Annotated in this window: 43 protein-coding genes, 1 tRNA gene and 9 pseudogenes (1 of these 53 running past the window's edge); 13 read left to right on the plus strand and 40 right to left on the minus strand. The window is 42.6% G+C overall.

From position 1 onward, the window contains the following. From HADU_RS11100 to tsaD, 3 genes and pseudogenes are all read right to left on the minus strand, one after another. A pseudogene (locus HADU_RS11100) lies at positions 1–467 on the minus strand (IS3-like element ISAba14 family transposase); the annotation flags it as partial. Between the two features lie 490 nt (positions 468–957). After that, a complete protein-coding gene (locus HADU_RS11105) occupies positions 958–1917 on the minus strand; it encodes a sensor domain-containing diguanylate cyclase (protein ID WP_008306434.1) in 960 nt (319 codons plus the stop codon). Between the two features lie 204 nt (positions 1918–2121). Then, positions 2122–3138, minus strand: coding sequence for a tRNA (adenosine(37)-N6)-threonylcarbamoyltransferase complex transferase subunit TsaD (gene tsaD / locus HADU_RS11110; RefSeq protein WP_008306436.1), 1017 nt, complete (start codon positions 3136–3138; stop codon positions 2122–2124). Positions 3139–3283: 145 nt separating this feature from the next. Between tsaD and rpsU the strand changes: the two genes are divergently transcribed. Then, on the plus strand, positions 3284–3499 hold the full coding sequence (rpsU, locus tag HADU_RS11115; RefSeq protein ID WP_001136722.1) for a 30S ribosomal protein S21: 216 nt from the start codon (positions 3284–3286) through the stop codon (positions 3497–3499). A gap of 33 nt (positions 3500–3532) precedes the next feature. Next, positions 3533–3979 carry a GatB/YqeY domain-containing protein gene (locus tag HADU_RS11120; RefSeq protein ID WP_004982206.1) on the plus strand — a complete coding sequence of 149 codons (447 nt, stop codon included), beginning with the start codon at positions 3533–3535 and terminating at the stop codon, positions 3977–3979. 89 nt (positions 3980–4068) lie between these two features. On the opposite strand, the gene HADU_RS11125 is transcribed toward HADU_RS11120, so the two are convergent. The 13 genes and pseudogenes from HADU_RS11125 to HADU_RS11185 all read right to left on the minus strand — a co-directional run bounded on the left by HADU_RS11125 (position 4069) and on the right by HADU_RS11185 (position 16974). Beyond that, entirely contained in the window at positions 4069–4425 is a 357-nt protein-coding gene (locus HADU_RS11125) for a hypothetical protein (protein WP_004894196.1), read from the minus strand. Between the two features lie 114 nt (positions 4426–4539). Continuing rightward, positions 4540–5982 carry a M48 family metalloprotease gene (locus HADU_RS11130; protein ID WP_201798649.1) on the minus strand — a complete coding sequence of 481 codons (1443 nt, stop codon included), beginning with the start codon at positions 5980–5982 and terminating at the stop codon, positions 4540–4542. Positions 5983–6067: 85 nt separating this feature from the next. Further along, a pseudogene (locus HADU_RS11135) lies at positions 6068–7035 on the minus strand (2-hydroxyacid dehydrogenase). A 6-nt stretch (positions 7036–7041) separates the two neighbouring features. Further along, positions 7042–7692, minus strand: coding sequence for a hypothetical protein (locus tag HADU_RS11140; protein ID WP_008306539.1), 651 nt, complete (start codon positions 7690–7692; stop codon positions 7042–7044). A gap of 199 nt (positions 7693–7891) precedes the next feature. Continuing rightward, entirely contained in the window at positions 7892–9781 is a 1890-nt protein-coding gene (locus HADU_RS11145; RefSeq protein WP_171056673.1) for a M48 family metalloprotease, read from the minus strand. Positions 9782–9869: 88 nt separating this feature from the next. Next, positions 9870–11405 carry an amidophosphoribosyltransferase gene (purF, locus tag HADU_RS11150; protein ID WP_004894187.1) on the minus strand — a complete coding sequence of 512 codons (1536 nt, stop codon included), beginning with the start codon at positions 11403–11405 and terminating at the stop codon, positions 9870–9872. Positions 11406–11429: 24 nt separating this feature from the next. Next, positions 11430–12011 carry a CvpA family protein gene (locus HADU_RS11155; RefSeq protein WP_004812336.1) on the minus strand — a complete coding sequence of 194 codons (582 nt, stop codon included), beginning with the start codon at positions 12009–12011 and terminating at the stop codon, positions 11430–11432. A 5-nt stretch (positions 12012–12016) separates the two neighbouring features. Continuing rightward, positions 12017–13018 carry a quinone-dependent dihydroorotate dehydrogenase gene (locus HADU_RS11160; RefSeq protein ID WP_004812335.1) on the minus strand — a complete coding sequence of 334 codons (1002 nt, stop codon included), beginning with the start codon at positions 13016–13018 and terminating at the stop codon, positions 12017–12019. Positions 13019–13108: 90 nt separating this feature from the next. After that, entirely contained in the window at positions 13109–13588 is a 480-nt protein-coding gene (gspM, locus tag HADU_RS11165) for a type II secretion system protein GspM (protein WP_004812331.1), read from the minus strand. Then, the gene (gene gspL, locus HADU_RS11170) at positions 13588–14727 is read right to left on the minus strand and encodes a type II secretion system protein GspL (protein ID WP_004894184.1); all 1140 of its coding nucleotides are present in this window, start codon (positions 14725–14727) and stop codon (positions 13588–13590) included. The genes gspM and gspL overlap by 1 nt, the downstream gene beginning before the upstream one ends. A 29-nt stretch (positions 14728–14756) precedes the next feature. Then, complete coding sequence (locus HADU_RS11175) at positions 14757–15212, minus strand: phosphoglycerate mutase family protein (RefSeq protein WP_004894181.1); 456 nt, start codon at positions 15210–15212, stop codon at positions 14757–14759. A 78-nt stretch (positions 15213–15290) separates the two neighbouring features. After that, complete coding sequence (locus HADU_RS11180; protein WP_004812326.1) at positions 15291–16364, minus strand: NAD(P)H-dependent glycerol-3-phosphate dehydrogenase; 1074 nt, start codon at positions 16362–16364, stop codon at positions 15291–15293. Between the two features lie 28 nt (positions 16365–16392). Further along, positions 16393–16974 (minus strand): nitroreductase family protein, encoded by a 582-nt coding sequence (locus HADU_RS11185; protein ID WP_004894177.1) that lies wholly within the window; start codon positions 16972–16974, stop codon positions 16393–16395. A gap of 259 nt (positions 16975–17233) precedes the next feature. Here HADU_RS11185 and HADU_RS11190 point away from each other — a divergent pair, with 259 nt between their 5' ends. After that, positions 17234–17614: a hypothetical protein gene (locus tag HADU_RS11190; RefSeq protein WP_004812322.1), complete on the plus strand. Its 381-nt coding sequence runs from the start codon at positions 17234–17236 to the stop codon at positions 17612–17614. Between the two features lie 58 nt (positions 17615–17672). Here the strand turns inward: HADU_RS11190 and rhlB are convergent, their stop codons facing one another. Together rhlB and HADU_RS11200 are read right to left on the minus strand one after the other, a co-directional pair. Further along, complete coding sequence (rhlB, locus tag HADU_RS11195; protein WP_004894176.1) at positions 17673–18824, minus strand: ATP-dependent RNA helicase RhlB; 1152 nt, start codon at positions 18822–18824, stop codon at positions 17673–17675. Between the two features lie 98 nt (positions 18825–18922). Then, positions 18923–19138 carry a cold-shock protein gene (locus HADU_RS11200; protein WP_004894173.1) on the minus strand — a complete coding sequence of 72 codons (216 nt, stop codon included), beginning with the start codon at positions 19136–19138 and terminating at the stop codon, positions 18923–18925. 383 nt (positions 19139–19521) lie between these two features. Between HADU_RS11200 and HADU_RS11205 the strand changes: the two genes are divergently transcribed. The 5 genes from HADU_RS11205 (at position 19522) to HADU_RS11225 (ending at position 22273) form a co-directional block, all read left to right on the plus strand. Next, positions 19522–19755 (plus strand): sulfurtransferase TusA family protein, encoded by a 234-nt coding sequence (locus HADU_RS11205; protein WP_008306543.1) that lies wholly within the window; start codon positions 19522–19524, stop codon positions 19753–19755. A gap of 141 nt (positions 19756–19896) precedes the next feature. Continuing rightward, entirely contained in the window at positions 19897–20766 is an 870-nt protein-coding gene (gene rpoH, locus HADU_RS11210; RefSeq protein WP_004894167.1) for an RNA polymerase sigma factor RpoH, read from the plus strand. A 118-nt stretch (positions 20767–20884) separates the two neighbouring features. Beyond that, positions 20885–21250, plus strand: a complete 366-nt coding sequence (locus HADU_RS11215; RefSeq protein ID WP_004894164.1) for a DUF423 domain-containing protein — start codon at positions 20885–20887, stop codon at positions 21248–21250. A 28-nt stretch (positions 21251–21278) separates the two neighbouring features. Further along, positions 21279–21476 (plus strand): sulfur carrier protein ThiS, encoded by a 198-nt coding sequence (gene thiS / locus HADU_RS11220; protein ID WP_004812315.1) that lies wholly within the window; start codon positions 21279–21281, stop codon positions 21474–21476. 14 nt (positions 21477–21490) lie between these two features. Continuing rightward, positions 21491–22273: a thiazole synthase gene (locus HADU_RS11225; RefSeq protein ID WP_004894161.1), complete on the plus strand. Its 783-nt coding sequence runs from the start codon at positions 21491–21493 to the stop codon at positions 22271–22273. Positions 22274–22345: 72 nt separating this feature from the next. On the opposite strand, the pseudogene HADU_RS11230 reads toward HADU_RS11225, so the two are convergent. Then, positions 22346–22958, minus strand: a pseudogene (locus tag HADU_RS11230) (glutathione binding-like protein). A 218-nt stretch (positions 22959–23176) separates the two neighbouring features. On the opposite strand from HADU_RS11230, the gene HADU_RS11235 reads away from it, so the two are divergent. Both HADU_RS11235 and trmB read left to right on the plus strand, forming a co-directional pair. Further along, on the plus strand, positions 23177–24622 hold the full coding sequence (locus HADU_RS11235; protein WP_004894158.1) for a SulP family inorganic anion transporter: 1446 nt from the start codon (positions 23177–23179) through the stop codon (positions 24620–24622). A gap of 158 nt (positions 24623–24780) precedes the next feature. After that, positions 24781–25496, plus strand: a pseudogene (gene trmB / locus HADU_RS11240) (tRNA (guanosine(46)-N7)-methyltransferase TrmB). A 167-nt stretch (positions 25497–25663) separates the two neighbouring features. On the opposite strand, the gene HADU_RS11245 reads toward trmB, so the two are convergent. From HADU_RS11245 to HADU_RS11275, 7 genes and pseudogenes are all read right to left on the minus strand, one after another. Then, the gene (locus HADU_RS11245) at positions 25664–27091 is read right to left on the minus strand and encodes a coniferyl aldehyde dehydrogenase (RefSeq protein WP_004894151.1); all 1428 of its coding nucleotides are present in this window, start codon (positions 27089–27091) and stop codon (positions 25664–25666) included. A gap of 42 nt (positions 27092–27133) precedes the next feature. Then, positions 27134–28742 (minus strand): annotated as a pseudogene (locus tag HADU_RS11250) (GMC family oxidoreductase). A 137-nt stretch (positions 28743–28879) separates the two neighbouring features. Continuing rightward, positions 28880–29659: a Rossmann-like and DUF2520 domain-containing protein gene (locus HADU_RS11255; protein ID WP_004894145.1), complete on the minus strand. Its 780-nt coding sequence runs from the start codon at positions 29657–29659 to the stop codon at positions 28880–28882. A 126-nt stretch (positions 29660–29785) separates the two neighbouring features. Then, on the minus strand, positions 29786–31279 hold the full coding sequence (locus HADU_RS11260; protein ID WP_008306554.1) for an OmpA family protein: 1494 nt from the start codon (positions 31277–31279) through the stop codon (positions 29786–29788). Between the two features lie 184 nt (positions 31280–31463). After that, positions 31464–32702: a dihydroorotase gene (locus HADU_RS11265; RefSeq protein ID WP_008306557.1), complete on the minus strand. Its 1239-nt coding sequence runs from the start codon at positions 32700–32702 to the stop codon at positions 31464–31466. Between the two features lie 10 nt (positions 32703–32712). Then, positions 32713–33730: pseudogene (locus tag HADU_RS11270) on the minus strand (aspartate carbamoyltransferase catalytic subunit). A 222-nt stretch (positions 33731–33952) separates the two neighbouring features. After that, positions 33953–34279: a hypothetical protein gene (locus HADU_RS11275; protein WP_008306560.1), complete on the minus strand. Its 327-nt coding sequence runs from the start codon at positions 34277–34279 to the stop codon at positions 33953–33955. Positions 34280–34528: 249 nt separating this feature from the next. Between HADU_RS11275 and rlmKL the strand changes: the two are divergent. Then, positions 34529–36734, plus strand: a pseudogene (rlmKL, locus tag HADU_RS11280) (bifunctional 23S rRNA (guanine(2069)-N(7))-methyltransferase RlmK/23S rRNA (guanine(2445)-N(2))-methyltransferase RlmL). Positions 36735–36884: 150 nt separating this feature from the next. On the opposite strand, the gene clpB reads toward rlmKL, so the two are convergent. The 3 genes from clpB to crp form a co-directional block, all read right to left on the minus strand. After that, entirely contained in the window at positions 36885–39464 is a 2580-nt protein-coding gene (gene clpB / locus HADU_RS11285) for an ATP-dependent chaperone ClpB (RefSeq protein WP_008306562.1), read from the minus strand. 250 nt (positions 39465–39714) lie between these two features. Beyond that, positions 39715–40764 (minus strand): NADP(H)-dependent aldo-keto reductase, encoded by a 1050-nt coding sequence (locus HADU_RS11290; protein WP_008306564.1) that lies wholly within the window; start codon positions 40762–40764, stop codon positions 39715–39717. A 212-nt stretch (positions 40765–40976) separates the two neighbouring features. Continuing rightward, positions 40977–41651, minus strand: a complete 675-nt coding sequence (gene crp, locus HADU_RS11295; RefSeq protein WP_008306566.1) for a cAMP-activated global transcriptional regulator CRP — start codon at positions 41649–41651, stop codon at positions 40977–40979. A 147-nt stretch (positions 41652–41798) separates the two neighbouring features. On the opposite strand from crp, the gene HADU_RS11300 reads away from it, so the two are divergent. After that, a complete protein-coding gene (locus HADU_RS11300) occupies positions 41799–42221 on the plus strand; it encodes an OsmC family protein (RefSeq protein ID WP_008306567.1) in 423 nt (140 codons plus the stop codon). A gap of 78 nt (positions 42222–42299) precedes the next feature. On the opposite strand, the gene HADU_RS11305 is transcribed toward HADU_RS11300, so the two are convergent. From HADU_RS11305 to HADU_RS11315, 3 genes are all read right to left on the minus strand, one after another. Next, entirely contained in the window at positions 42300–43340 is a 1041-nt protein-coding gene (locus HADU_RS11305; protein WP_008306569.1) for a metallophosphoesterase, read from the minus strand. Between the two features lie 307 nt (positions 43341–43647). Beyond that, complete coding sequence (locus tag HADU_RS11310; protein WP_008306571.1) at positions 43648–45885, minus strand: NADP-dependent isocitrate dehydrogenase; 2238 nt, start codon at positions 45883–45885, stop codon at positions 43648–43650. 989 nt (positions 45886–46874) lie between these two features. Beyond that, entirely contained in the window at positions 46875–47528 is a 654-nt protein-coding gene (locus HADU_RS11315; protein WP_008306573.1) for a YitT family protein, read from the minus strand. A 424-nt stretch (positions 47529–47952) separates the two neighbouring features. On the opposite strand from HADU_RS11315, the gene HADU_RS11320 reads away from it, so the two are divergent. Next, complete coding sequence (locus tag HADU_RS11320) at positions 47953–48144, plus strand: hypothetical protein (RefSeq protein WP_008306574.1); 192 nt, start codon at positions 47953–47955, stop codon at positions 48142–48144. 188 nt (positions 48145–48332) lie between these two features. On the opposite strand, the pseudogene HADU_RS11325 reads toward HADU_RS11320, so the two are convergent. The 8 genes and pseudogenes from HADU_RS11325 to HADU_RS11360 all read right to left on the minus strand — a co-directional run. Further along, positions 48333–49060, minus strand: a pseudogene (locus HADU_RS11325) (ABC transporter ATP-binding protein). Next, on the minus strand, positions 49053–50276 hold the full coding sequence (locus HADU_RS11330; protein WP_005221575.1) for an ABC transporter permease: 1224 nt from the start codon (positions 50274–50276) through the stop codon (positions 49053–49055). The pseudogene HADU_RS11325 and the gene HADU_RS11330 overlap by 8 nt, the downstream one beginning before the upstream one ends. Further along, positions 50273–51496 (minus strand): efflux RND transporter periplasmic adaptor subunit, encoded by a 1224-nt coding sequence (locus HADU_RS11335; RefSeq protein WP_008306585.1) that lies wholly within the window; start codon positions 51494–51496, stop codon positions 50273–50275. Before HADU_RS11335 ends, HADU_RS11330 begins: the two co-directional genes overlap by 4 nt. A gap of 314 nt (positions 51497–51810) precedes the next feature. Then, the gene (locus HADU_RS11340; RefSeq protein WP_034592862.1) at positions 51811–53538 is read right to left on the minus strand and encodes an NAD-dependent malic enzyme; all 1728 of its coding nucleotides are present in this window, start codon (positions 53536–53538) and stop codon (positions 51811–51813) included. Between the two features lie 675 nt (positions 53539–54213). Continuing rightward, a tRNA-Val gene (locus tag HADU_RS11345) sits at positions 54214–54290 on the minus strand. Positions 54291–54322: 32 nt separating this feature from the next. Further along, positions 54323–56333, minus strand: a pseudogene (locus HADU_RS11350) (transglutaminaseTgpA domain-containing protein). 10 nt (positions 56334–56343) lie between these two features. Next, positions 56344–57249 (minus strand): DUF58 domain-containing protein, encoded by a 906-nt coding sequence (locus HADU_RS11355; protein ID WP_004894108.1) that lies wholly within the window; start codon positions 57247–57249, stop codon positions 56344–56346. 10 nt (positions 57250–57259) lie between these two features. After that, positions 57260–57671: the end of an AAA family ATPase gene (locus HADU_RS11360; protein ID WP_008306589.1), read on the minus strand. It continues 548 nt past the right edge of the window; the window shows 412 of its 960 coding nt (coding positions 549–960); the start codon falls outside the window, past its right edge — the gene reads right to left on this strand; the stop codon is at positions 57260–57262.

Consider the following 57671-nt stretch of genomic DNA (forward strand, 5'->3'; position numbering starts at 1 on the left):
AAAAGGATATTGCATATGTAATTCATCAATACATCGCATCAGCTTCAGATCTGATGAGCTAACAGGTTTTGGGCGATAATAATAACAACCACGGGAGACTTTCAGCAGCTTAGCTTGCTTAGATACTGAAATCTGAAGTGAGTCGTCGATTAACTTTTGTGGTTGAAGCGGCCCAGTTTCTTCAACACACCTTCTAAAAAATCAATTTCTAATGCCTGCTCACCGATTTTTGCATGTAACTTTTTAAGATCAATGGGGGGTTCTGATGGAGCTTTTGATTGATCGAAAGCTTGCGAGGAAGCTGAGATCAATTGATTTTTCCAGTCAATAATTTGGTTTTGATGAACATCAAATTCAGCACTCAATTCAGCAAGTGTTTTTTCTGCTTTAATCGCAGCAAGTGCTACCTTAGCTTTAAAATCATTTGAATGATTTCTTCTTGGTCTACGTGCCATAAAATACTCCATATATTGATGTTTATAACATCATTTGAGGAGCAGAATATCACTTATAGGAGTTGTTCAAATTTACGGATCCATCTCTGCTCAAATGCTATTTCTGCCGGTAATGTTTTTTCTTGGCAGCCAGCTTTATCCTTCGATAGCGCTTTATCTTTAAACAAAGAATTTTTAGGTTCTGTAATTTTAATGTATATTTCAAACAACAATTATCATAAGAAATGAAGTGCTTATTTAAATCTTGTTCCTTATCAGAGTCACTTTTCAACACACTTAAAGCGCATTTAATTAGATCAATTTACTTTGCAACAAAGTTTATAAAATTTGTAATTGTTAAGTTATAGATGTATTGAATTTTCTTTTTATGGAGAGTCATGCTCAACTTTTACATATAGGCATGAAGGAGAATATTGAAAGATAGGATGATTTTAGAGCATAGAAAATAATCATTTCTGTGATATGAAATACTTAATTATTTACAGAAAATTTAAAGCGTCAATTATTTTAGATTGGTCATGGATTCACTGGATTTTTTCCGACGTTTATATTCAAACATGTTCTGATCCGCTTGTGCGAGCGCTGCAAATAGACCCTGACTCGGATGACGCATCGCCATACCAATCGCTGCGCCAATGTTTGTTGCTGCAAAGGCATTAATTAAACGTTCAACTAAACTTTCAGTACCGGTTTCGTCATTTTCCACACTAAGAATCACAAACTCATCGCCACCTAAACGGGCAACAATATCGTTGATCCGTACATTGTCTCGCAATACTTGTGCTGCATTTTGAATCAGCTTATCACCTTCATCATGACCCAAACTATCATTCACCTTTTTTAGGTCATTCAGGTCAATAAATAATACAGCGGCGGGATGACCATATTGTTTACAACGCTCTTCTTCTGCTCGCAGCAGTTTTTCCCAGGCACGGCGATTATAGAGCCCGGTCAACTCATCTTTACTGGCTTCTTCCTGCAATAATTCATGTTGTCTTATCTGCTCACTCTGACGTAATTCTGCCTGCAAGATCGAACTGAGTAATTGTCCCAACAACTCGACCAGTTGTATATCTTGCACAATAGCTTCCGATTTGGTTTCTGGATCAATCACACAGAGCGTTCCAAACAAACTACCATCTTCTTTAAGGAGTGGCTGACCAATATAAGATTTTATACAGACCTGCTGATTAATCGGCGCTGTGGCATATAAAGGAATTTCTTCAGAGCGAGGTGCAATTCTCGGGGCCTTACCTGCGACCATATGAGAACAAAAAGAATCAGCCCACTGAAACACTTGGCCGGGTCGTATATCATAACCATGGTCTTCACTTTGCAGCACAATCCAGTCTTGGCCTTCTACCCGGGTAATCATCCATAAATCAAATCCAAAATGCTGATGCAGAAACTTTAATACTGCCTCTCCAGCATCCTGAAAACTTTTGAAATTTATATTTTCCATCCGAGATTGCCTCTGCTGCAAACCTGTAAAAATATGCATGATATCAACTTAAGCTATTAAACTATTTTTCCGGTTTCAATAGAATATACGAGCTCTAAATACAGCTATAAAACTATATATTTACAACATACCGTTGCTATAAGTTTTCATTTAAAAATTCACAATAAAAAAGAGGCCTAAGCCTCTTTTCTTCAAGCCTGAAACCTATGCCTCTGTCGGATTAGTCAGTTCCGTCATTGGCCAGCGTGGTGTGGTGGTCACCGCCAAGCCGTCCTGCTGCCCTGCTTTCAGACGTTGATAACCTGCAAAGGCAATCATTGCACCATTATCGGTACATAGTGCAAGCTCAGCGTAATAAACCGTTGCTTTAATCTTCGCCAAGTCAGCCTCTAGGCGTTCACGTAAACGCTTGTTGGCACTGACACCACCCGCAATCACCAGACGTTTTAAACCGGTTTGTTTAAGAGCTTTAACTGATTTTTTTACCAAGGTATCGACAATCGCTTCCTGGAAACTGGCTGCAATATCGGCATCACGATTTTCATCACCGAGTTTTTTCATCTGTACAGACACAGCCGTTTTTAAACCACTGAATGAAAATTCCAGACCTTGATGCAGCATTGGACGTGGGAATGCAAATGCATTCGGGTCGCCCTGCTCCGCCAGTTTAGAAATGTTCGGACCACCTGGATAGGGCAAGCCCATCATTTTCGCGACTTTATCAAAAGCTTCACCAGCCGCATCATCAATCGACTCGCCAAGGAGCTCATATTGACCAATGCCATAAGCGGCCATCAACTGCGAGTGGCCGCCTGACACCAAAAGAGCCACGAACGGAAATTCCGGTGGCGTTGCCGAAAGTAATGGTGCCAGCATATGACCTTCCATATGATGTACACCAATCGCTGGCTTATTCAACGCAAAAGCCAAGGTACGGCCAAACAAAGCACCGGTCATTAACGCACCCATCAGCCCCGGTCCACGGGTATATGCCACTGCATCAATTTCAGATTTTTTCACGCCACTCTGTTCAAGCAGCTGATTCATGAGCGGAATTAACTTACGCACATGGTCACGCGATGCCAACTCCGGCACCACACCACCATACTCTGCATGCAGTTTAATTTGGCTGTACAGCACTTGCCCACGCAAACCCAACTCGCTGTCATAAAGGGCAAGTCCTGTTTCATCACAAGATGTTTCTAAGCCTAAAACGATCATTAAACTGCCTATAACCTGTATCAAATCTATTGCGTGAACCATTATAGACTTGTGGTATGAGATGTAAATGAGTAAAATACTGACCTTCACTTGTGATCAGGGCAATCTCGCCCAGATCTTATCCATAACTTAATGAGGATTCTTCATGCCACAAGTTAAATTGAAAGAAGGCGAACCAGTAGACGTAGCTATCCGTCGTTTCAAACGTTCATGCGAAAAAGCGGGCGTTTTAGCTGACGTACGTAAGCGCGAATTCTACGAGAAACCAACTCAAGAACGTAAGCGCAAAAAAGCTGCTGCTGTTAAACGCTACCAAAAGAAATTGGCGCGTGAATCAGTACGTACTACTCGCCTTTACTAAGATTAATTTGTGATTGACTGCCTGGACTAAATAATGACTACTTTAAAAAGCCAAATAACTGAAGTTTTGAAAGCCACTATGCGTGCTAAAGAAATGGATAAGTTAACGGTAATTCGTGGTCTACAGGCGGCAATTAAGCAAATCGAAGTCGATGAGCGCAAAGAACTTGACGACGCTCAAGTTCTTGCGGTCATTGAAAAACAAATTAAACAACGTAAAGAATCGATCAAAGCCTTTGAAGGCGCTGGTCGAGAAGATTTAGCTAGTAAGGAACAAGCCGAACTTGAGGTTTTATCTCAATTTCTACCAGAAGCTATGACTGAGGAAGAACTTGATTCCATGATTGCGCAAACGATTGCAGCGCAAGAAGCTACTAGCATGAAAGATATGGGTAAGGTGATGAATTCTCTGCGTCCGCTCATAGCCGGGCGCGCCGATCCTTCTCAAGTTTCAGCTAAAATCAAAGCTAAACTAGCATAATCCCCTGCTTTAAATCTCTATTTGCGTTGAACTGACTTAATTGCTAGCCAGTTCTTAGCAATCCAAATTTCTTTTTTAATTTTAATAAATCACAAATTACAATTTACATTTTTGCTTTGCAGTAATTGCATCATTTTTGAAGATTTCACCTGATCCACAATATCTTGCCGTGTCAGTTTTTGTAGCTGAAAGTCTAGTGCATCACGATTTTTATCAGTTGCCTGATAAAGCTGATCTACATAACGCCTGACGATCCCACAAAATTCCACCTGTTGTGCTGCGGTTAAATTCTGTTGTTGTGGATTTAAACTGCGCAGAAAATCTCGTGACTGCTGATGATATTCATCGCTGATACGCTCTACTGCCCGCACATAATCCTTGGTGCTCGCTGCATAACTATGTGATATTCCCCAAACCAGAAACAGGCACAACAATGTTCTTTTCATTCATGCTTTCTCATGTGCTTTCATTTGCAACTCAGCATAGTACAAGGCAAACTTGAAATAAAGCACAGAGGTTGATGTAGATCACAGCTTTAATAAGTAATTTTTATTAGAAGATTAAATCTTGTATTTTCTTTCCTGCTGCATCTGTTTTAAACGTTGTGAAATACTTGCAAACAATGACTGATTCTTCTTACTGACTCGCTGTGCATGTAGTAAGGATTTAATAGCTGCCTCCTCATTTCCCGTCCAATATTCCATTTCAGCACGATAACGTAATACATTAATCGTTTTAATCTCAGATGCAGGCTCGGCATTGGTTGCTGACAGCATTAAGCGCCAGGCACTTAAATCACGTGAATTAGCATTCAGGAAACGCTGCACGATCATCTTGGCTTGATCGGTTTGCTTCATACGGATCAACACTTCTGCATATTTATAATTGAGTGCCCGATTTTCTGGCATGATGGATGCTGCAGAACGTACACTACGCAATGCTGGCTCCAGCTGATTTTTTCCGAGATAAATATCGGTTTGAAACAGCACCAGCAAAGGATGAATCTGATTATGCTTTTTTGCCTGGTCTAATGCCTGTTGTGCATTATCCTCATCACCTTGTTGCAGATAATAAGCAGTGAATGCCAATTGCCCTGCAAAACTGTTTTGTCCTGCTAAAATTTTTAATTGTTGCTCAGTCGTCTGACGGGACAGTACTTTGCTATACCAACGAATAATCTCAAAATTCTGGTCTATCAGCTTTGGTTTAACTTTCGGCATCTGATTGGCGCGTAAACGCGCCTCACTCATACGCTCAGTCGTTAAGGGATGAGTAAACCAGAAATCTGGCAGAAAGCTTAAACGGCTGGTTGAACGATGCATCACCTCAAAGAAATCAGCCATGCTCTGCGGGTTATAGCCCGAAGCATACATATACTGCATACCGATCCGATCTGCTTCACGTTCCTGATTACGACTATAAGAAAGCTGCTGATCCATTAAAGCTGCTTGTGAGCCCATCATTACGGCTGCACCCGCATCGCCATCTGCTTGCGATGCCACTAAGGCTCCGACCAGGATTCCCGCGAGTGCTAATAATCCCTGTCCTTTAAATGCTTCTTGGGATCGACTGTAATGACGTTGTGTGACATGTGCAATTTCATGCGCCATCACACCGGCCACTTCATCCATATTACGCGCTGAATTGAGTAATCCCATATTTAAGGCAAATAAGCCACCAGGCACAGCAAAAGCATTAATCTGGGGATCATTAACCACAACCAGGCCAATTGGTTGCTGTAATTGAGTCTGGCTGAGAATATGTGAAAACACTGAAAATAACTGGTCTTCCATCCAGGGATTTTGCACCACAGGTAATTGTTTCTGTACTTGACGATAAACCTTTTCACCGATCATGCGCTCTTTTTGCTGATCTATCAGCCCTACACCTGCTCCAATTTCTGGAACAGTAAACTGACTAGACTGGGTGTTAAAAGTATTGGAAGCGGTATGCCCTATTGCCATACATGCGCTTAATCCACAAGCCAAAACCAAACGTTTCAATGAATAATTCTCTAAGCCTGATTACGAAACCTGCTTGAATATACCATTGAAAAAGGGCATAAACGCAAGGAAATGTTATTTAATATTATTTAAAATGCGGGTTAACGACATAGCGTGGTACACGTCCTTGCAAAGCATCCACCAGGTTGTGATATGCCAGTTCTGCCATACGCTGACGTGTTTGCGCTGTTGCCGAACCTACGTGCGGCAAGGTAATCACATTATCAAGTTTAAATAGCTCTGATTCTTGCAATGGCTCTTTTTGATAGACATCCAGCCCTGCGGCAAAAATCTGACGATTTTTTAAAGCCTGAATCAGTGCCTGCTCATCGACGACCGAGCCGCGCGAAATATTCACAAAGACTGCATGGCGCTGCATCAATGCCAGTTCTTCTGCACCAACAAGTGCTTTGGAATCTGCATTCAAGTCAACCGCTACTACTACAAAGTCAGAACGCTGTAATAAGGATTTTAAATCACAATATTCTGCATTTAAGCCTTGCGCCAGATCCAGCTTTTCACGACGGTTATGATAAAGCACATTCATATTAAAGCCATGAAAGCCACGTCGCGCGATTGCTGCGCCAATATGACCTAATCCAATAATTCCTAAAGTCTTGCCAAAAATATCTACCCCGAACTCTGCTTCGCTGGCGGTACGCTGCCACTGTCCTTGCTTGGTCCATTGATTTAAATAAGTTACTTTACGCGCTGCGGCCATGAGTAAAGTAAATGCAAGATCAGCTGTGGTTTCAGTGAGCACATGTGGTGTATGAGTGAGATAAATTTCTTTTCATTTAAATATTCAAGATCGTAATTATCGTAGCCAACACTGACACTGGAGATGATTTTTAGTTTAGTCGCAGTTTCCAGATTATTTCGATTGAGCAGTCGTCCTGCGCCAATCATGCCATCTGCATCTTGTGCATGCTGGAAAATCTGTTGATTGACATCACCCAGCTTGGGCTGGATATATACCACATTATATTGTTGTTCGAGTTTGGCTTGAATCTCTGGAGGAATTTGACTAAATACAACAACTTTTTGCTTCATGCTTATTTATTCCATGCTGACAAGCCTACTTTGCATAAACTGCCAGAGTCGCTTTTTAAGGATTGGCCGATCCAGCATCTCCTGCAGGGAGGCCAACTGGGTAATTTTACTGTTTGAAAGATGTGGAACAGTACCAAGAAAAATAATATTTTTATCGTGACTCATGCCATCCAGAAAACCCTGGATATAAGACTCCACGCCGCGTCCATCCTGCACATTATCCCAAGGAAATGGCCAGTTCAGCTCTGCAAACTCACCCAACATTGCACGTTGGATATTCGACCACAGTAATTGCTGATCTTCAGTTAAGCTCGTGGTATCAATGACAATGATACAGTGCGCAAGACCTAATGCCTGCATACTAAAAGGCGCGACCTCAACAATTTCGCGCAGTTCATGCTCCGGTTCTGGCTGCGACTGTATGTCCATTGTTGGCGTTATAACGACTGGCGCAGGCACTTCTACAGGTGCAGATACGACAGAACGTTCAATCACTGAGGCTTCAGCTTTAAGCTCAGGAAGGATGATTTCACTCAGGACTTCAGGTTGTGACTGGTCACGCCAAAGCGCCGGCTGGTGCGATTGACACAGCTCCGCCCGAGGAATCCAGATATCAATTCCTAGTGTCGCCAGTATGTCACGCTGATGCCCTATCATCTTGTCTTCATCACCTATTTCAGGCTGAATATTTTAGCGGGAATCCACTTCCTTTGCCGAACTTTTTCGGATTTTTCACTGTACATTACAATTGATTTGTAGCGAAACTGATTTTAGTCGTTCTCTTCGGGTTATTTACATGCAGGTTCAAACATTATTTAAAGATCATGCGTGAGTTAATAAATACTTTCAAGTTGGATTAAATAATCATGATACTGTTCTTTTTCTGCATCTGATCCACAATTTCATCTACTTCAAAACCCAAACGCCAATACAGTAATTCCATCACGTCGAATTCATCCTGAGTGATGATCCGATCATTCCAGAGACAGATTTCCGCAATACCCAATATACTCAGTCGATCACGCAGTAACAGGCCAGAAATATCATTCAGAATTTCAGCCAGATCAATCGGCTCATCTGAAATTTCGGTATACATTTCCAGTTCTTTTTGAGTCAAAATACGTTTTAAAATGCGCTCGCGAACATCCAGCTGATTATCACTATTGATCTGCTGTACATGCAGCAATGCATCAATCAGGCGTACGATTTGTGGTTTAACTTCTTCCAGTGCCGTCGGGGTATGTAGGGGGAGTAGATTCAGCTCATATTTCACACATTCAAGCAACAAGGCATCTAGCAGACCAATTTCACCATCTTCCTGAATAATCCGTGCCAGTTTCATCACGAATTGTCGTGCTACCGTGGTCGGCATGCCACCAATATTTTTGCAGGCTTGTTGAAAAATCGAGATATGCACACGCCCGTCCAGATTTAACAATGAATCTACAATGGCCCGGCTGACTTCAGCATCGGTGGGAATAAACTCCCGATATTGCCGGATCATCAGAATTGCAACCATGACCTCTCGCGACCCAGTTGCAGTTTGCAATGCGCGTTCAATTAGCTCTGGTCGTGGCGTATTGGCACGATTCTCCGGATTCAGTGGTTTAACTGCATCTTTAATTGCAAAACTGATCGGCGACAGACGTAGTAAAGGCAGTGGCTGTGGTGAACTCCAGGAAGCTGTGCTTGTAACCGCCATTTCTTCGAGTGATCGAAATAGACTAAATAAAGGCTGATTTTGTAGTTTTTTTAGGTTTTCAAGCTGTAAATCCTGAATTAAGGAAGGATTCATTTCATAGATTCGCTGCTCAATACTGGGATGAATATTCAGCCAGTTCTGCTGACTGAGGGAGTTAGCAAAACACATATGTGAAATCGACTCTGCATATTCACTATGAATCTGTGAACCGGAATGATGCACATAAATCCGCAGCAAAGTCTGTACATTGGCATCATTTTGAATCAGGCGACGGGTTTTCTGATCATTCTTGAAAGTTCTGCCACCGAGCGAAATATATTTAATGAAACGGGTAATCAGTACGCCTAAGCTACCAATCAGCCAGATCACCGCACCAATACCAACAAACAGAGTCTCAAACTTGTTTTCTGCCGGCATGCCATTCCGATAGAATCCCCGTTTGGCAATCTTACTGCCCCACTGACTAAAAGTAGTCAGGCTACTGTAGAGAATCTTGAGCCGGGTATTTTCTGCCGCTTCACCAGAAAGAATCTTGTTAAACTCATGGCTTAATAAACCATACAGTTCAATTTCATCCAGATTTTGCAATGCCCCCCAAGTCAGAATAATGGCAGTATTTCCCGGGTTAAAACCGGCAGTCAGTGCATTGACTCCAACTTCATCAGGCAAAACATACACCGCAGGAGGCTCAATCAGAAAAGTATCTGCCAATTGTTCAGCAATCTTCAGAGCGACGCTTTCCTCCGGTACGCTTTCAATCAGACTCAGGCGACGTGCACCCATCTGCCGTGCCAAGGAATAACCACCGGCACGAAAGACATAAAATTCATAGAGTACTGACACCACCATGATCGAACCGACCAGAGCAATCAGATAAGGACTCACCACATGCCAATAAATAGATTGAGCAGGATCACAATAATAGACCAGTAAACCAACGACAGTATTAATAATCGCTATCGTCAATAGCACAGCAATCAGACAGACACTGGCTGGCCATAGCATATTTTTATTCTTGATAAACGCATATCCTACGCTTTTCAATGCTTCACCCTGATCACATTGTTCTAGCTTTGCCCAATCATAAATGAAAAAAGCGGGAAATTCCCGCTTTTTTCATGATTTTAAAGACTTAGACTTCGCGCACGCCAGTCAGGTCTACTGATGCTGCATCGATATTTACATCAATAAACTTGTCACCTTTTTTGGCACCATCATTACGCTTTTGCTGTAACTGGTCAAGGTATGCTTCATCAATACCGCCAGCCACATATACGCCGTCAAATACAGAACAGTCGAATTCACGCAGGTTCGGTACAATCTTGGTACGTACTGCATCTTTTAGATCTTCCAGATCCTGGAAAATCAGACGATCAGCACCAATAATTTCACGAATTTCTTCAACACTACGTTCAGATGCAATCAGTTCAGATTTGGCTGGCATATCGATACCGTACACGTTTGGATATTTCACCATTGGTGCAGCAGACGCAAAGAATACTTTTTTCGCACCGGAATCACGCGCCATCTGAATGATTTCATTACACGTGGTACCACGAACAATTGAGTCATCGACCAATAGAACGTTTTTACCCTGGAATTCCAGCTCAACCGGGTTCAGCTTCTGACGTACTGATTTTTTACGCAGTTGCTGACCAGGCATAATGAAGGTACGACCAATATAACGGTTCTTCATGAAACCTTCACGGAATTTCACGCCCAGCGTATTTGCCAGTTCAAGCGCAGAAGTACGTGATGTATCTGGAATTGGAATGACCACATCGATATCATGTTCATCACCCCACTCGCGCAGGATTTTATGGGCCAGTTTCTCACCCATTTTCAGACGGGCTTTATACACTGAAATACCATCAATGATTGCATCTGGACGCGCAAAGTACACATATTCAAAGATACATGGACGGTATTCTGGCTTTTCAGCACATTGCTTGGTAAAGAAGTTCCCTTCAGAGTCAATAAAAACAGCTTCACCTGGCTCGATATCACGCTCAACTTTAAAGCCCAACGCTGTAATCGCTACAGATTCAGAAGCGATGATATATTCCATCCCGTTTTCAGTTTCACGCGAACCGTAGATCAACGGACGGATACCATTAGGATCACGGAAACCAACCACTCCTTGACCTGTAATCATGGCAACAACTGCATAACCACCTTTGCAGCGCTCATGCACGCGTGTTACGGCATGGAAGATATCTTCAGAGGTCGGTACCAGTTTGCCACGCTTCTGCAATTCGTGCGCAAATACGTTGAGCAGAACTTCTGAATCAGAATCGGTGTTCATATGACGTAAGTCAGTCTTGAACAGGTCATCATGAATTTCTTCAGCATTGGTCAGGTTACCGTTATGTGCCAGCGTAATCCCGTAAGGAGAGTTCACATAAAACGGCTGCGCTTCAGCACTACTTGAGGTACCCGCAGTTGGATAACGCACATGGCCAATACCGTAATTACCTTGTAATGCACGCATATGACGGGTATGGAATACATCACGCACCATACCAACATCTTTACGAAGGAACAGGCGACCTTCATGACAAGTTACAATCCCAGCTGCATCCTGTCCACGATGTTGTAACATCGTTAATGCATCAAACAACATTTGGTTAACAGCTGATTTACCAGCAATACCAACCACTCCACACATAGCAACCTCGCAGACAAGCTAGGATTAATAAAAAGGATTATTCGTAGACTCAGCTGATGATTTGCTCTTTACAGCAGGCTCAGCTGATACATCTGAAGATTTTCTGGAATCTTCCGACTTGATATGTTGTAGGGCCTCGTTTGCAGCATCTTTGGACATCTGGGTCGCCCATGGCGCATAAGGAAGCAAAGTCTGAATTACTTTGGACTGTTTCCAGTGTGGTGAGCTTTCTACCCACGGCCCGATTCCCTGCATGGTGATCAGAACAATCAGCAGCCCTTTCAGGCTGCCAAACACCCCACCTGCAAGACGGTTTAAAGGTCCCAGTTTCAGGGTTTTCATCACCCGGTTGAGCAAGAAGGTTACTATCCAGGTCAAAACCACAATCATCAGGACGATGAAAGCAAATGCTGCAATTTTTTGTACCACTGGATCTGTACTGAGAGCAGTCATGGAAGGCGCAAGTAGTGTTGAATATTTCGCTGCTACAATGAGCGCAAAAATCCAGCCAGCTAAGTTCGCAAAGGCTTTAATAAATCCTTGACGCAAACCGTTTAGCCCTCCAATGAGCAGTATAAACAGTAAAAAGATGTCAATGGCAGTCATAGAATTCAGAATGCTTCAACACAGTCTTTTACAAGTGTCGGACCTGTATATATGAGGCCACTATAAACTTGTACAAGGCTGGCACCAGCTTGCTTTTTGGCAGCGGCATCGGCACCCGAAAGAATACCACCCACACCAATCAATGGAATTTGTCCTTGCAACACATCTGCAAAGGCTTTTAAACATGCCGTACTTTTCTCAAAGACCGGCGCACCCGACAAACCGCCTGCTTCTTCAGCATGCTCCAGACCTTCAACACCTTCACGAGACAAGGTCGTATTGGTCACAATCAAACCATCAATCTTGAATTGCAGCAACTGCTGGGCAATAAATGCAATATCTTCAGCTTCAAGATCTGGTGCAACCTTCAAGACCAGAGGTACATAATGCTGGTTTTCTTGAGCAAGCTCAAGCTGACGGTTTTTTAGCGTTTCCAGCAGCTCGGTGAGCGCATCACCACTTTGCAGGCTACGCAGGTTTTTTGTGTTGGGAGAGGAAATATTAACAGTAATGTAGGAAGCGTAATTATATACCTTTTCCAGGCAGATTAAATAATCATCAACTGCATTTTCAACCGGAGTTACAGCATTCTTGCCGATATTAATCCCCAGAACACCTTTGAATTTTGCAGCTTTAACATTTTCAATCAGTTTGTCCACGCCTTCATTATTAAAACCCATACGGTTAATAATGGCTTTCGCTTTTGGCAGACGGAACAGTCGGGGTTCCGGATTACCGGGCTGAGGACGCGGGGTAATAGTACCGATTTCAATAAAACCAAAGCCTTGACTTGCAAGGGCATCGATATAGGCACCATTTTTGTCCAACCCTGCCGCCAGACCTACCGGATTCGGAAATTCGATTCCCATACAGGTCACTGGTTTAGAAGCAACGTTTTGACGCATCATCCCCATGGCATGGGAGGATTTCAACAGTGATAGTGTCAGCTCATGTGCACGCTCTGGTGCTAAAGAAAACAACAAAGGGCGGGCTAGAGAATACAACATATCTAGAAAAGTCTACTGCTTTTTAAGTCGGCATATTATAGTCACAGCCCGGTAAAAAAACCATGCTTTGCAAATCTTTATTTTTACCGTTTATAGGACAGTCGCTGTTAATTTAATCTGTCCGGCATCACTGATAAGTTCCATTTTTTCAACAGTTAAGCCACTCTGGGCCAGCTGGGTCAGAAAATTAGCCAGTACAGAATAATTTTCATGACTGACATTGAGTAAAATTTTACCTTCCTGCTGCTGGGATGAAACCGACAACCCCTGCTGCTGGGCAGCACGCTGCACTTTTTCTGAGGCATCTAATTGCAGATCGCCTGCTGGCTTCATGGTCGCTGCATTACTCTGCATCCACACTAAAGTATCTTTTAAGGTATTCAGGCGCTTTTGCTGGGTATCCGCAGCTCTGTGCATATAAAATAGTGCCGAACCGACTGCAGCCACGATGACAAAGATTGTGGTAAAGATCACCATGTAGCGTTCACGGGCGCTCAGGCTATCCAGATAATCTGTAATGCGTTCAATGCGCTGGTCCAGCCGGATTTGAATATTGTCGAGCATTTTCATTATTGTATTCTCACCGATCCGATCGCACCTGCACCATTGGCCTGTACATTACCCAGTTCAACTTTAAAACCCTGCTGTGTCAGCTGACGGGTCAAAGTGCTTAATGCATCAGAAGAGTTCGCCTGCAGATCCATATTCAGACTTGAAGTATCATAACTGACCCGCTGCGCAATAATCTGGTTTTGCATTAATACCGGCCCCACCCGACTAATCAGATCAAAAGCCTGAGTATTCGCCACCTGACTTAAACGCATCTGCCCTTCAAACTGGCTTTTGATATTCTGCTCGTTTACAGGATAGTTCTGACCAAACCAGTATTTGAACTGATCAATCGCTTGAGAAGCAGTTTGATTGGCAATCTTTTTATATTGATACCAGCGCACAGCATCATAACTAAACTGCAGCACCAGAATACCCAAAAACACAGCAGCACAGGCTTTCCAGTAACCGGAAACTGGCGTATCTGACTTGGCTTTAGGCAAGACATTAAAAGGATGCTGTTTGGCTTTTTTCAGCTGGGGAAGGCTGTACTGAAACGACTCAACCTGATCATGGGTAACAACAGCTTCCAGACTACGCAGCTGAGCGTCATTCAGGTTACTCACCTTGTAATTTACATCTTTAGGCTGATAATCCAGATAAAGACTCAGGTCATCCACCGAATGACCCACATATTCCGATTCGCGAACCAGTAGTCGCCCAGCAAGTTCCGCCAATACACGTTGATTTTCTTCTGGAACAGGCAGGACCAGAAAATCTGGCAATAATGCCGTGACCTTGACCGGAAGAAGGTTCAATACATGCTGCATGGTTTCTACAGTTGAATTGGAAATTCCCAATACACTGAGCTGATCGGGCTGCTGAAAATGATGAAGCACCTTCATCGCATCAACCGGTAGAATGACATATTCCTCCAGCAGATACTTGATTGCCTCCTGCCCCATTTTCTTATATTGGGCTTTGGACATGCTCTGCTGCAAAATCTGCACATGACGACTCGGGAAAAAGACCGTTGCCTCTACCCCATGTTGCCCCTGGATTTCCTGAATCAGTTGCTCAAGTGTATCTGCACTTTTCCAGAATTCCCCATCTGACCATTGCCAAACCCCATTGGCTTCTGGCATCCATAAATACAACATCGATTGTGTTCTGCCGTTTTAATAGTTTTTTATACTGTTGGAATAAAGCTTTTTAACTGTGTCGATAAACCTGCTGCAATCACTGCCTGATCATAAATGCGAGCTTCTGACAAATGAAAAGGATGGAAAGACTCCGCTGTCAGAATGGAAGCAATATGTGCCACCACATTCATATGGCAAACCACGACAATTGATTCATACGGTAACTGAGACAACCACTCCACAGCCACTTTGGCATCATCATCCGGCTTAATGGCATTACAGATCACCACCGGTACATCTTTATAGAAAGCCTGCAAATGTGCCAGAGTTTCCTGAGCACGAAGCAACGGACTCACTACAAAGACTTCAGGTTTAACTATGTCTTTCAGGTATTGAGCAGTCTGTTCTGCCTGTAGATGTCCACGTTCGGTCAAAGGGCGCTTGGTGTCGTTACCATTTACCGGTGGAGCTGCTTCGCCATGACGTACGAGTGTCAGTTGCATACATTTCCCTATTCGTTCATTCAAGCTGCTGATCAGGTCATAATATGAGACTGATCATACAGTTCCATCACTTATAAATCAGACTTGATGATGTGGCAAGACAAATTCCACATCACTGCGATGACCATTTTTCATTAAAGACACTGCAATACTCATCGGCGGTGCACCTTCAAAGATCACAGCATACAAGGCACAGGTAATTGGCATGTATACATCCAGTTCTTCTGAACGTGCTTTTACCTGTACAATAGTATTAATCCCTTCCGCCGTCTGACCTAGTTCAGTAGTTGCCTGTTCCAGAGTTTTGCCTTTACCCAGCGCATAACCAACCTGATAGTTTCGGCTTAACGGACTATTACAGGTAGCGAATAGATCACCTACACCCGACAGCCCCAGGAAGGTTAATGGATTCGCACCAAGCTTCACCGCAAAACGGCTCATTTCTGCCAAGGCACGGGTCAGAATCATACTCTTGGTATTTTCACCGACGTTATAGGCGGCTGCCATACCCATTGCGACTGCATAAATATTTTTCAGCGCACCACCAAGCTCTACACCATGCACATCATCGCTGGCAAAGACACGGAATAAAGCACTGTGCAAAGCTTGCTGTACTGCATAACGCACCAGTTCAGAATCACTTGCAATCACAGTCCCTGCTGGCTGGCCCGCCACAATTTCCTTCGCCAGGTTCGGGCCTGAAAGTACACCATATGGCACTTCAGGTAATTCTTCCCGGATGATATCACTCATAAAACTAAAGGTTTTCGCTTCAATACCTTTGGTCAGTGAAATCACGGCCTGAGAGCTAATAAAAGGCTTAATCTGCTTCAGCACATCACGAAAAGAATGGCTTGGAATTGCCACCAGAATAATGTCACGATCACGTACTGCTTTTTCTAAATCAGAAACTGCCAATAATGCAGGCTCGAGCTGAAAATCTGGCAGGTAACGCTTGTTCATATGCGTGGCATTAATATCCGCAGCCGTGGCTTCATCACGAATCCAGATCATGGTGTCACAGCCATTGCGTACTGCAGTATTTGCCATTGCTGTACCAAAACTACCACCACCCAACACTGTAATTCGCAACGCAGTCTTACGATCAATTTCTACAGGTTCAACCAGATCTGAAAATTTTAATTCTGACATGTGTTTCTAATATCCTTATCTAGCCAAATTAATGTGATGGATTCCACTGGCTGACAAATGCTTCTGTATGGATTTCTGCACGTGGCGCAATAGTTTTTGCCGCCGTTCCAATATAAATGATGCCTGAAACCAGATCATCACCTGAAATTCCTAAAGCCTGTTTAAAGTATAACGATTCTACTACAGCGCCACTACGCCACATGGTCGAAAAACCTTGAGCTTGCAGGGACAATAAGAAATTCTGAATTGCGGCACCAGAGCTCAGAATCTGCTCAAAATGCGGCACCTTGGGATGATCTTTTAAACGGGTCAAAGCCAGAACCAGTAAAGGTGCACGGAAAGGATGATGTTTTACCCGCTCAATCTGAGCAGCTTCAGTTTGGCCCAGATCGATTAATGCCTGAGACAATAACTCACCAAAAGCTTCACGCTTATCATCTGGAATAACTACAAATTCAGTAGGTTTTAAACGGTGGTGATCTGGCGCAGTCAGCGCAGCCTGAAAGGCTATTTCCAGCTGTTCAGCATTGGGTGCCGGGGCAATCAGCTGACCAATAGATTGACGTTGATGAATATTCTGATGAACGATTTCGATCGTTGATTCGGTCATTGCCTTGTATTTCTATACTTAAAAACTGTATTCAAGATTAGCATATTCATCTTGGGATTCTCTATATCCTTCATTTTTATTCTTCTTGCTCAGATACATTTAGCTCACTGTTTTCGTTTCTGATAACAATCATTAAATAGCGTTTACGAGAATGACATGGCTAATACTGAAAATTTCCAAATTTATACATGCTGTACAGATTCTAAAGATGATTATGTGATTAATTATACGATTATCTGATCTTGACGGGTTTTTAGACATGACAAAAATATTAACAATGGGTGCAGCTATTGCCACTGCACTCGCTCTGACTGCGTGTAGTACTAATCCAACCAACACAACTGCAATCCGCAAAGAAAATAATCAATTTGAAGTCACCGGATTAGGTAAGACCCAAGTCATTGCCAAAAATAATGCCGTGAACGCCGCCTCTAAAACTTGTGGTTCACGATCAACAGCTATTATTGTAGATGAACAGTCCACCTATGATGGCGCACTGAAAGGCGTGGTAGATGAGCAGACTGGGCAGATTATTCAGGCTGCTGCCACAGTACTTGGTAATATTGCAGGTACAGGCAATAGCATTAATTCAGATGATGATTACCAAACTACCCTGACTTTCCGTTGCCAGTCTAACTAAAGCATTTTTAGCTAGATAAAAAAACCGCTCAATGAGCGGTTTTTTTACGAACTGGAAATTAGCAATAGCCTTCCAGGCGGGTCAATGGTAATTTTTGACCAATCGCTTTTTCAATTTCTGGAAGATAGAACGCATCGTCTTCCGACAGGAAACTGATACTGACACCACGAGTCCCGGCCCGTCCAGTGCGACCAATACGGTGTACATAGTCATCAGACTGTTCTGGCAGGGTAAAGTTCACTACATGCGATACACCATCCACATGAATACCACGACCTGCTACATCAGTTGCGATCATGATATTGTGTTTTCCATTTTTAAACTGGTCCAGCATTTTTAAGCGCTTGTCTTGGGCAATTTCACCAGAAAGCATCACCACTTTATAGTTGTCACGTTTCAGATGATCATAGAGTTTACGCACCTGATCACGACGGTTGGCAAAAATCATGACCTTCTCAATCGGTTCATCACGCAAAATGTCTTGTAGCAGTTTATATTTATCTGCCTTGGCAACCATATATACACGTTGTTCAACGTCCGCATTGGTTTTCTTTTCTGGCTCAATTTCAACCGTTACGGGTTCAAATAACCACTGTTGTGCCAGATTCAATACGTCATAGCTAAAAGTTGCCGAGAACATCAGAGTTTGGCGCTGTTCCTTACGTGGCGAGAAACGTACGATACGTTTCACTGAAGGGATAAAGCCCATATCCAGCAGGCGGTCTGCTTCATCAATCACCAGGAATTCAATCTGATCTAACCAAACTTCTTTTTGTTCAACAAAGTCAATCAAGCGACCTGGAGTAGCAACCATGATGTCCACAGGTGCCTTATCGAGCTGTGCTTTTTGCTTGTCAAAATCCACACCACCAAGCAGCGTCACGACACTCAGATCAGTAAACTTGTTCAGCTCATGCGCGTCACTTTCGATTTGTAGTGCAAGTTCACGAGTCGGTGCCAGAATCAGTGCACGTGGCTCACCACGATAACGCTGTTCCTGAACAGGATTATTCAATAGATCATTGATGATACTCACCAGGAAGGCCGCTGTTTTGCCCGTACCCGTTTGCGCACGACCAATTGCATCGTGACCTGCCAATGTGAATTTTAAAACCTTCTCCTGAATAGGCGTCATAGAAGAAAAGCCTAAAGCATCAATCGCTTGTTTTAGATTAGGATGTAAATTTAAGGTTTCAAAACCAGATGACATAAAGCGGTGCTCTAAATAGATAATCACTAAGATACAGACAGTATAAACAAAAAACGCCCCAATTTATATTGGGGCGTTTTATTAGCTTAATCCGAAGATTAGTCTAATGGTTGAACTTCTTCAGCCTGGAAGCCTTTTTGGCCTTTTACAACACTGAATTCAACACGTTGGCCATCACGAAGTGAACGGTGACCGTCACCTTGGATTGCACGGAAATGAACGAATACGTCATCACCACCATTGCGTTGAATAAAGCCGAAGCCTTTAGTATCGTTAAACCACTTAACTACGCCTTGTTCGCGAGCAACTGTCATAAGTTAATCCTCATTGTACCGAAAAGAAGGACCACCCGGTGTTGCAAACAGCAGAGCAAACAAGTTTGAAAATATTATTTTTAAGCTTGTAATCATTCTGTAAAACTATTAACAAAATCCCGGTTACATCCATTTATTTGCAGGACGAAAAACAATCAATTTGTTTATCTAAAATCCCACTAACTCATCGAGCTTAACATGGGTTTATAACAATTAATAGCCTTTTTTTAGGTTTGTTCTAATTGATTTCGCTATTTTTTTCAGAAATTTGCATAAGGTTTTTTTAATTATTATTTCGTTTATATTTTTTTAAAAAAGTTGGGATTTGGCATCCTATTTGCTAATATTTAGACCCCTTTTAAAGTCGAATGAATATTACGGAAATGATTGACAACGCAGATCAGATTCGCACCGTCGATGCCATAGGTAAACCATGCCCTATGCCGTTATTGATGTTAAAGCGTGCCCTGAAAAGCCATCCCGGCGAAACCTTTCTGCTGAAATCATCAGATCCACACAGCCAGATTGATGTTTCGCGTTACTGTGAGTTAAATCAGCTGAAGTATGATATGCAACAAATTTCTGACGTGGAGTTTCACTACATAATTGAATCTTAAAAATTTTCAATTAAACTATTTATCTCCACATTCGTATAAAAGTTTACATATCTCTACCCAAATATCCATCATTTGACTGGAGATTGGATTAACATAAATCTTAGATTTGGGAATGATCCCGTTATTCCTCAAGGAGAACACATGAGTGACAGCAGCAATCAATTGATGCCCCTGTCATTATCGGCGCCAGGTGTCAATCTCGGTGCTTATATTAGTACTGTCAATCAGATTCCTATTTTAACTGCCGAACAAGAAAAAGAGTTGGCAGACCGATATTTCTATGACCAAGATCTGGATGCAGCAAAAATGCTGGTGATGTCTCACCTGCGTTTTGTAGTCCATATTGCACGTAGTTATGCAGGTTATGGCCTGCCTCAAGGTGACCTGATTCAGGAAGGTAACCTTGGCTTAATGAAAGCGGTTAAACGCTTTGACCCGAATATGGGTGTTCGTCTTGTTTCCTTTGCCGTGCACTGGATTAAGGCTGAAATCCACGAATATGTAATCCGTAACTGGCGTATTGTCAAAATTGCGACAACTAAAGCTCAGCGCAAACTGTTCTTTAACCTGCGTAGTCTGAAAAAGTCATCTAAAAAGTTGACATTAGATGAGGCTCGATCAATTGCCAATGACCTGAATGTGACCCCCGAACAGGTTCTGGAAATGGAAGGGCGACTGACTGCCTATGATGCAGCATTTGAAGCTTCAGGTGATGATGACGATGAAGGTTCAGGTCATGTCGCTCCAGCGCTGTATCTGGAAGATAACCGTTATGATCCGGCACGTCTGATTGAAAATGAAGACTATGAAGAACAAAGTACAGCCGCCCTGCACGATGCCATGGAACAACTAGATGACCGTTCACGTAACATCTTGCAGCGTCGCTGGCTGGATGATGAAAAATCTACCCTGCATGAGCTTGCCGCAGAATATAACGTTTCTGCCGAACGTATTCGTCAGCTGGAAAAGAATGCCATGGAAAAAATTAAAGTTGCGATGTCTTCCAACTAGATTTCATGTCCTGTATAAAGCCTTCAGATGTGAAGGCTTTTTTGTCTTTTAATACGGTGTTTCAGCCCGTACTTTTATGCTAAGGTTAAGCGCAAAATTTACAGGAAGATCAGTTCAGATGTGGATTGCAATTTCAGCGATTAATCTGGCCCTTGCAGTAATGCTGGGTGCTTTTGGTGCGCATGGCTTGAAAGCACGTGCAACTGAAGCACAGCTTGGCTGGTGGCAGACTGCAACCGATTACTTTTTCTATCATGCGCTCGGCTTGTTGCTGTTAGGCATTCTGGCAAAAGTGATTCCACAATTGCCGATTAAACCAAGTTTTATTTTGATTCAATTGGGCATTTTACTGTTCAGTGGTTCACTTTATATTATGGCACTTGGTTTACCGCGTGGTTTGGGTGCAATTACCCCGATCGGAGGCGCACTGATGATTGCAGGCTGGCTGACCCTGGCCTGGAATGCATTTAAATACATCAAGTAAGAACTGATCACATTCAGAGGGTGCCAAAATGAACATCTATATCAATGGCGAACAACAACAGACTGACTGCACCACCTTAATGGAACTGGTTCAGCACCTTGCGCTTGAAGGTAAGCGCTATGCCGTTGAAGTCAATGAAATGATCGTTCCCAAAAGTAGACTGGCAGCAACGCCAATCTGTGAGGCAGACAAAATCGAAATTATTCACGCTGTCGGTGGCGGCTAAGGTTCGGAAATACTATGCAAGATTTACTTCAAATTGGCTCACGCCAGTTCCAGTCACGTCTGTTGGTTGGTACAGGAAAATATAAAGACTTACAGGAAACAGATCAGGCGATTCAGGCGAGTGGTGCTGAAATTGTTACGGTTGCAATCCGTCGCGTGAATATCGGCCAGCATCCTGACCAGCCAAATCTGCTATCCGTGATTCCACCCGAAAAATATACCATTCTGCCAAACACCGCTGGCTGTTTTGATGCTAACAGTGCTATACGCACCTGTATGCTGGCACGTGAGCTGCTGGATGGTCATAACTTGGTAAAACTGGAAGTTCTGGGTGACGAAAAAACCTTATATCCAAATATCACTGAAACTTTAAAAGCAGCACGCACCCTGATTGATGATGGTTTTGAAATTATGGTGTATACATCAGATGATCCAATCGTGGCGCAGGAACTGGAAAGCATGGGTTGTGTTGCGATCATGCCTTTGGGAAGTTTGATCGGCTCAGGTCTGGGAATTCTGAATCCTCATACCATTTCTATCATTAAGGAAAATGCCAAAGTGCCTGTACTGGTCGATGCTGGTGTCGGCACAGCCAGTGATGCAGCAATTGCGATGGAACTCGGTTGTGATGGCGTGTTGATGAATACAGCCATTGCAGCAGCACAGAATCCAGTCTTAATGGCATCTGCTATGCGTAAAGCAGTAGAAGCTGGTCGTGAAGCATTCTTAGCGGGTCGCATGCCACATAAGCGTATGGCGAATGCCAGCTCGCCTGAGACAGGTTATTTCTTTAAATAAACTCGTTGATAAGAAAATTAAGTGCAAAAATAAAGGACTCAATCGAGTCCTTTATTGATTTGCTACGATGTATTAAGGAATTAATCCTTCATCACGCATAGCAATCTGTACTGACTGACGCTCTGCGACTTTATTACGAATGTGAATGATATTTTTATAAGGTGTCAAATCGTGTTCGATATGATTTGACCAGTTAGTAAGTACAAACAGATAAGCATCTGCTGGTCCAAAGTTATCATCCACCAGGTAATCATTGTCTGATCCACCAATGGCTTTATCAATGTAACTTAATAAGCGGTCAATTTCTGCATACGCCTTTTTCTTGGCTTCCTCATCCATTGGCGCACCAAAGAATACCGCATAAGCATCATGTAATTCTGAGTTTAGGTAACCTAACCATTCCAGGACTTTGGCACGTCCCATACCTGATGGAGGAATTAAATCTTGTTTTGGATCGTGTTGTGCCAGAAATGGAAGAATCGCAACGTTCTCAGTCAGAATCAGGCCCGGGTTAATTTCCAGTGCTGGAACATAGCCTTTTGGATTGATCTCGTAATAATCTGTGCCTTTCTCAGTTTTATTGTGTTTTTAAATCAACACGTTCCAAATCAAAATCAACATTAATTTCATTTAAAATAATATGTGCTGCCAACGAGCATGCACCAGGTGCATAGTAAAGCTTCATTTCTGATCCTTGTTATCTACTTCTCAATGTTTTAAATCGCTTCTAACAAACTTTCAAGTGATCAAACCTGTAAATTGCAAAAAAGCGTAACTGCCGCCAAAAGACATTTACTTCTTCAATATTGAGTATATTCCAGACATTTTCAAGTCATTCTTGTGTGGATTTTTATACCAGGACGATTAAGATACGCGGGGTTAAAAGTGAAATGATGAAATTCTGTGATAAGTCTGAAAAAAGAAGAATGGTTTTCCAATATCCGCACTGATGTTCTGGCTGGCCTGGTGGTCGGATTAGCCCTCATTCCAGAATCGATTGCGTTTTCTGCCATTGCTGGCGTCGATCCTCAAGTCGGTCTGTACGCATCTTTCTGTATCGCGGTATCTATTGCCTTCTTCGGTGGTCGCCCAGCAATGATCTCGGCAGCAACTGGTGCGATGGCGCTCCTCATGATTACTTTGGTCAAGGAGCATGGTCTGCAATACTTACTGGCTGCCACTATATTAACCGGGATTATTCAGGTAATTGCCGGTTCATTTAAAGTTGCCAAATTGATGCGCTTTGTTTCGCAATCAGTGGTCTATGGCTTCTTGAATGCCTTGGCGATTCTGATTTTTGTTGCGCAAATCCCGGAAATGCAAAAAATGGATGTGACCGGTTATCTGTTTGTTGCGATCGGTTTGGCAATTATCTATTTATTTCCTTATCTTCCGAAAATTGGTAAAGCCATCCCTTCTCCACTGATCTGTATTATCGTCCTCAGCGGTCTGGCTCTTGTCCTCGGATCAGATATGCGTACCGTGAGTGACTTAGGACATTTTCCAGATACCTTACCAGTTTTCTTGATTCCAGAAATTCCGCTGAACTTTGAAACACTACAAATTATTTTTCCTTATTCAGCGACTTTGGCCACTGTCGGTTTACTTGAAACCATGATGACCACCACTGTAGTCGATGAAGTCACCGATTCTGAAAGTGACCGCCATCAGGAATGCCGTGGTCAGGGTATGGCCAATATCGTCAGCGGTTTTATGGGTGGAATGGCCGGTTGTGCCATGATTGGACAGTCGATTATCAATGTCTCGTCTGGTGCACGTACCCGTCTGTCTACGCTTGTGGCAGGCGTGTTCCTACTTTGCCTAGTGGTATTTCTAAAAGATTGGCTGGCTTATATCCCGATGGCAGCACTGGTAGCCATTATGATCATGGTGTCATTTACCACCTTCCAGTGGGGTGCTATCAAGCAGTTTAACAAGCATCCGCTTGCTTTTAATGTGGTGATGATTACTGTTGTGCTGGTAGTTTTGGTGACCCATAACCTGGCATTAGGCGTGTTAATCGGCGTGGTATTGTCTGCCCTGTTCTTTATCAACAAACTGGAAAATACGGTTCACGTATATACTCATTTGCTAGATGAACGTTCTCGTCGTTATGTGATTTCCGGGCAGATCTTTTTTAGCAGTTCAGACCGTTTCTATCAGTTCTTTGACTTTAAGGAAAACCTGGCAGTTGTTGAACTTGATCTGACCCATGCCCATATTTGGGATGTCACTTCTGTGAATATGTTCAATAACGTCGTACAGAAATTTAAAGCCCAAGGAATTGATGTTCAGGTGACTGGACTGAATGAAGCCAGCAGTACTTTGGTCGACCGTTATCAAACCTGATCATCATTCATATGATTTAAAAGGGCCAATTGGCCCTTTTATTTTTCTGAGGAATAAGCTCAATGCCAGTTTTTAGTAGTGAATTCCTGAGAAAAGTTTGACTTGCTCCGCTCAGGACTTAAAATACCGCATTCTGAATTTTTAGATTTGCCAAAGTTATGTCGAACGATCAATTAGACCAGCAAGTCGTGGAGCTGGACAATTTAAGCGAGCACCGTGAAATTGTGACGTTTATGCGCCGCTCAGCGCCATTAAATACCTCTCAACGTACTGCGCTTGAACAATATGGTCACTTAATTTTGGAATATCCGGTGGGTGATTTGCGTCAGCATTTTGAGCACCCTGAACGTCCATTGACTGTAGAAATCGGGTTCGGTATGGGTCGTTCACTGGTATTGATGGCCAAAGCCAATCCTGAACGTAATTTTGTCGGTATTGAAGTGCACGTACCTGGCATCGCACAATGTGTGTATGAAGCAGGTATGGAAGGCTTAACCAACTTGCGTGTCCTGGATGCCGATGCAATTCAAGTCCTACGTGAAATGCCGGATAACAGTATCAACACGGTGCAGTTGTATTTCCCTGATCCATGGCAGAAAAACGTCACTTCAAACGCCGTTTCGTATCACACGACCGCATGCCATTGGTTGAACAAAAGTTAGAGCTCGGCGGTACATTCCACGCTGCGACTGACTGGGAACCGTATGCTGAATGGATGCTGGAAGTGCTTGAAGAGCGTCCACGTTTGGAAAACCTGGCAGGTAAAGGCAACAGTTATCCTCGTCCTGACTGGCGTCCTCAAACCAAATTCGAGCGTCGTGGTATTGAAGCCGGTCACAAGATTAATGACTTTATCTTTAAGAAAATCTCTTAATCCAAGAGGAATCCAAAAAAAGCGCTGATAATTCAGCGCTTTTTTATGAAAAGAATTTATCTTCGAATTAATGAATGATCGCGATCAGAATATCTGAAATCAATTTTAGAAAGAAAAATAGATTGATCATCTTTATGCCAGGCAATTTTTCCTAGGCATTACTCACTTTAACGCAAGAAGATACGATAAATCAATTTTAAAATCGAACTGCCATACGGTGGATAAATCAGCTTCATCAAACTGAATTTTGGACGGCTAAATACCGACTTGGCATGACTAAAGGTCTTAAAGCCTTCATGTCCATGATAATGTCCCATTCCAGATGGGCCAATCCCACCAAAGGGCATATCCTCCATACCTGCCGTCATCAAGGTTTCATTGAGACAAACTCCACCGCTATGTGTCGCATGTAATACTTTTTGTTGCTCAGCTTTGTTATAGCCAAAATAATATAGTGCCAATGGCCGGTCATGCTGGTTGATGTAGTTAATTACTTCATCCATCTGCTCATAGCCAATGACAGGTAGAAGTGGGCCAAAGATTTCATTCTGCATGATCAACATATCGTCATGAACATTGGTCAGGACCAGGTGCGGCAAACGGCGCCCATCTCCCCCATGTTCAATCTGATGCAACTGTGCACCTTTGGCCTGAGCATCCTCAATATATCGCTGTAATCGAGCAAGCTGCCGATCATTAATGATGGTTGTATAATCCGGATTGCTTAAAATACTATTTGGATAAAATTGTCGAATAGCATCGAAGTAAGCTTCAATAAAAGCTTGGATTTGTGACTGATGCACAAATGTATAATCTGGTGCTACACAGGTCTGCCCGGCATTCATGGTTTTGCCAAAAGCCAGACGGCGTGCGCTTTCCTGTAAATCAGCATCTTTCGCGACTATAACAGGTGACTTACCGCCGAGCTCCAGTGTGACTGGGGTCAGATTCTCCGCCGCCGCATGCATCACATGACGTGCAATTGAAGTCGCGCCAGTAAAGAGCAAATGATCAAATGGCAAATTAGTAAATTGCTGCGCGACTTGTGCATCCCCCGTAACTACAGCAATCTGGTCAGCTGGGAAATAACGGGCAATCAGCTGTTGAAACAGACTGGAAAATTCCGGGGTATATTCACTCATTTTCAGCATGACCCGGTTACCCGCAGCCAAGGCCTGGCCCAAAGGACCTATGGCGAGGAAAAGCGGATAATTCCACGGCACCACAATACCAACCACGCCTACCGGCTGATACATCACATAACCCGTGGCTGGCTGAAACAGAATACCAACCTGACGTTTACTCGGCTTCATCCATTTTTTCAGATGTTTCAAGCTGTGTTTCAGTCCATTCAAACTGGTCAGCACTTCAAACAGCTTGGTTTCGTTAAGACTCCGGTTCGAGAAATCCCGACTAATAGCAGCAGCCATCTCATGCTGATGCTCCACCACCATTTGATATAGTGTTTTAAGTTGCTGTTGACGCTGCTCATAGTCTGGATATGCTGCTTGCAAACATGCCTGGCGCTGCTGCTGGAAAATATCCTGCATGTATTTGGTAATATCTAGGTTTGCACCTTGTTCCCATGACGTCATATACGGTCCCTATTTATTCTGTAAAAAGAAATTCTCATATTTTTAAGCAACTTTCGATGTTTGCTGTCTTGCCTGGATCAGATCCACAGCTTTTTCTGCAATCATAATTGTTGGTGCATTGGTATTGCCATTCACGACCGATGGCATGACTGAAGCATCAATCACCCGCAGATTTTGAATGCCATAGACACATAATTCAGGATCGACTACAGACATATCATCAACGCCCATCTTGCAACTACCGACTGGGTGATACACCGTATCTACCCGATTGCGCAGGATTTCCCGAATATCCTCATCATTTTTTACCTGCGCAGTAAATAAATCCTGCTTATACAGACTGGAAAGCGATGGTGACTGCATCAATTTTTGTGTCAGTTTAAAGCCTTGGACCAGATCATCCAAATCGCGTTCATCGTTCAAGAAATTTGGATCAATCAATAGCGGATCATGAATATTTGGCCCGCTCAGTTTAATTGAACCACGGCTGCGTGGATTTAATAACAGACATGACAGGAAATACCGTGGTTTCTGCGGAACTTACGTGCATGGTCATCCACTAATGCCACCACGAAATGCAGTTGCAGATTGGGAATTTTCAGTGCTGGCGAGCTTTTAATGAATCCTCCACATTCAGCAAAATTAGACGCAATCATGCCGCGGCGTTCACTGCGATATCGCCCAATCTGCTTAAACATATCCAGTGAACCTGACATGGATATCCCGAAAGTTCCGGCAAATTCCTTGACGCTATAGCCGAAAATAAAATCGGGGTGATCATGAAAATTCTTTCCAACCCCTGGCAAGTGGTGCTTGAGCTCGATACCGTGTTGTTTCAGTTCTTCAGCATCACCAATTCCAGATAGCATCAATAGGTGTGGAGATTGCATAGCACCTGCCGAGAGCAAAACTTCCTGTCGTGCTCGTAACGTTTTTAATTGACCCGCATGTTGCACCTGCACCCCAACTGCCGCTTTTTGTTCGATTATAATTTTATGCGTGGTGGCTTTAGTCCATATGGTCAAATTCGGACGATTCAAATGTGGAAACAGATAAGCTCGAGCTGCGCTACAACGCTCACCATTATCATGAGTCACCTGATAAACCCCTAAGCCTTCCTGCTCTGCACCATTAAAATCATCCAGCACTGGATAGCCCTGCTCACGTGCTGCCTGTAAATATCGCTCATGGAAAATACTGTCTGTTTGCACATCGGATACATGTAAAGGGCCTGCATTACCATGATATTCATTCTGAATGCGATGGTTATTCTCAGATCGGATAAAATATGGCAGTACTTCATCATAAGACCAGCCAGTACAGCCTTGTGCTGCCCAATCATCATAATCGGCACGATTGCCACGGATATAAATCATGGCATTAATTGCTGAGGAACCCCCCAGACATTTACCACGTGGCTGATAACCTTTACGTCCATTCAATCCTTTTTGTGGAACGGTTTCAAAAGCCCAGTTGTTAATTATGGTTGGTAAACTCATGACACAGGCTGCCGGAATATTTACTGTCCAGGCATTGCCCTGCCCACCTGCTTCCAAAAGACAGAAATAGTGGGATCTTCACTGAGACGGCTGGCCAGTACGCATCCCGCGCTCCCTCCACCAATAATGATGTAGTCAAATTCCTGTTGCATTGTTATTGTTCCATTTTCATTATTATCTTCTCAACTTAAGATATTTTCTGAAAATAGAACAATTGATATTCAGAATTAAACTCGATGCTTGATCGAGAAATCTGCATGCAATTCAGTTACCTATATATTTTTCAGGTTCAGGAAGCTTGATGGCGTTGCAGGATCTGCTGACTCATCAAGGCATATACTTCTGCCAGATCACCACGTTGTGACTGTTCCAGCATGGATTGATGCATATTCAGAATATTTTGATCTCTCCGCATAGCAGGACCTGTCTGCATCTGGCGTGGATCATTCTGTGTCGCTTTATTTGCTGTTTCCAGAATTAATGGATAAAGCAGACCAAAATCCACTTGCTGTGCATCGACTACCTGTTTGGCCATGTCGTAACAGTAGTTACTAAAATTACATGCAAAGACTGCAGCTAAATGCAGACTTAGGCGTTGCGCTGAACTATACGAATAAACTCTACCGCTTAGGCTAGTTGCTAAATTTTGAAGGATATTTTGGTCTTCGCGATCATGTGCTTCGATAAATAAAGGTGTATTTTCCCAGTTAATCTCACGTTCCAGACTAAAGGTTTGTAATGGATAGAATACACCAGCACGTACATGGATTTGTTTCAGCACATCTAAATGAGTACTGCCGGAAGTATGTACGATCAGGTTATTCGGTAAATATGGATGAATCTGTTCAATAACCATGGCAATTGACTGGTCACTAACCGCAATAATGACCAGATCCACACGATTATCCAGTTGCTCAGGCTTTTCAATTGCCTGTGCCTGGAATTGATCTGCCAATTGCTGTGCTTTTTCCAAGGTCCGGCTATAAATCTGCACAATCTCATGCTGTACTGACAATACACGGGTAAGATGATAAGCCACTCGCCCTGCCCCGATGATAGTAATCCGCATTTACTCATATTCCTGATCAATTGCGCACAGCATGCCAATAAAAAAAGGACGAAGCAATTCGTCCTTTTCATTTTGATCAATCTAGTTAAATAGGCTATTTAAATAAACCGTTCTTTAGTCTTAAATTTACACCTTCTGTTTTACACCTTGGTCATCGACCGCACGTACAGTCCCGGTATTGGTATTCATGACTTCAAAGGCAATACGACGGTTTTTATAACGGTCTACATCTTTAGCATTTGATGCATTGGGTTGAGCCGGCCCCATACCTATCGCATTCAACTGGGCAGGATCGACCCCCTGTTTTACCAGATAGTTAACAATCGCCTGAGCACGCTGTAAAGAAAGTTGTTTATTTAGTTCTTCATCGCCTTGAGCATCTGTGTGACCAATCACTCGTAAATGAACTTGTGGCGCACGTTTCATTAAAGCTGCTGTCTGATCCAGAATCGACTGGTTGATGGTCGGGATTTCAGTTGAACCTGGAGCAAAGTTAATTGCTTGCAGATTTAAAGCTGTCGCAACATCTAAGGCTTGGATTTGTTCTATAGGCATACTTGCCAAGACTTTTTCAGCTTCATTGCTCGGCGTATTAATCGCCTTTGCAGTACTAATAGGTTTTTGGGTAATGACCGTCATATTTTTTGCTAGCTGGCGAATTTCACCTGCAATACGTTCAGCATCGGCTGAATTCCCGGCTTGTACAGAAACCTGTTTTCCTTCCCAATGCAAGCTGACATTTGGCACACCCTGCATTGCTTTTAATACAGATGGAATCGTATCCTGATCGGTGAATTCAGAATGGTAATTATCATTATTTTCTGAACCGCAACCGATATTATAATTAAAAATCTGTTTGATCTCGTTTTGTAGAATTTCCATATACTGAGGATCATTAATCTGTACCTGACAGCTAGTAATCTGCCCCTCACTTCCAGTACTTAATTTTAGAAATGCAGTTTCAGTTGCGACTGCTTTAGATGCATTTTGCATATCCCGGATATCATCTGGATCATCATCACGTGTACAGCCTCGGAAGAAGAACATAATTAAAGCAGCCACGATAATAAAGGCAATGACCGGAATTAAAAAACGTGATCTTCTTTCTTTTTGAATCGCTGGTTCAACAGGTTCAGGATCAATTCCCGGTACAGGTGTTGGATGATGGCCAACCAGTGGCGATGCACCTATAGCAAGTAACAGCTGTGATGCCCAGGTCGGCAACGCTTTTTGAATTGAATCATTATTGGTTTCAATTACATAATTAATTGCATCAGGATTAGATGCATCAGCTTCTGTTTTTAGATACTCAATAGTTGGTTTAATCGAACGGTTTAAGGTCTGTTCAAGCTGCTCTTGTGGCACGCTATCGGACAGGCTGGCCAGATGCTCGAGCAGACGTTGTTTGATTTCAGGTTTTTCTGTGAACAATTCACTGATCTTTGGATTTAATTGCTGACTGAGAGTTTCTGCCTGTTCCGGATGCACACGCAATATGCTCAGGAAAATAGGATAAAATTGAGCCAGCGCCTGCTCTTTGGTAGCAACATATTCTGTTTCGCCTTGCAGCACCGTCGGAGTAACATGATATTTTAATCGTTGAATCAGGTCGTCATTCATAAAGTCACCATTCTTTTGATTTTTTAATGATTAATATTTATTCAGTTTAAAACCCGATCTTTTTAGAAAATGTAAATAGTTGTATGAAAATCATAACATTTCAATAGTGCTAGTTAATGATATGTTTACCAAAATAAAAAAAGCCAGCCGAAGCTGACTTTAATAAAAACAATCAGGAAATGATTTATGCTGGCACAAAGCTTTGTAAAACTTTTCCTTTAACCTTTTGATTGATCAATGGTGTATTTTTACCTTGTGACACAATGCTCTCTTTCGTCAAAGTCCATTCCATTTCAGGATCAAGCAGCACCCAACCTGCCTCATTCATCCAGCGCTCTTGCATTTTAGCGACCTTGGCAGGTGCAATCGTCACTTTCTCTACCCATTCCAATGGACTAAACAGACCTTCTTTGATCAGTTGCAAGCCAAATGGAAGGAAGGTATCAAATGCAGTAAAGCCAGGCTGAGTTTCTGCAAACGGCGCCATTTTTGCAGAGCTGCTGAGTGGTTCGTGATGGGTACAGATCGCATCAATCACTCCAGATTTCACGCCTTGACGCAGTAACTCTTTATCTGATTCAGAACGTAATGGTGGACGAACATGAGCCAGTGAGTTGAAGCCGTCAATCAGTGCATCAGTTAAATGTAACTGATGCATCGCCACATCACATGTTACTGGGAGACCTTTTTCTTTGGCAATGCGGATCAGCTCAACAGAGGCACCACAAGACAACAAACCAAAGTGTGCATGCACTTTAGTTGCTTCAATCATCAGCAGATATTTAGCAATCGCGACTGTCTCTGCCAGTGCCGGAATCATTGGTAAACCTTGACGTGATGCAATAAAACCCTCATGCACACAGCCGTCTTTGGCAATTTGCGGTTCTTCTGCATAGAACACTACAGTCAGGTTAAGACCTGCTGCATATTCCAGGGTACGAAGCACCACATCATCATTGGCAAACGGCGCGCTGGCATTGGATACAGCACTACAACCACCTTTTTTCAGACCCGCCATATTTGCGGGCTGTTGTCCATTTAAACCTTGTGTCTGCGCACCAATCACTTCCAGATAGATGCCGCCATCCAGCATGGCTTTTTCAACCAGACCATGAATCAAGGCACCATTGTCCTGCACGATTGGCTTTGAATCTGGTGGCGTAAACACATGCAGAATACCATTTTCACGTGCTGCCTTGCCTTCAGACTTCAAGGTGCCATGCTGTTGCTGACCAGGCTCACGCAAACGCGCGCACAGATCGACCATGGTAGGCATCAGCCATTTACCTTTTCCATCAATAGTTTCTGGAACATTTGCAGTTTCTGCGACACGTTTGCCATTTTGCAGATAAACAGTTTCGACTGAATCAGTGTTTGCAATTGGGTCTAGAACTCGAACATTTTCAATTTTAACAATAGACATGACTTATTCCTTATACCGCAATCGCTTCAATCAAACCTTGTTCCTGGAGCTGGCCCTGCATTGAAAGTGCCAACACCGCCATACGTACTGCAATCCCATTGGTCACCTGATTCAGAATCACTGACTGTGGACCATCTGCAATACTGGAATCAATTTCCACACCACGGTTCATTGGACCCGGGTGCATGACGATGCAATCTGGTTTTGCCATGGCCAGACGTTCTTTGTTTAGACCGTACATTTTGTAGAATTCAGCCTGTGAAGATAGCGCCGGTGAATCAATCCGCTCGTTCTGAATACGTAAGGTAATGATCACATCGCAGTCTTTGATGCCGTCTTCCATATTATTGAACAAACGAACTTCTGGACCGTAATCATCGAAGCCATAAGGAAGTAAAGTATTGGGTGCAATAACACGAATATCTTTACAGCCCAAGGTTTGCAAAGCTGCGACATCCGAACGCGCTACACGTGAGTGCTTGATGTCACCGATAATCGCAATTGAAATATCTTCAAAATTCTTTTTGGTCTCACGGCGAATCGTGAGCATATCTAACATGGCTTGGGTTGGATGGGCATGACGGCCATCCCCCGCATTAATGATAGCCAGATTCGGACAAACATCTTTGGCAATAAAATGCGCTGCACCAGAAGATGAATGACGCACCACGAAAATATCCGCTGCCATTGCTTCAAGGTTCCACAAGGTATCGCGCAGCGTTTCACCTTTAGAGGTACTTGAACGTGCGATATCAATATTAAGAACGTTAGCAGAAAGGCGCTTTGCAGCTGCTTCAAAAGTGGTACGGGTACGGGTAGAGTTTTCGAAGAAGAGGTTCATTACCGTTCGCCCTTCGAGCAAATTATTGGTAATGAGCTGATTTTGGTCATTAAAAAAGGACGCCGCAGTGTCCAGTATTTTTGTAAGAGTTTCTTTAGAAAGACCTTCGATAGTCAAGAAGTGTTTTAGTATTGCCTTCTTTATTGAGTTGAATCTGGCTCGGTGTATGCAATGCAGCCAAGTGCATGAGAGATTCCTTATACGTTAAGTCAACGTATTATACAGAGATTCACCTCTGTTCGCACTTGGGAAATCGGCTACTTGTACAAAAACCGACTTGATAATAAAAATTGATTTTGAAATTCCTATGTATTTTTTCAATAAGATAATTTAACCTTTTTCTCAGATTGCTGTTTTTACATGCAAAAACTGAGTGCATCAGTCTGGAGCATCTGCACTCATAACCAGCTTAGCGCAATGCGCCAATATAACGATGGGCAACTTGGGCGCGATGAATATCTTCTTGTGTCGGTTCCACAACAATCAAGTCATCCTGAACATGCTGAGTTGTATCTGTTAGAGATTCATCCTGATCCATAGACAGATCGAAAACCTGTCTTAATTTTTCTACCAGTCGTGATAACTCCTCATCTTGAGTTGCTATAGCCAGCTCAATCACATGCTTTGCATAGTCTTTATTTTCAGACAGATAGATTGCATCAATTACACGACCGGAAACGCGTCTTAAACGCGCATAAATTAAAGTTGCAATTGAAAAGCTATCCCCATTTACCATTTTAAACTCCCAATTATTTTAAAAAATGAGACTGTAACCCCTCCCCAGTGGTTACAGTCTCATTTTGTATAAGGAGCAATTTCCATACCAATTTGATTCACTTATCATGTATTTAATATTTATTTCATTGTAGCGCACTTGTTCAGGTGAAATTTCAAAGCCAATCGAAACAATTTCAAAAGCTTTAAAAGGCAAAATACGGTAAACTGAGCGCAGTTTTTATTTATTCTTTTCCGGTCTCTCTATTTTATGAATACCTCTTCACGTTTAAGCAATTATTGGGTCACCTGTGCCGATGGTCTGGAAACCTTATTAGAAGAAGAAATCAAAGGTTTAGGTGTTCAGGATATTGAACGTTTCCCGGGGCGTCTGACCTTTAAAGGCACACTTGAAAATGCATACCGCATCTGCATGTGGTCGCGTCTGGCTTCACGTGTCCTGATGCCAATCCACACACATGAAATTGAATTCTCCCATGATGCGCGTGATGTGGCTGAAGAGCTTTATGAAGGTGCAATCAGCTTTGACTGGTCACTAATTTTTGCACCACAAAGTACCTTCGCAATTCGTCTGCATGTCGAACGTGATATCAAAGTCAATACCCAATTTGCCACTTTGCGTGCTAAAGATGGTGTCGTGGATTCCTTTATGGAAGCCGTGGGTAAACGTCCAAGTATTGATACCAAACAGCCAGAAATCACTATGTATATTCTGGCTGGTAAAAAAGCTCATACCTACTGCCTGGACCTTTCTGGTGATTCGCTGCATAAACGTGGCTATCGTCGCTTTATGACTGAAGCACCAATCAAGGAAAACCTGGCAGCAGCGATCCTGCAAAAAGGTGGCCTGAAAGACATCAACCCGGATATCGTGGTTGATCCTATGTGTGGTTCAGGTACCTTTATTATTGAATCTTTAATGATTCTGACTGATCGTGCACCAGGCCTGGTACGTCGTTTCGGCTTTAACGGCTGGAATGGTCATGATCATGAATTGTGGATGGGTATTAAAGCCGAAGCTGCTGAACGTCATAAAGCTGCGCTGGAAAATCCATTACCAAAATTTTATGCCTTCGATGCTGACTGGGAAGCGGTAAAAGCCACCAAGCAAAATATCATTGCGGCAGGTTTTGAATCAGCGCTTGACCAGATTATGATCGAAGAACGTACCTTAAATGACTGGCCTGATTTCCAGGCTGAAGGCAAGAAAGTATTCTTCGTGACCAACCCGCCTTATGGTGAGCGTTTAGGTGACAAGGCTTCTAACCGTGCGTTGTACTTAGGTGTGTCTAATCTGCTGCAAAAGAATTTCCCGAATCAGAAAGCAGCAGTGATTGCATCCCAAGTTGAACAGGCAGATGTCTTGGCGTTCAATGATCCGCAAATTCTACGCCTGATGAACGGTAAATTACCGATCTATATCCGTTTCGGTACAGTTAAACCGGCTGCAGTGGTACGTCCATTCCTGGAAAGCTGGCAACCACAGCAATTCGAGCCAATCGAAGGTGCCATGGAATTTGCCAACCGTCTGACCAAGAATATGCAAACTCTGAAAAAATGGGCGGTGAAAGAAAATATTCACTGTCTACGTTTGTATGATGCAGACCTGCCTGACTTTAATGTGGCGGTAGACCTGTATGGTGAGCGTCTGCACGTTCAGGAATATGCCCCACCGAAAAAAAATTGATCCTGAAAAAGCTAAAAAACGTTTTAATTTGGCTTTGCAGGCGATTCGTGCTGTGACGGGTTTAGGTCGTGATGCGATCTTTATCAAGACCCGTGCCCGTCAGGAAGGCAAAAACCAGTACACCAAACAAAGTACGGCGTCTAAACGTTTTATCGTGCAGGAAGGTCAGGCCAAGATTCTGGTCAACCTGACCGATTATCTGGATACCGGTCTGTTCCTGGATCACCGTCAGATGCGTTTACGTATTGCCAAAGAGGCCAAAGGCAAGCATTTCCTGAATCTGTATAGCTATACCTCTACGGCAAGTTTACATGCAGCACTGGGTGGTGCAGCAAGTACGACGAGCGTGGATTTATCCAATACCTATTTGAACTGGTCGAAAGAAAACTTCGTCTTGAACGGCCTGACTGTAGATCATGCTGATGAGCAACATCAGTTCTTTGCATCTGACTGTTTCGAATGGCTGAAAGAAGGTCATGAGCAATATGAACTGATCTTTATCGATCCACCAACATTCTCTAACTCGAAGAAATTCTACGGTACTTTTGACGTACAACGTGACCACTTATCTTTGATTAAACGTGCCATGAATCGTTTAACCACTGAAGGTACACTCTACTTCTCAAATAATTATCGTGGCTTTGAAATGGATGCAGAAATCTTGGCATTCTTTGATGTGGAAGAAATCACCCATGAAACCATCGGCCCTGATTTCAAGCGTAATCAGAAGATTCACCGTGCATGGAAAATCACTCATCCAAAAATGTAATTTGATAATGAATTAATTTCTTTCATCAGGATTTACACCCTCTTTCTTTTTCTCGCAGAACGAGAAATGAAAAGTGGTGCGATGAAAGCAGTAAGTACCATAAAGAAAAACCCAGCCTAGGCTGGGTTTTTCTTTTCCGATCAGTTTAGATTAGTTGAGCTTCATTTTCTCGAAGACCAGTTCACCATTTTCAGCGCTAACCACAATGGTATCGCCCGGATTGAATTTTCCTTCAAGAATGTTTTGCGCCAGGCCATTTTCTATACGTTGCTGAATCGCACGTTTCAATGGACGCGCACCATATAGAGGATCAAAGCCTACATCGATCAACTGGTCAAAAGCACTGTCTTCCACGGATAAGCGCAAGTCGCGCTCTGCCAGACGTTGACGTAAACGGTTCAACTGGATATCGGCAATACCACGAATCTGGGCTTTTTCCAGTGAATGGAACACCACAATCTCATCGATACGATTAATAAACTCAGGACGGAAGTGTTCCGACACTGCATTCATCACTACACTACGTACCTCATCTCGGGTCGCACCACCACCCAGTTCACGCACATCACTTGAACCTAGGTTAGAAGTCATCACGATCACGGTATTTTTAAAGTCCACCACACGGCCTTGTGAATCCGTTAAGCGGCCATCATCCAATACCTGTAATAAGATATTAAATACATCCGGATGCGCTTTCTCAACTTCATCAAACAGCAACACGCTATAGGGTTTACGACGTACCGCTTCAGTCAGCACTCCACCTTCTTCATAACCGACATAACCCGGAGGCGCACCAACCAGACGGCTGACAGAATGTTTTTCCATAAATTCCGACATGTCGATACGGATCATTGCATCATCACTGTCAAACAGGAAGTTCGCCAAAGCTTTGGTCAACTCAGTCTTACCCACCCCGGTTGGACCTAAGAACAGGAATGAACCACTTGGACGGTTTGGATCAGACAATCCGGCACGAGAACGACGGACTGCATTCGACACTGCCACGACAGCTTCTTCCTGACCGACGACACGTTTATGCAGGAATTCTTCCATATGTAGCAGTTTGTCACGCTCACCTTGCAGCATTTTTGCCACTGGAATACCAGTTGCAGCACTGACCACTTCAGCAATCTCATTGTCAGTGACTTTGTCACGCAATAGTTTTGGCGCTTCACTTTCTTCAGCTGCTTCAATACGTTCCAGTTGCTTCTGTAACTCAGGAATCACGCCATACTGATAACGTGCCGCTTCTGCCAGATCACCCTCACGCTGCGCTTTTTCTAGCGCAATACGGGCTTGATCCAGCTTCACCTGAATGTCTTTATTGCCTGCAACCAGCGCTTTGTCTGCACGCCAGATTTCTTCCAGTTCGCTATACTCTTTCTCAACTGTAGCAATCTGATCTTCCAGATATTTCACTTCAGACTTGGCACCCGAATCTTCATCTTTTTTCACCGCTTCCAGTTGCATTTTCAGCTGAATCAAACGGCGTTCAAGTTTATCCAAAGCTTCTGGCTTAGAGTCCAGCTCCATTTTGATACGAGATGCTGCTTCATCAATCAGGTCAATCGCTTTGTCTGGCAATTGACGGTCAGTGATGTAGCGATGTGACATTTTCGCCGCAGCGATAATCGCAGAATCCAGAATCTGTACACCATGGTGAGTCGCATAACGATCTTTCAGACCACGCAAAATTGCAATGGTATCTTCTACACTTGGTTCATCCACCAATACTTTCTGGAAACGACGTTCCAAAGCTGCATCTTTTTCGATGTACTGGCGGTATTCGTCCAGGGTCGTTGCACCCACACAACGCAGCTCACCACGTGCCAATGCTGGTTTCAGCATGTTACCGGCATCCATGGCACCATCGCCCTTACCTGCGCCCACCAGGGTATGCAGCTCGTCGATGAATAGAATAATTTCGCCTTCATGTTTGGCCAGGTCTTTCAGAACAGCTTTTAGACGTTCTTCAAATTCGCCACGGTATTTGGCACCAGCCAGCAATGAACCTAAATCCAGTGACAGAACGCGTTTACCTTTCAGACCTTCTGGAACTTCACCATTCACGATACGCTGTGCCAGACCTTCTACAATCGCAGTTTTACCGACACCAGGCTCACCGATCAGTACCGGGTTATTTTTGGTACGGCGTGACAAGACCTGAATGGTACGGCGAATTTCATCATCACGACCAATCACTGGATCCAGCTTGCCTTGTAATGCGCGTTCAGTCAGGTCAATGGTGTATTTATTTAAAGAGTCACGCTGATCTTCATGATTATTGCTCATGACTTTTTCATTGCCTCGAATTTGATGAATGACTTGTTTTAAGGTCTCGGCTTTAACACCTACTTCACTTAAAAGTGATTTGGTTTTGCCTGTTTCCGCTAATGCTAACAATACCCAGTCAGTAGAAAGGAATTCATCCCCTGCTTTTTGGGCAAAACTGTCTGCCAGATGCAGAACTTTCGCTGCTTCAGGACTAAGGTTAATATCACCGGTGGACTGGCTTAAAGTCGGTGCATTACTCAGCGCAGTTTGCAGTTTAGCTTGCAAATCACGTAAGTTCGCACCTGCCTGTTGCAGCAGACTGATATTGGATGACTCATCTAATAAAGTTGCCAGAATGTGAATACCGTCGATAGAAGCATGGTCCTTACCCATTGCCAAGGATTGTGCATCTGAAAGGGTTTGCTGCAGGCGATTTGTAAATTTTTCAAAGCGCATTATTGTTCTTCCTCACAACAAATTTTTAACTTAATTCATATATGGGAGCACGCACATAAATTTCAAATAAATTTATATATATTTTTCAAAAACTTAAAATAAATATCAGGCAGTCTTCAATAATAATATTGGTATAGTCAAATCATATTTCAAGTCAACAAAGAAGAATTTTTATTCAGCCACAAACTTAATCATGTGAAATAAAAAAAGCCTTTATCAATAAAGGCTTTTCCGGAATAGATTATAAAAATTATGGTGCCGGATTCGGCTGCTGACGATGAATCGCTTCAATGCCTTTCAGTACTTCCTCAGACAGGTTGACTTCAAAAGCCTGAATATTTTCTTTTAGCTGATCCAGATTAGTTGCACCAATAATCGTGCTGGTTACAAAGAACTGCTGTTTAATAAATGCCAATGCCAATTGAGTCAGGGTCAGACCATGCTGCTCTGCCAGTTGTGCATATTGCTCCACCGCCCATTCACTTTCCGGATTGCTATAACGGCTAAAACGCGAGAATAAAGTCACACGGGCATTGGCCGGACGTGCGCCATTGCGGAATTTACCCGTCAGATATCCGAATGCCAGTGGTGAATATGCTAGCAAGCCAACACCTTCGTATTTGGCAATTTCTGACATACCGATTTCATAGGTGCGATTCAGCAGGTTATATGGATTCTGTACGCTGACAAATTTTGATAATCCCAGTTTCTCGGCCAGATGCAGGAACTTCATCGTCCCCCATGGGGTCTCATTCGACAGACCGATATAACGGATACGGCCATTTTTAATTTCATATTGCAAGGCGGTCAGGGTTTCTTCGAGATCCGTCACTGCACGGTCTTCGGCTGCTTCAGCATTGCCATAACCGAGTTTACCAAAGAAATTCGTTGGGCGTTGCGGCCAGTGCAACTGGTATAAGTCGATATAATCGGTTTGCAGACGTGACAATGACTGGTCTATGGCCGCTGAAATTTCATCTGCCCCAAAACGGGTCTGTCCATCACGGATATGACTACCACCTTGTGATGGACCAGCGATTTTGGATGCTAAAAACAGTTTGTCACGACCGCCACGTGATGCAATCCAGTTCCCGATAATGCGTTCTGTCGCACCTTGGGTTTCCAGTTTTGGCGGTACCGGGTACATTTCTGCGGTATCCCAGAAATACAGTCCTTGATCCAGTGCATAATCGAGCTGCTCAAAAGCTTCTTCCTGGGTATTTTGTTCACCAAAGGTCATGGTACCTAAACAGATTTCTGGAAGTAAAATGCCGGTATCTGCAAGTGGTTTGAATTGCATGAATAATTCCCTGTCTATTCTAGGTTTGACTTATCATAATAAAGTACACCTAGAGTATAGAAGGAAAGCGACGGGCTGAAATCATCTTTTCTAAGAAGTTTGTTCTTATTTGTGATGTTGGATTTTTCGCAGCTATAAAAAAAGCAAACCCGAAGGTTTGCCCTTTTCTCAAAATTACAGTTTATTCTTCTGAATCATCTTCAGCTGGTACTTCATTTTTGCTCCAGTGAGGCATCAAAGATCAGAATTGCTTTACCATCCGTTTCGATCATGCCTTGCTCTTCAAGGGTTTTCAGTACGCGACCGACCATTTCACGGGAACAACCTACAATACGGCCAATTTCCTGACGGGTAATACGGATCTGACGGCCATTTGGCAAGATCATCGCTTCAGGCTGAGCTGAAAGATCAATCAGACAACGTGCGATACGACCAGAAACATCAATAAATGCCAGGTCAGTTACTTTACGTGTCGTATTCTTCAGACGGCGAACCAGTTGGGCAAAGACCGCATAACTCAAGTCAGGATATTGTTTGCTCAGTTCATGGAAGTTTTCGTAGCTAATCTCTGCAATTTCACAAACGTCACGCGTACGCACTTCTGCAGTACGTTGTGGATTTGCTTCGAATAAGCCCATTTCCCCAAAAAAGTCACCCGCGTTCAAATATGCCACGACAATTTCACGCTCATCATCTTCACGAAGAATGATCGATACAGACCCCTTCAGAATCAAATATAAAGATTTAGATTCTGTTCCTGCATCAACGATCGTTGTACGTTTTGGGTAACGGTTGATATATGCACGTTTTAATAATGCCTTCACGGATTCTGGCAATTGTCCCGGAGAAAGTGCATCTGTGCTTAATTGTGAAAAGTTTGAAGTCATGCTAGCAGTTCCAAATAAGGATAATTTTTAGATCGCACAAGACCTAATGTGAACTTGTCACACAGTGGGAATGAAATTCCTTATCAACCCAATTTATGTTAGTGTACAGTTACTTCGTAAATTTATAGCTTTTTTTAGGTAGTTGCAATGCAAACAAGCGTTCATTGGTTAGAGAATGTTGCTTTTGAAGCAAAAACGCAAAGTGGTCACAGTATCGTCATGGACGGATCGCCAGAATACGGTGGTGAGAACCGTGGTCCTCGTCCAATGGAACTTCTATTAACCGGTTTGGGTGGTTGTGCTTCGTTTGATATTGTCACCATTTTAAAGAAAGCGCGTCAGGACATTACTGATGTTCGCTGTGAACTCAATGCAGAACGTGCCGACGCGATTCCTGCAGTATTTACGAAGATTCACCTGCATTTTGTGGTGACAGGTAAAGGCATTAAAGAGAAACAAGTGGCTAAGGCTGTCGAGCTTTCTGCCGAAAAATACTGCTCAGCCAGCAGAATGCTGTCTGATGGCGGTGTGGAAATTACGCACGATTTTGAAATTATTGAAGCTGAATAATCTGGCTGATCTAGTTATAAAAGCGGTCCCTCAGACCGCTTTTTCTTTATCTGTTCTTTGATATCAGACCAACACCATTTAGACAGATTGAGAGGTCGAATAAGTCGAACCATCCTCAAAAATCACCTGCTTTTCAGGCCATCTAAGAGCCGCTAATTTGCTTGAAAATTCTCGTTGCTGCTGCCGATCCAGATAGCGTTTCCCGACTGAATAATCCACACAGAACACATTTTGCTTATGCCCAAACCACTGTAGCGGATCAATCTGCTGAAACAGGCCAGCTTTCACTTCAGCCAAGTCAAATTTACGCCAGTAATGACCAATAATGACGGGAATATCCTCCTGATAATCCTCCCACCAAGGCAGACGGTCTTTCATACGCCATTTGCCGCCGGCATAAATGGGCTTATCTGTCATATATTCGGCACCAGAGGTCAATACTTTGATTGGATTATACATCTGCTCAATCCATTCCTTTTGTGCCAGATATTTCAGCCAGGGAATATCGCTATTCGGATCAGTGAGCGCTTCACGAAACTGCTCTGCTTCTTGGCATGCCTGTTCTGTAATACCTGCATCATTAATGTGTTGCTGGGTCTGCTGGACAAAATGTTCATAGGCTTCAAGTAAATGCAGCTTGTCCAGTGCTTTTAGTTGTTGAATGGAGTGTGTATCCCAGCAGGCATGCACAACCCGAATTTGATCTGATTCCAGTGCAATGGGTAAAGTTTGCAGAAATTGTAGAATCCACTGCTGGTCTTCTGGCGTAGCAGGTACAGAGTAAAAAGATTTATGGTCATCCATATGGGGTGAGCCAAAATACCAGCCATTGCCTTCACGATAGGATTGATTTAGCAGGTTCAGCTCATGGTTACCCAGCACACAGTAGGCATGGCCCCGCTCCATTAGAATCTTCACTTGCTGAATTACCGCGACGCTGTTTTGCCCACGGTCACAAAGATCACCCACAAAGATCAGCTTACGCTGTTCTGGATGCTCACCTTTAAGATTATAGCCCATGACATGTAAGAGACTGTTTAAGGCGTCGATCTCACCATGAATATCACCCACAATGTCGAACCGATCTCCCTGAATAGGCTGGATGAACTGATATGACATTCAGACACCTCCTCGACATTTGAGTCCTGCAATTACTCAGACTGAGTATTAATCTAATTCTTTCAATATATTCATTATATTGTCTATACCTTTAATCGGGTGTTCAAGCTAAATTTTTGGGGCGTTCAAAACGAACCATCTTCTTATCTATATGAAATGGCTGTTTATTCATTTCACCTATAGCTCTAAAGGCTGATGCTTCGACAATAAAGCATCCCTTTAGTTTTCATCATGGTAAATAAAAACCGGTGCCTAAGCACCGGTTTTTATTTCAGTTCACTAAGCTGATAGTCAGTGCAGCTTCTAATTAAGCCTGTAGTGATTCAATGATCTGGTTCAATGTCGCACTTGGACGCATTACAGCATTTACTTTCGCAGGATCAACTGCGTAGTAACCACCGATGTCTACAGTTTTACCTTGAACAGTATTCAGTTCTTCAACGATTTTCGCTTCGTTTTCAGCCAAGGCTTGTGCGATAGGCGCGAATTTCGCTTTCAATTCTGCATCTTGATCTTGTGTAGCAAGCTCTTCAGCCCAGAATTTAGCCAGGTAGAAGTGGCTACCACGGTTGTCTAACTCGCCAGTACGACGTGATGGAGACTTGTCATTGTCAAGCAATTTACCAGTCGCAGCATCAAGTGTGTTTGCAAGTAGTTTCGCACGTGGATTATTTTCTTTAATACCCATTTCTTCTAGAGAAACAGCAAGTGCCAGGAACTCGCCTAAAGAATCCCAACGTAAGTGGTTTTCTTCTACCAGCTGTTGTACATGCTTAGGTGCAGAACCGCCCGCACCAGTTTCGTACATGCCGCCACCCGCCATTAATGGCACGATAGAAAGCATTTTCGCAGAAGTACCCAGTTCCATGATTGGGAACAAGTCAGTCAGGTAGTCACGCAGGATGTTACCAGTTACTGAAATAGTATCCAGGCCACGAGCAACACGTTCAAGCGTATAACGCATCGCACGTACTTGAGACATGATCTGGATGTCTAGACCGTCAGTATCATGATCTTTCAAATAAGTTTGAACTTTCTTGATCAGTTCGTTTTCGTGTGGACGGTACGGGTCAAGCCAGAAGATTGCAGGCATGCCAGAGTTACGTGCACGCGTTACAGCAAGTTTTACCCAGTCGCGGATCGGTGCGTCTTTCACCTGACACATACGCCAGATATCGCCTTCTTCCACGTTCTGAGACATCAACACTTCACCTGTTTCCAGATCAGTGATGTTCGCAATACCTGCTTCAGGAATTTCGAAAGTCTTGTCGTGTGAACCGTATTCTTCAGCTTTTTGCGCCATCAAACCAACGTTAGGTACAGTACCCATTGTACGTGGATCGAAGTTACCATTCCATTTACAGAAGTTGATCATTTCCTGGTAAATACGTGCGAAAGTAGATTCAGGCATTACCGCTTTACAGTCGTAAGGTTTGCCGTCAGCACCCCACATTTTACCACCACCACGGATCATTGCAGGCATAGAAGCATCTACAATAACGTCGTTTGGAGAATGGAAGTTAGTGATACCTTTCGCAGAATCAACCATTGCAAGCGCTGGACGGTGTTCTTGACAAGCATGTAAGTCACGGATGATTTCTTCACGTAAAGAAGTCGGAAGTGTTTCAATCTTTTCGTAAAGTCCAGCCATACCGTTGTTTACGTTAATGCCTAGCTCATCAAACAGTTTACCGTGTTTCTCAAACGCTTCTTTGTAGTAAATGCGCACACAGTGACCGAATACGATCGGGTGTGACACTTTCATCATGGTCGCTTTAACGTGTAGAGAGAACAGGATGCCTGCTTCTTTACAGTCATCTAATTCTTTTTCATAGAAGTCACAAAGCGCTTTTTTGCTCATGAACATGGAGTCAATGATTTCGCCGTCTTGAAGCGCAACTTTTGGCTTAAGAACAATGGTTTCACCAGACTTAGTGATCAATTCCATTTTCACGTTATGTGCGCGATCTAAAGTCATCGACTTTTCACCGTGGTAGAAGTCACCTTCATCCATATGTGAAACGTGAGTTTGTGACCACTGTTTCCACTCGCTCATAGAGTGCGGGTGTTTTTTCGCGTAGTTTTTAACGGCAGTTGGGGCACGACGGTCAGAGTTACCTTCACGTAATACCGGGTTTACAGCAGAACCGAGGCATTTACCGAAACGTGCTTTAAGTGCTTTTTCTTCTTCAGTAGTTGGGTTTTCTGGGTAATCAGGAATTGCATAGCCCTTAGACTGAAGCTCTTTAATACATGCTGTTAACTGAGCTACAGAAGCACTGATATTAGGTAGTTTAATAATATTTGTGCTTGGATCTTGTGTAAGACGGCCTAGCTCAGCAAGGTTGTCAGCTACTTTCTGTTCTTCAGTCAGGTAGTCTGAGAATTCTGCGAGCACGCGTGCTGCAACAGAGATGTCAGTTTTGACAATCTCAACGCCAGCAGGCTTAGTAAAGGTCTCAATGATCGGCAGTAGCGAGTAGGTCGCCAACAATGGCGCCTCGTCGGTCAGTGTGTAAATGATTGTTGACTTTCCACCAGCCATATATAGCCCCTTGCGTTTGATAGAGTTTTGAGGATCAAGCTTTTGACTCAGACCCTGTGAACCGATATGTTTGCATTAAACCTTGAGAGTATCGTATCTCCTTGCTTTACAGTCAACGAAATATCATTTCAAGTTGTGATTTTGCTGAAAAATTATACAATTTGTTGCAATTTTCTATTGATTATAATCCAATCAATTTCCTCATCTTTCATATACAAAAAATCTATTATTCTTATTCTGCCTATTTCTAAAGAATATTTAGCAGTTTTTCTAATATATAGTTTTTTTAGAGCTGATAAGTTCTAATGAATCCTTAGGTTTACTCAGGTTATTCACCGTATAGAAAATAGCTTTTTTATAAATACCTTTACTTTAAAAAGCCAAATAGACTATTCATCATCATCATTTTTAGCACTATTTCAGGGCGATCAAAGTTTTTAACTATTAAAAGAGACAAAAAAACGATGAATAGTTTTGTTCAGTGTTGGACTTAATGACAGACTACTTAAAACATCTTGGTCAATTTAAACAAAATCTGAATATGTTAGCAAAAATGATGATTTTACTGTTTTTAATTTTATTCTGATCATAGTGTTTTAGATGGATAAATCGGCAAATTTAAGTTAAAAAATATACTTTTTTTATTTATCACTAATCTACTCTAGGATTGTAATTTTGAGATGTTCATAAGGGGTGTTGCTCTACTTTTAACACAATAAATTATTGTAGATATTTGTTATAAAAAAGCCGTCGGCTACAAAACTGAAGGTGGAAAGAAGTCAGTAAAAGAAAGGCATTTAGATAGCAAATTAAAGCAATTCAAGTAAAGTTAAATATAGTTAGCTATCAGTACACATCCTAGCGATCATGTTCTGATGGACGTGGTTTGATTCAATATTAAAGAGCAACAGGCCTTGTTATTCATTGCTCTTTTCTAGATTTATGAATCAGTGTTAATGCTTAGGCTATTTTCCAATCCTGTCTTTTATTCAATGCCCTTTATAGCGTCCCGGTCGATGATTAATCGCCAGAAAACTTCCCATGATCACTGCTGCCAGAATTGACCAAAGCACTTTATCAAATGGCACAATCCAGAGTGCAAGTAGCACCACAATACAGTCAATTACCATCTGTACATTGCCTGCTTTCATACCCCACTTTTCCTGTGCATATAGGGAAATGATGGTTGCACCACCGAGACTGGATTTATGTCGGGCCAAGAACAGCACACCGGTTCCCATCAGAAAGCCACCTGCAATCGCGGCAAAAGCTGGATGCAAATAATCAATATGCAAATACCGAGGTGCAATAAAGGTAATCAGAGAGAGTAAAGCGACAGAAATAAAAGTCTTAAGCGTAAATTCCCTGCCAATATATTTCCAGGCGAACCAGTAAAAAGGGATATTGATCACAAAATAGATTAGACTGAAAGACCAGCCTGTGGCGTAATGCAGCACAAAGGCAAGCCCTGCGGTACTGCCGGTCAATAAGCCCGCCTGAGCAAACATGGTCATACAGATACTGACAAACAGAGAACCTGAAAATAAGGCCTGTAGGTCTTCAAAAAAAGTATGTTTTCTGGTCTCCTGCGGTGCAGGATGACGCGTGGGGTAAATCACCCGAGGATTAGATTGAATTGCCATATACGCTAACCTTTAAAACTCTTTTTCGCTTGTGGCGAAGCCGAGGGTTTAATTTAGGCTCTGCACTTCTGGCACAGAACCTGACGGTATGTTGTTATTGCAATTTGCTTGCCAGCAACAGGCACCAAAAACTGATTTTTATATAAAATTTATCATTCTCTATGTCAAAAGATATTTGGTACTAGACTTAGATTAATACATTGATCTGTCCAGGAGAAAAAGAAATTGTGAACTAATGCTTCTAAACAAGCATTAACATTTATAAAGCACTTATTAGGGTTATTAGCGAGTCATTAAAACCACTTACATCGGCAACAATTTTTTAAATCAGCCGAGCTATAAATACAACAGACTTGGGAGGTTGGGTTTTTATAATAGAAAAAATATCCAATAACGTGATTCATGAAGAAGTAGGTAAACTCTTATGGCAAATCCAGATGAAAACAAAGAACTTGAGGAAGCATTGAACGAAGAATTTCCTGAGGAGGAATTAGACCCGCAAGAAAAGCAGGATCGGGAAATTCAACGTGGTCAATTAGGTATAGATAAAGATCCCCAAGTTAAACGCGACCAGATCCGTCAAAGACATGAGGATGAAGAAGATGAGAATCCCTAGCTAATCATCTTTATGGTATTGCAGGCCTTTAGCATTATATTTGGCTTGAACTACCCTACCCCCTGAAAAATCCTGAAAATACAGGTCTGTCCCTCTGCTTTGGATACTTTTTGAAAAACTAATCTTATTAGAACATGAGCGACATGATCAAAAATCAGAATAGTCATGTTCTTATAATGATGAATGAGTCATTCCTTCGCTTCTTTCTCAACCCTTTGTATTCTGGTATCACTTTGAATCAGGCCATCGACCAGATGGTACGATCACAGGTGGCTGATAAACGCGGATCATGGATGACTAAAAGTACGGCACAATCCCGTTCCTGATGCACCTTACGAAATAGCGCAAACATTTCTTCCGCAGTTTGTGTATCCAGATTTCCAGTGGGTTCATCCGCCAGCAATAAAGCTGTATTGGTAATTAATGCACGAGCAATCGCAACACGCTGTTGCTGTCCACCAGACAGCTCATTCGGTTTACGATCAGCAAACTTTTCCAGTCCAACTGCTGCCAGTAATTCACGTGCCTGATCAATTGACTGTTGATCGGGTCTGCCGTGGGTCAACATTAATGGCATTAAAATATTATTAAGTGCAGTAAATGCCTGAATCAGATGGTGAAACTGGAAAACAAAGCCAATACTGTTGCCTCGTAGTGCAGTCCGTTCTGTATCTGTCATTTTACTGGTCGGCTGACCAAGCAGATATAATTCACCACTGCTCGGCTGATCCAGTAATCCCAGAATATTCAATAAGGTACTTTTTCCTGAACCTGAAGGACCAATCAGTGCAGCAAAATCCTGACGTTCAATACATAGGTCAATACCGTGCAAAACTTCCACTTCATTTGGTTGACCAATATTATAAGATTTTCGCAGCGCCTCTAAACGCAAAACTTCTTGAAACTGCTCAGACATGACGAATCGCCTCCACTGGGTCCAAGGCTGCTGCACGACGTGCTGGTATAGCGGCTGCCAGTACACCGGTCAAAGTTGCCAATAACAGTGCTAGAAGTACCAGTTCAATAGGTACTGGAATATAAAACAGGCCTGGGCCAAAATTATTAAAAATCCATACCAGGCCATAACTGGCAGAACTGCCGATTGCCGAACCGATAAGCCCAAAAATCGCCCCCTGAAACAGGAATACTCTTAAAATTTGTGTTTGGGTTGCACCAGTCGCGCGTAAGATTCCAATTTCCCGGGTTCGTTGCACCACGCTAACTGACATGACACTGGCAATACCAAAAGCGACTGAAACGGCGACGAAAATAATAATCATATTGGTCGAGAGACTTTGTGAGGAAATCGCATTCATCAACTGCGCATTGGTTTCAATCCAGCTTTCAGCCTGCAAGGATGTCAGGCGTCCTACCTGATCCGCAATCTGATCTGCCTGAAAAAGGTCCGTTACCCGCAGATCAATTACCGTCACCCCACCCGGCAACAGCAACAAAGACTGTGCCTGTTTCAAATCCAGATAGATATAGCGTGCATCCAGTTCACGCACCCCTAACTCAAAAATCCCGGCAATATTTACCAAGGTACTTTCTTGCTGCCCGGTATCCAGCCGTAATTTACTCCCTACCTGCACACCAAGATCTTTAGCCAATTCACTGCCAATCACGACATCATCCGCACCAATCCTTAACTGACCGCTCTGTAAGTATTCTTTTAAAGGAATAATCTGCTGATAACGTTCCAGATCAATCCCAACCAGTGCAACAGATTCGATCGCATCCCCACGCTGGACCAGAGCCGGTCCAGAAACAACAGGTGATACTGCAGTCAGAACGGGCAATTGATCCAGTGTCGTTACAATTTGCTGCCAGTTATTGATGGAACGTAAACGTTGTGCGCGCTTATCTTCCAATACAAGCTGAATAATACCTTCTTTGGTTGGCGCGACCTGATTGACTTCATCTGGAGACAATAAACGGATATGTGCTTGGGTCCCTAAAGTCCGGTCAATCAGATTGGATTGCAAACCTTGAATCAATGCTGTAATAAATACAATCACAGCCACGCCCACTGCGACTCCGACAGTGATCATGATGGATTGTGATCGGCCTTCACGTAAGAAACTGACCGCAATTTTCCATTCGGTCCATAGCCGTCCGAAAAAGTTTTTCAATCGAGTTTCACCGGTATTTCGTTTTTAGTATTGTTTTGATTGGCAGGATTTTCAGTTAGGATATTTTGCGGTTTTATCCGCACTCGTGCGCCATCTTCTAAAGAAGCGTCCGGATTAGCCAGTACCTGATCACCCTCCTTCAAACCTGAAATTACTTCAGCACGATCCAGACCACGCAAGCCTAATGTGACTTGTTGACGTTGAACCTTACCATTGCGTACCAGTAGTACTGTCGCTTTATCTCCTTTAAGACCGGTAAGCGCATCATTAGGTATGGCTAAAGCTCGCTCGCGGCGACCCGTTTCTACATTGACTGAAACCGTCATATCCTGACGTAGAAAATCAGGTACCGGATCTACAGTAAGTTTAAGCTCAACTGTGCCACGTTGCGGATCGATACTTGGAGCAATAAAGCTAATCCATGCAGGGAAAGTGTACTCGGGATAGGCATCAGCAATCACCGTTGCTTTTTGCTCTAAAGCCAGTCGCGATAAATTACGTTCATCCAATGGAACGCGAATTTCGGTATTGCCATTAATGGCAATAGTAAATAAGGTCTGTCCTGGCTGAACCAGATCACCCGGCTCTACATCGCGAGTCAGTACTGTGCCTGCGACCGTCGCACGAATTTTGGTTTTGTCCAGTTGAGCCTTAGCAACTGCAAGCTGCTCGCGCAATGAGGCTTCTTCAACCTGTCCCTGTGCCAATGCAGCTGCCTTGAGTCGTGCGGTTTCGAAGTTATTGCGTGCGACCCTTTCCGCTTCGACTGCCTGTTCAATTTCTTCAGCCGAAAGAATGCCTGGCTCGGCATTACGTCGACGGTTGGCTTCACGGCTGGCCTGCTCAAGTTGAGCTTTGGCCGAGGCTAATTCTGCTGCGGCCTGTGGACGTCGACTTGTGGCTAATTCGGTCAGTGCAACTTCTGCCTGCCGCACCTGGGCAGCCAATTCATCTGATTTCAATACGACCAACAGATCGCCTGGTTTAACTTGATCACCTTCCTGAACGCGTCGTTCCAGCACAACACCAGCAAGCTCACTGCCAATGTCAGCACGAGATACCGTTGCCACACGTCCTGTTGCTACTACATTTTGTACTAATGGCATCGCCTTTAAGGTATAGCTCGGCAATTCCGGTCCTTTCCACCAGCGCAAAAGTACAAAACCCGCTATCAGGACCAGTAATATAACAATCAGAATTTTATAGCGGGCAGCACGCACATGGACATCTCCGAGGATTTTTAACTGCATATTCAATTAAAAAGGTGTAGAAGTATTTAGTTGTTTCGTAATCTTTAATTTATAACAAGTTTTTATGATGATTTCATATACCAGTTTATTTAACATTCTTTCATAGTTTCAATTAAACTGTAAAATTATTCTTTTTGAATCTGCCCAGATTCATTTTTTGTATCAGACATTATAAAGCAAGAAAATATTACTCATGAAGATCATCGTCTTAGCTACTCAAAAAAGGGTTCATAAGCATATTACTTATAAACCCTTGCACCTAGTTCCTATAAACTGATCACCTATTAAAATGTAACCCGCTCATATCGACGATATTCAGGCTTCCAGAAATTCGCTTCAATTGCTTCTTTCAACGTTTCTATAGTTGCCTGAGGAGCCACCCCATCTTGTATTGCCGCTTGCGCAACTCTTAATGCAATCACCTTGGAAATCTGCTGAATCTGATCCAATTCAGGCAACAAATCTGCTTTCGGATCTTTCAATTTCGGTGAGCATTCAGCTAATGCATTACTTGAGGCCATTAACATATTATTGGTCACTCGCTTCGCTCCAGATGCAATTACACCTAATCCAATCCCAGGGAAAATATAGGAGTTATTACATTGCGAAATGTTATAAATCTCCCCCTGATAGTTGACGGGTGTAAATGGACTACCTGTAGCAATTAATGCTTTCCCATCTGTCCACTGGATAATATCTGAAGGAACCGCTTCCACTTTGGAAGTTGGATTAGACAATGGGAAAATAATCGGATGCTCACAGTGCTCAGCCATCGCTGTAATGACATCTTTACTGAATAAGCCCGGCTGTCCAGATACACCAATAAGAACGGTAGGTTTCGCAAATTTCACTACATCAAGTAATGAAATCGTACTTTCCGCATCTGCCCATTTGGTGATATTTTTTGGATCCTGAGCTAATTTTCGCTGGAAATCTAAAAGATTTGGCTGATTTTCTGTAATCAGACCAAAACGATCCACCATGAAAACACGTTTACGTGCCTGAGCATCCGTTAATCCTTCTGCTACCATCTGGGCAATAATCTGCTCCGCAATACCACATCCTGCAGAACCTGCTCCGAGGAAAGCTACGGTTTGGTCTTTCAGTTGTTTATTAGAAGCATGTGATGCTGCAATCAGGCTACCCACTGCAACTGCAGCCGTCCCTTGAATATCATCATTAAAACAGCATGCTTGATCACGATATTTTTCTAATAATGGCATCGCATGATGTTGAGCAAAATCTTCAAATTGAATCAGGACATTTGGCCATCTTTTTTGAACGGCATGAATGACCTGATCAACAAAATTGAAATACTCATCGCCACTAATACGCGGTTTACGCCAGCCCATATAGATCGGATCATTTAAGAGCTGTTGATTATTGGTTCCCACATCCAGCGTAATTGGCAATGTATAAGCCGGACTGATTCCCCCACATGCAGTATATAAGGCTAATTTTCCAATCGGAATGCCCATTCCTCCGATCCCTTGATCACCCAAACCTAAAATCCGCTCACCATCTGTAATCACCACGACTTTGACATTTCTGCGATTGACATTATGTAAAATCTGATCAATGCCCTCACGGTCAGCATAGGAAATAAATATCCCACGATGCCGGCGATAAATATCTGAAAAGCGCTGACATGCCTCGCCTACCGTTGGGGTATAAATGATGGGCATCATTTCACTTAAATGATTTTCAATTAAATGATAAAACAGCGTTTCATTGGTATCTTGAATGTTACGCAGATAAATGTGCTTATTAATATCATCATTAAAAGAACAGTATTGCTGATAAGAACGTTGACTTTGTTCTTCAATAGACTCAATGACATGAGGGATAAGCCCATGTAAATTAAAACTCTTTCTTTCTTCTTCGGTAAAAGCAGAACCTTTGTTTAGAAGAGGCAGCTCAAGTAACGTATATCCTGCGTATGGCACATAAAGAGGACGTTTCTCTATCTGATTTTTAGTCACTTTACTTGACTCACTTCTGGAATTTGGCATAACTCTCTAAAAATAGCTGAATAAGTTCTATATTTTTATCTTATCGCTATTTCTAATATTTTAGATATTTTAATAATTAATACTAATAAAATGAGTATTTAGTAAATTAATGTCTTACAAAAATATCAGCAAACAAATTATTTTTTATGCATACTTTAAAAGATCCTATGTTTTTCTTTTTTAAAATTAGGTAATATCAAAAAAATACTCAAGCTTATAAACCAATAAAATCAATTACATAAAATAATTTAATAAGTTAAAAACAGATTCAAATCAAATAGAAATTTTGCGCTAATGACTATATATTAACCAGTTCTATTTTTAATACATTATTTTATTAAATTTTACATATCCTCATATTTTTAATTATTGCTTTAGAAGCATAAATTCGCCTTAATTAAATAGAGAAAAATTATTATTTTTTAAAAAATCTCAAAAAAACAGGAAATTATAATTAAGGATGAAATAAGTTATTGTTTCTAATAAGCAAGGAATTAGTAATAATTTATAATTTGTTGAAGATTTTATCTAAAAAATAATCTATAAAAAACCTAATGCTTAGAGAGGAAATAGCAAAATCAGAATAATAAAAGAAGAATTTATATATGACTAAATTAGATTATATAAAAAGGCTTAAAATAAAAAATGTTATAGTATTTAGAAGTTTTAAAATTTTGGTAGGTATATCCAGACTCGAACTGGAGACCTCTACGATGTCAACGTAGCGCTCTAACCAACTGAGCTATACACCTAGAATGTTACGCATATTATAAATTTTTGAATCTTAAGACAAGTTTTTTCCTTTATTTTTCAGTGTATATGCACATTTTTTAAGCAAGTATCTGAATTTATTAATATCCTTTTGGTCAGGCTTATAAGCTGAAAATTGATTTCTCTCATAGATTTGTATAGCTTCATAAAAAGACGTAACCTGATCTGAGCTTAAGGAAGCTGATATTCGAAGCATCCACTGTTTAAATGTTTCAGCCGGTTGCTTACGCATCTGAATAAGCAGGGAACGATTAAGCTGCTCTATGGCTAGCTCGAATGGTGAATTCTGTCTTCGCTTTTGAATATAAATCCATAAGAAATAAGATGCGATCAAAGATGCAATACCTATTATAAGTATCCACACAGCTGCATAAGCAGAGTTCAAGCCAAGTTTAGACATCCAGCTGCGTTGTGAATCTGCATTATAACCGACCACCTTACTTTGCCACTGATAACTGGCATAGTCACTCCATATCCTCAACTTGGTCATAAACTGATATTGCTGTGTTGTCCATGTTCTACCCTCACCTAAAACTGCTGAATTTTCAGACATCAAGTTTTGCATACCATTATCAATACGTTGTGGGGCAATAATGGCAGTAGGATCAATCCGCTGCCATTGCTGGTTCACCCAGACTTCAGTCCAGGCATGCGCATCCATCTGGCGCACTTCCCAACTCTTACCATCAGGTGCGAGTGAACCACCTTGATACCCCGTGACCACACGTGCTGGTATTCCTGCATAACGCATCAGCATGACAAAAACTGGAGGCATAATGTTCACAGAAACCACGGCGCGCATTAAACAGAAATTCATCCACCCGGTTTTGGCCTAATGTTCCTGGAGTTAAGGTATATACAAAATTATTCGCCCGGTACCAGTTCAACACATTTTGGATATAGCGCTGTTGACTACCCTCGCTCTGTTTCACTAAATTTGCCGCCAGTGCCTGAGTTTGAGAATTATATTGAGCAGGGGTTCGGGTATTTATATATTGCAGATAGTTAGTATTTAAATTAGGCTGCTCTACTTCTGTTCCTACCCAGCGAAGCTGAACAGGTTCCACGCGCTGAGTTAAACGACGCGGTACAATTCCCCAATCATAACGGTTATAATAACGACGCTCTAAAGGGACTGATTTATCCAATCCCATCACCCAGAGTACGGACGGATCTGAAGCCAAATACTGATAATCCCAGCCCGATGCCAATGAGGCAGAATCATTCTGTTGGCGGATTTGTGGCTGCTGATTGATTGCACTACTGGTCCAGGTTTGACCATCATATTCATCTAATACCAAGGCACGCCAGTATAATTCTGCACGTGGAGGTAGCTTGCTTACATCGCCTATAATTCGAAATGCTAATGCACTCGACTGAGATAACTGTGCAATATCCCCCGGAGACATCCTGTCACTAATTCCGGTGACCCCTTTATTTTCAGGAATGGGGATATGCCACATCGGTGGCAAACGTGGAAAAAAGATAAAGAGTAAAATAAAAAATGGCAGTGCATAGAGTACAAATTTGCCGACATGTTTAACATCTTGTTTTAATGCGTTCTCCTGAGCCTGTAAATCCTGCTCAAATTCACCTACCTGAATACGATATAAGCCAATGAAACAGCTTAGTAAGCACAGCAGAATCCCAAAAGCCATGATAAAATACTGGCTATACAGGAAAGTACTCGCCGCCACAAACAGGGCAAAGTTAAATAAAATAATCAGGTCACGTTTAGTACGGGTTTCAAAAGCCTTGGCAAATAAGAAAGTGGAGAGCACGGCAACACCTGCATCTACACCCAAAAAACTTTGATGCGTAAAATAAATAACTGCAAGTGCTACGACTGTCAGCAACAGGGTCCATTTTTTAGGAAAAGTCTTTTGCTTTCTCAGATTCAGCCAGAGCAATACCAGCATCAGGGCAAAGATGATGCTGAGTCCTGCAGGCAAATAACTCACCTGTACAACCAGAATTAAACTGAGACTGAGCAAAATGGCTGTGCGGATATTTGCATTCATCATGTCTATCCTCTTAAGCCTGTGCCAATAAGAGTTTGGCCTGATGCATCTGTTCAGCGCCATAACCTGAAGCCAGTTCTACATGGGGCAAATGCAGGCTATAGGCCAATTGCTGTTGTTCACATTGTTCGATCAGCCCCATCATCCATTCCAGCTTTTCTTCATGTGATGGGCTTGGCATATGTGCATAATGAATCTCTATACTGTGCTGGTTCTGATATTGTTCAAAGACTTTAATATATAAACCCTGCCCACGGGCTACCTGTTTCCAGGAAACAGCCTGCAATGATTCCCCTGCCTGATAACTTCGTAGTTCTCGAAACTCATCCATTTCTGGCTCAAAACTTGGCAAATGCTGCTTATTTTCAGCAGTCGAATACTGGGCTTTCGGTGCTACCCATGCAAAGCGCTGGTGATAAAGATAGGTCCAAGCTCTTACCAGTCCAAAAGGATAGACTGAATAAATCTGGATTGCTGGATAAACAAACTTTCCACGCTGTTCAGCATAAAAGGAAAGGCTAAATTTTTGCCTGGTCTGATTGACCAATACCTTATAAAGCTGTTCACCTGCCTGAATATACAGGTATCGTGATTGCGCGACTGGTTGCTGAAAATGGAAATGTAGATTCAGGTCGTGTCCCACCTGCCCGATTTCATCTGTAAGCAGTTCGATACTCAATCCGTGCAGCTGTTTAAAAGTCAGATAAAAACTGATACACAGCACGGCACTGATCAGAAAGCAAAAACCTAGAGTCAGGTTATTGGCATAATTTACACCTGCAATAAAGGTGATGAAAATGAGTACCAGATACAGATAGCCCTGCTGATAGATAAAGACCAGCACATCACGTTGTGAGAGCTGTTTTTGCTGTGCAAACTGAAAACGTTTACTTAACCAGTTCTGCCAAAACTTTCCCAAGATCTGGCTCCTAGCTTATCGCCACTTGCTGCATGAGATTTAAGGTTTCTGCCTCACTCAACCCTAAACGATGCGAAGCCACTGCCACAAACACAGCTTGTACATCATCCGGTGTGACGAAAGCACGATTCTCAATCAAAGCATGTGCCTGAGCTGCCCGTTTTAATGCCAATAAGCCACGTGTTGATAATCCATAACGGTTTTTTCGGGTTTCTTCAGCCAGATCTAGCAAATATTCCTGTATGGGTTCGCTGATATAGATCTGATTAACCAGTCGCTGCAGCTCTAAAATTTGCTCCTCACGGAACACATGCGCCAAGGTGGCAATCAGGGCAAAGCGGGATTCTTGCTGCAATAACAGTTTTTCTGCATGTCGGGATGGATAACCTAAAGATAAACGCATCAAGAACCGATCTAGCTGG

Source organism: Acinetobacter sp. HA (assembly GCF_000264725.1).
Classification (GTDB): domain Bacteria; phylum Pseudomonadota; class Gammaproteobacteria; order Pseudomonadales; family Moraxellaceae; genus Acinetobacter; species Acinetobacter schindleri.

What these genes read in the sequence shown, in the direction of transcription:
- HADU_RS11155 (WP_004812336.1), bottom strand. Translation starts at nt 12,011, where the DNA reads ATGACTGCCATTGACATCTTTTTACTGTTTATACTGCTCATTGGAGGG.
- HADU_RS11290 (WP_008306564.1), bottom strand. Translation starts at nt 40,764, where the DNA reads ATGCAATTCAAACCACTTGCAGATACCGGCATTTTACTTCCAGAAATC.
- HADU_RS11120 (WP_004982206.1), top strand. Translation starts at nt 3,533, where the DNA reads ATGACTACTTTAAAAAGCCAAATAACTGAAGTTTTGAAAGCCACTATG.
- purF (WP_004894187.1), bottom strand. Translation starts at nt 11,405, where the DNA reads ATGTGTGGAGTGGTTGGTATTGCTGGTAAATCAGCTGTTAACCAAATG.
- rhlB (WP_004894176.1), bottom strand. Translation starts at nt 18,824, where the DNA reads ATGTCATCTGGTTTTGAAACCTTAAATTTACATCCTAATCTAAAACAA.
- rpsU (WP_001136722.1), top strand. Translation starts at nt 3,284, where the DNA reads ATGCCACAAGTTAAATTGAAAGAAGGCGAACCAGTAGACGTAGCTATC.
- HADU_RS11190 (WP_004812322.1), top strand. Translation starts at nt 17,234, where the DNA reads ATGACAAAAATATTAACAATGGGTGCAGCTATTGCCACTGCACTCGCT.
- HADU_RS11125 (WP_004894196.1), bottom strand. Translation starts at nt 4,425, where the DNA reads ATGAAAAGAACATTGTTGTGCCTGTTTCTGGTTTGGGGAATATCACAT.
- HADU_RS11180 (WP_004812326.1), bottom strand. Translation starts at nt 16,364, where the DNA reads ATGTCAGAATTAAAATTTTCAGATCTGGTTGAACCTGTAGAAATTGAT.
- gspL (WP_004894184.1), bottom strand. Translation starts at nt 14,727, where the DNA reads ATGTTGTATTTATGGATGCCAGAAGCCAATGGGGTTTGGCAATGGTCA.
- HADU_RS11205 (WP_008306543.1), top strand. Translation starts at nt 19,522, where the DNA reads ATGATTGACAACGCAGATCAGATTCGCACCGTCGATGCCATAGGTAAA.
- thiS (WP_004812315.1), top strand. Translation starts at nt 21,279, where the DNA reads ATGAACATCTATATCAATGGCGAACAACAACAGACTGACTGCACCACC.
- HADU_RS11315 (WP_008306573.1), bottom strand. Translation starts at nt 47,528, where the DNA reads ATGGCAATTCAATCTAATCCTCGGGTGATTTACCCCACGCGTCATCCT.
- HADU_RS11185 (WP_004894177.1), bottom strand. Translation starts at nt 16,974, where the DNA reads ATGACCGAATCAACGATCGAAATCGTTCATCAGAATATTCATCAACGT.
- HADU_RS11305 (WP_008306569.1), bottom strand. Translation starts at nt 43,340, where the DNA reads ATGTCATATCAGTTCATCCAGCCTATTCAGGGAGATCGGTTCGACATT.
- clpB (WP_008306562.1), bottom strand. Translation starts at nt 39,464, where the DNA reads ATGCGCTTTGAAAAATTTACAAATCGCCTGCAGCAAACCCTTTCAGAT.
- HADU_RS11175 (WP_004894181.1), bottom strand. Translation starts at nt 15,212, where the DNA reads ATGCAACTGACACTCGTACGTCATGGCGAAGCAGCTCCACCGGTAAAT.
- HADU_RS11200 (WP_004894173.1), bottom strand. Translation starts at nt 19,138, where the DNA reads ATGACAGTTGCTCGCGAACAAGGCGTAGTTAAGTGGTTTAACGATACT.
- HADU_RS11140 (WP_008306539.1), bottom strand. Translation starts at nt 7,692, where the DNA reads ATGATAGGGCATCAGCGTGACATACTGGCGACACTAGGAATTGATATC.
- HADU_RS11105 (WP_008306434.1), bottom strand. Translation starts at nt 1,917, where the DNA reads ATGGAAAATATAAATTTCAAAAGTTTTCAGGATGCTGGAGAGGCAGTA.
- HADU_RS11160 (WP_004812335.1), bottom strand. Translation starts at nt 13,018, where the DNA reads ATGTTGTATTCTCTAGCCCGCCCTTTGTTGTTTTCTTTAGCACCAGAG.
- HADU_RS11320 (WP_008306574.1), top strand. Translation starts at nt 47,953, where the DNA reads ATGGCAAATCCAGATGAAAACAAAGAACTTGAGGAAGCATTGAACGAA.
- HADU_RS11225 (WP_004894161.1), top strand. Translation starts at nt 21,491, where the DNA reads ATGCAAGATTTACTTCAAATTGGCTCACGCCAGTTCCAGTCACGTCTG.
- crp (WP_008306566.1), bottom strand. Translation starts at nt 41,651, where the DNA reads ATGACTTCAAACTTTTCACAATTAAGCACAGATGCACTTTCTCCGGGA.
- HADU_RS11255 (WP_004894145.1), bottom strand. Translation starts at nt 29,659, where the DNA reads ATGCGGATTACTATCATCGGGGCAGGGCGAGTGGCTTATCATCTTACC.
- tsaD (WP_008306436.1), bottom strand. Translation starts at nt 3,138, where the DNA reads ATGATCGTTTTAGGCTTAGAAACATCTTGTGATGAAACAGGACTTGCC.
- HADU_RS11310 (WP_008306571.1), bottom strand. Translation starts at nt 45,885, where the DNA reads ATGGCTGGTGGAAAGTCAACAATCATTTACACACTGACCGACGAGGCG.
- HADU_RS11215 (WP_004894164.1), top strand. Translation starts at nt 20,885, where the DNA reads ATGTGGATTGCAATTTCAGCGATTAATCTGGCCCTTGCAGTAATGCTG.
- HADU_RS11260 (WP_008306554.1), bottom strand. Translation starts at nt 31,279, where the DNA reads ATGAATGACGACCTGATTCAACGATTAAAATATCATGTTACTCCGACG.
- HADU_RS11300 (WP_008306567.1), top strand. Translation starts at nt 41,799, where the DNA reads ATGCAAACAAGCGTTCATTGGTTAGAGAATGTTGCTTTTGAAGCAAAA.
- gspM (WP_004812331.1), bottom strand. Translation starts at nt 13,588, where the DNA reads ATGAAAATGCTCGACAATATTCAAATCCGGCTGGACCAGCGCATTGAA.
- HADU_RS11265 (WP_008306557.1), bottom strand. Translation starts at nt 32,702, where the DNA reads ATGTCTATTGTTAAAATTGAAAATGTTCGAGTTCTAGACCCAATTGCA.
- HADU_RS11340 (WP_034592862.1), bottom strand. Translation starts at nt 53,538, where the DNA reads ATGCCAAATTCCAGAAGTGAGTCAAGTAAAGTGACTAAAAATCAGATA.
- HADU_RS11275 (WP_008306560.1), bottom strand. Translation starts at nt 34,279, where the DNA reads ATGGTAAATGGGGATAGCTTTTCAATTGCAACTTTAATTTATGCGCGT.
- rpoH (WP_004894167.1), top strand. Translation starts at nt 19,897, where the DNA reads ATGAGTGACAGCAGCAATCAATTGATGCCCCTGTCATTATCGGCGCCA.
- HADU_RS11245 (WP_004894151.1), bottom strand. Translation starts at nt 27,091, where the DNA reads ATGACGTCATGGGAACAAGGTGCAAACCTAGATATTACCAAATACATG.